This window comes from Eggerthella sp. BIOML-A1, assembly GCF_009875595.1.
Classification (GTDB): domain Bacteria; phylum Actinomycetota; class Coriobacteriia; order Coriobacteriales; family Eggerthellaceae; genus Eggerthella; species Eggerthella lenta.
Map to the genome: position 1 here is coordinate 346,029 of NZ_WWRZ01000001.1, position 57,671 is coordinate 403,699.

The window sequence follows — 57,671 nt, forward strand, 5'->3', positions numbered from 1 at the left end:
CGTTGAAGTGGCCATGCAGTGGTCCACCTCGTACTCCACGAACTCCGTCATGGCGTTCGCGAACAACATCAACACGCACGAAGGCGGCACGCACCTCGACGGCTTCAAGCAGGCCGTCACGCGCACCATCAACGAGTACGCCCGCTCGAAGGGCATCCTCAAAGAGAAGGATTCCAACCTCTCCGGCGACGACACGCGCGAGGGCTGCGCGGCCATCGTGTCCGTGAAGCTGCACGACCCGCAGTTCGAGGGCCAGACGAAGACGAAGCTGGGCAACACCGAGATCCGTCCGCTGGTGCAGAACGCCGTGACCCAGGGCCTGGCCGAGTACCTCGAGGAGAATCCGACCCCGGCCAAGCGCATCATCGGCAAGGCCACCCAGGCGCTCAAGGCTCGCGAAGCCGCCCGCAAGGCGCGCGAGATGACGCGCCGCAAGGGCGTGCTGGACTCGTTCGCGCTGCCGGGCAAGCTGGCCGACTGCTCGTCCAAGACCCCGGAGAACTCCGAACTGTTCATCGTAGAGGGCGATTCCGCAGGCGGCTCGGCCAAGCAGGCCCGCGACCGCAAGACGCAGGCTATCCTGCCCTTGCGCGGCAAGATCCTCAACGTTGAGCGCGCGGGCTTGCACCGCTCGCTTTCCAGCGACACCATCAGCTCGCTGATCACGGCTATCGGCACGAACATCGGCGACGACTTCGACGCCGACCAGTCGCGCTACCACCGTATCATCATCATGACCGATGCCGACGTCGACGGCGCGCATATCCGCATCCTGCTGTTGACGTTCTTCTACCGCTACATGCCGGAGCTCATCAATCGCGGCTACATCTACATCGCACAGCCGCCCATCTTCGGCCTCAAGAAGAAGAACTCGCGCTCGCCGAAGATCGAGCGCTACATCTACGACGAGAGCTCGCTGGGCTCGGTGCTGGCCGAGTACGACGATCCGAACAAGTTCGACGTGCAGCGCTACAAGGGCCTGGGCGAGATGGACCCGGATCAGCTGTGGGAGACCACGATGGAGCCGGCTACCCGCACGCTTCTGCAGGTGAGCATCGACGACGCCGCCGAGGCCGAGCGCGTGGTGAGCGACCTCATGGGAGACCAGGTGGAGCCGCGCAAGGAGTTCATCCAGAAGCACGCGCGCGACGTCCGATTCCTGGACATCTAGCGTTCTGGTGGTCTGACGACCGCCGGAATACCTCGCTGACTTACTACGCCAACCTGTAAGGTAGGAGATTTATGGCAGACAACAACGATTCTTTCGACGAGTTCTTGAATCGCGCCGAAGAGGATTACGACGCGGGCGACATCGAAGCGGCCGAGGCCGGCGACGAAGACGACGTGCTGAACGACGTCGAGGGCGGTGAGGACGAGTCGCGCCCCGGCGCGTTCGTGTCCGAGGAGAACAAGGCGCGCTCGCTGATCGACATGTCGTCGATCGCGAACCCGCACGGCTCCATCGTCGAAGGCGCCAACGGCGGCGAGGGCACCATCGTGCGCTCCGCCTACCTCGGCAAGGAGATGCAGACGTCGTTCCTGGAATACGCCATGAGCGTCATCGTCTCGCGCGCCCTGCCGGACGTGCGCGACGGCTTGAAGCCGGTTCACCGCCGCATCCTGTACGCCATGAACGAGTCCGGCTACACGCCGAACCGCCCGCACATGAAATCGGCCCGTACGGTCGGCGACGTCATCGGCAAGTACCACCCGCACGGCGACATCGCCGTGTACGACACGATGGTGCGCTTGGCCCAGCCGTTCTCGATGCGCGTGCCGCTGGTGGACGGCCACGGCAACTTCGGCTCCATCGACGGCGACGGCGCGGCGGCCATGCGTTACACCGAGTCCCGTCTGGACAAGGTGGCCATGGAGCTGCTGCGCGACCTGGACAAGGAAACGGTCGACTTCCAGCCCAACTACGACGAGAGCCTCGAAGAGCCCACGGTTCTTCCCGCGCGCTTCCCCAACCTGCTGGTGAACGGCTCGCAGGGCATCGCCGTGGGCATGGCCACGAACATCCCGCCGCACAACCTGGGCGAGACCATCGACGCCACGTGCCTCATGCTGGACAACCCCGACGTCACCACCGAAGAGCTGATGAAGGCGCTGCCCGGCCCGGACTTCCCCACTGGCGGCATAATCATGGGCAAGAAGGGCATCCGCGACGCGTACGAGACGGGCCGCGGCTCGCTGACCGTGCGCGCGAAGTGCAAGGTGGAAGAGGGCAAGAACGGCCGCAGCTCCATCGTGGTCACCGAGATCCCCTACCAGGTGAACCGCCAGCGCCTGCTGGAAAAGCTGGGCGAGCTGGTGCGCGAGAAGAAGCTGCCCGAGATCAGCAACATCCACGACGGCGCCGACCGCCACGGCATCGACATCATCATCGACCTCAAGAAGGACGCCATCCCGCAGGTGGTGCTGAACAAGCTGTACAAGCACACGCAGCTGCAGGTGGGCTTCGGCGTGATCATGCTGTCGCTGGTGGACGGCGCGCCGCGCGTGCTTTCGCTGAAGGAGATGCTGCACTACTACATCGCGCACCAGGAAGAGGTCATCGTCCGCCGTACGCGCTACGAGCTGGCGAAGGCCGAGGAGCGCGCGCATATCCTCGAAGGCTTGATCATCGCGCTGGACAACATCGACGAGATCATCCACATCATCCGCTCGTCGCAGACCGACAAGGAAGCTGCCGAGCGCATGACCGAGCGCTTCGCCTTGACGGACAAGCAGACCGCCGCCATCCTCGAGATGCGCCTGCGCCGCCTCACCGGCTTGGAGCATCAGAAGATCGAGGACGAGCTGAAAGAGCTGCTGGAGAGGATCGCGTACTACAAGCGCGTGCTCTCCGACGACCAGCTGGTGCACGAGATCATCAAGGAAGAGCTGCTCGAGGTGAAGAAGAAGTTCGGCAGCCCGCGCCGCACGCTCTTGTCCGAGGCGGCGAAGGACCTCGACGTCGAGGATCTCATCGCCGAGGAGAGCATGGTCGTCACGATGACGAAGGCCGGCTACGTGAAGCGCCTGCCCGTGGCCACCTACCGCCAGCAGAAGCGCGGCGGCAAGGGCATGTCGGGCGTGAACCTCAAGGACAACGACTACGTGGAGCACCTGTTCGTGGCATCCACGCACTCCTACATGCTGTTCTTCTCCACGAAGGGCAAGGTGTACCGCCTGAAGGTGTACGAGCTTCCCGAGGCGTCGCGCCATGCGCGCGGCACGGCCATCGTGAACCTGCTGCCGCTTGAGAAGGGCGAGACCATCTCGGCCGTCATCGCGACGAAGGACTTCCCGTCCGACGAGTATCTCATGTTCGCCACCGAGCACGGCATGGTGAAGAAGACGTCGATGGACCTGTACGACCGCACGCGCCGCGACGGCCTGATCGCCATCAGCCTGAAGGACAACGACCGCCTCATCTCGGTGAAGCGCGTGGCTCCGGGCGAGAAGGTGCTCATGGTGTCCAGCGCCGGCAAGGCCATCATGTGGGACGAGGGCGAAGTGCGCGCCATGGGCCGCGACACCATGGGCGTGCGCGGCATGAACGTGCCGCCCATCGCCAAGGTGCTGGGCATGGAGATCGCGCAGCCCGACACCGACCTGTTCGTCATCACCGAGAAGGGCTACGGCAAGCGCACCCCCATCGCCGAGTACCCCGAGCACCATCGCGGCGGCCAGGGCGTGTTCACCATCACGATGACCGAGAAGAAGGGCCTGCTGGCCGTCATGAAGATCGTCGCCGAAGACGACGAGATCATGATCATGTCCGAGGAAGGCGTGTGCGTGCGCACCCCGGTGTCGGGCATCTCCGAGCTCGGCCGCTCCACGCAGGGCGTGTGCGTGATGAAGACGGCCGACAAGGACCGCGTGACCGCGGTGGCCATCTCCAGCCGAGGCAAGAAGAAGAAAGCCTCCGGCGCGCAGGTGGAAGGCGAGGAGCTGGACGAGAACGCCATCGACGAGCTTGAAGACGGCGCCGAAGGCACCGCCGAGATCGAGAGCGTCGAAGAAGCAGAGAACGCGGAAGGCGACGAAGAGTAGAAAACAGCCTCCAGCGTAACCTTGAACGCCCCGCCTCGCATCCTGCGAAGCGGGGCGTTCTCTTTTTGGCGCGCCGCGCTGCTACCCAGCGAATGTTTCACGTGAAACATTCGCTCCCGCACTGCACCTGTCACGCGCCCGAATGTTTCATGTGAAACATTCGGCCTCTTTCGCGTTATCGCTTGCGGCTCTCTTCGTTCGCGATGTTTCACGTGAAACATTTTCTTTCCCTCTGCCTCATGAATGCGAAAAACATGAAGGAACCCGCAGCCCCCTGGCGGGTTGTTGACGTGCCGTATACTGCACGCCTCATGACTGTTATCGACGGCCGCCAACGCGGCCGTTCATGCGAAAGGAGGACGGAAACCCATGTATCGAGCAGCTGCCGCGCAAGCGGCGCGCCTGTCGTCGAAAGCGCGCGGAGCCGCGAAGCGCGCGCAAACGACGCGCCGCGAACGCGCCCTGCGTTCTCCGGCGGAGAAAACCACAGCCGGCGACGTGTTCGTGCTTTCCGTCCCGCTGTTCGTGGAACTGTTCATGCAAATTATGATCGGGAACATCAACCAATTTATGCTGGCGCCGCTGGGAACCGAGCCGGCCGCCGCGGTGGGAAACGCGCTGCAGATCCTCAACATCGTGACCATCGCGCTGTCGGCCATGGGCACGGCTTCCACCGTGCTCGTGACCCGCGTGCTGGGGAAATCGTCGGCGACCAGCAAGGTGTCGGAGATCGCCACTGTGGCCCTCGTGGTGAACGTAGCGCTCGCGGCGGCCATGACCGCGGTGCTGTTCCTCTTTTGGCCGCAGTTCTTCTCCTGGCTGCACATCGACGGGTCCATCACGGGAATGGCGTCGTCGTTCCTGCTGATCGTCGGCTCCACCACGGTGGTGCAAGGCGCGTTCTTCGCGTTCACGGCTTTGCTGCGCAGCTACGCGCGCGGCGCCGACGTGATGCGCGCCAGCCTGGCGATGAACGCGGTGAACATCGCAGCCAGCGCCGTGCTCATCGGCGGCGTCGCGTTCGTCCCGGCGTTCGGGGTGGAAGGCGCGGCGGTAGCGAACGTGGTGGCGCGCGTCGCAGGCCTCGCGGTGGCATGCCGCCTCGTGCTGCGCCATACCGATGTGCGCATGCGCCTGGCGTACCTGCGCCCGTTCCCCTGGAAGACGCTTCGGCGCATGCTGGGCGTGGGCATCCCCTCGTCGGGCGAGCAGATGAACTACGACCTCGCACAGATCGTCATCCTGTCGTTCATCAACGTGCTGGGCACCACGGTGGTCACCGTGAAGGTGTACTGCTCGATGATCGCGGGCATCGCCTACCTGTATTCCATCGCGTTGTCGCAGGCGACGCAGATCGTGCTGGGGTATCTGTTCGGCGCGGGCAAGTTCGATGCGGTCGCGCGGCGCGTGTGGGTGGCCGATCTCATCGCCGTGGCGCTGACCACCTGCGTGTCCACGCTCATCTGGATCAACGCCGACGCGGTGTTCGGCCTGTTCACCGCCGATCCGATGGTGCACGAGCTGGGTCGCCAGGTGCTGCTTGTGGAGATATTCCTGGGTATCGGGCGTGCGCTCAACATCGTGATGGTAAAGGCGCTCATCGCGGTGGGCGACGTGAAGACCCCGGTGACGGTGAACGTCATCTCGTCGTGGATATTCGCGGTGGCAGGCGGCTATGCGCTGGGAATCGGCTTAGGCTGGGGCATCGTGGGCATGTGGGTGGCCATGTGCGTGGACGAGTGGCTGCGCGCCGGGTTCCTGCTGGTAACGTTCGCACGCGGAGGATGGCGGCGGCGCGCTCAGGAGCGGCGGCCCGAGCCTCGGCTCGAAACGCCTCCGGATGCCGTGGAGACTCCGGCCGTGTCGTACGCGAAGCCGTCGATGTTCGTGTTGAAGAAGCCCAGCGCAACGGGCCGTCCGAAAGAACCGGGCGCCGTCAGCCTGTCGGCGATTATGGGGCTGGCGCTGGCCGACGACGGGGGCTTGACGCATGGGATCGTTCAGGCCGTCATCGATGCCTTGACGGCACTGTGGTAGGCGGCGGAAAGCTTTCCGCCGGCTGAATCGGTCAGCCCTCGAAATCTTCCGGGGCGAGACCTTCGAGAAACTTTTTGAACTCGGACAGTTCGGCTTCGCTCGCTTCCGGTTCCGTCCGCCTCAGCACATAGGGGAACGAAGCACGCTCCAGCACATCCTCCTCGATATAGATGGGAGCTTTCTGCCGCACGGCCAGCGCCAACGCGTCGCTCGGGCGCGCGTCGAGGTCGATGAGGCGGTCGTGCTGGCGCAGCGTGAGCCGCGCGAAGAACGTCGCACCCTGCACGTCGTTGATGACCACGTGGTCGATCTGCGCGTCGAGGTTCGTCAGCGCGTCGAGGAACAGGTCGTGCGTCATCGGCCGCGAGAACCGCGCTTTTTCCAGCGCGATGCCCATTTGCGTCGCTTCGTTCACGCCCACCCAGATGGGGATGATGCGCGACTTTCCTTCTTGGACGATCTCCTCTACCGGTTGCAGCACGATGATGGACGGCGACGGCGCCGCCGAGACGATCAGCGTTTGAACGGTAACGGGAATCATCGGCACTCCTCCTCGGGTTTCTTGCGTCGCGTCGCGCGCGGCCGGCCTACCGATTATAGCGCTTCGGCAGGGTCGCCGGTCGCATCGCCGTGGCGTTTCGGTTTCAAGATACGGACGGTCGTGTTTTCACGCGAGCCTTCAGCAGCTGCTCCATGCTTCGGTACGCGGGCGATTTTGCTCCTTGAGCGTGATGAGGCAAAGAGGGATTGCCTTCGCATCTTCGCTTGCGAGGGGAACCATCCGGCTGCGGGGAAGCGTCTCGCCAAGCGGGGCGATGTTCACCATGAAGCACACCGCGTGCTTGACGTAGAACTGGCGCGGCGCGTCGAACGCGAGCGGTTCGACAATCGGCGATTTCAGCCCGTCTTCGCGGTACATGACCAAGATGGATTCGTTGAAATGGTCGAACGTGCGCGAAGATATCACGCGGTAGGGCTCCAGCTGTTCGAGGGATACGGCGTTTTGGCGGGCCAGAGGGTGATTCGCAGCCATGCAGATTCCTGCGGGAACTGTTCCCATGGGGAAGCAATCGAAGCCGGGGCGGTCGAGCGGCCCTATGGTGATGAGCGCATCGCATGACCCCGCGCGAAGGGCGTCAAGGCCGGCTTCTCCTGTTCCGATGGATGTTTCGGTTCGGGCGTTCAGGTGCTTGTCGAAGAACGCAGCCATATTAGCGCGGGCTTTCGCGTTGTTGCAGAACGCCGGTGCGACGAGGAACAGCCGGAGTTTGACGGGTTTTTCGTCACAGGACTCGCTTATCAGCTCCAACTCTCGAAACGACGAATCGACTTCGGCGGCCTTTTCCAGGAACGCCTCGCCGAGGGGCGTGAGTTCGATGCCTTGATGGCTGCGATCGAACAAGTTCTCTCCGAATTCGAATTCGAGGTCTGCCATCGACTTCGACACTGCCTGCACGGAAATGCCGTGCTCGCGAGCGGCCGAGGACAGGCTGCCGCGATTCGCGACGCTGACGAAGTACTTGATCTGTTTGATGTTCAATGAAGCGTTCCTCTTCCGATGCCAAGCTCGGTGCTTGGTCTTAGCGTACCATGCATCGGAATGCGCACCCGAGTGCACGGCTCTCGAGTTGGAAAAAACGCTGCCGTTACCGGATATTCAAAAACTGGTAAGAAATATTCAAAAAGTGCTTGACCGAACTTAGTGATTCGACGTATAGTGATCAGGCACTTTTTTTGGGCCCGTAGCTCAGTTGGTTAGAGCGCACGCCTGATAAGCGTGAGGTCGCTGGTTCAAATCCATTCGGGCCCACCATTTTTTGCAATAAACGCTCCACCGTGAGCCGAGTTAGCCGGTGGAGCGTTTATTAATTTCTAGACGCGGTTTTATGCAGTTCGCGACTAGCCAAAGAATGTGCAACTTGGGGCATTAGCTCAGCTGGGAGAGCGCGGGCTTTGCAAGCCTGAGGTCAGGGGTTCGATCCCCCTATGCTCCACCATACGTTATTCATCCGAACCCCCGCCGAGAGGCAGGGGTTCGTTGCTTCTGGTCATGATCGGTTGAGAGCCCTGCCGCGCGCGTTCAACTCTCAGATAACACTGTGCGTACCCGGTCGGAGAACTCCGTCGCCCGGTTCCGACTCGCGAACTTATGAGCTCGCTGTCGAAGGGACTTCTCTTTACCGAAGATGTTTCACGTGAAACATTTGTTCGTTTATCATGAGTCATTGTGACAAGTGTTTCACGTGAAACACAGCCTCCCGCGGTTTCGCGCTGCGCTCTTTTCCCACGTGCATTCTGTGAGCGCAAGCCGGAAACATCGCGATCGTGCAGGTGGCATGGTAGAATCCTGCTTCGGATACCAACCGCGAAACCGGCACATGGGGAGCTATGAATCGAACGGAAGCACTGCGCATTTTAGGACTGGACGATGATGCCACGCCCGAAGATGTGAAAACCGCCTACAAGGAAACGGTGCAGATCCTGCATCCCGACCGGTTCGCCAGCAACAAGAAGCTCCAAGATCGCGCGACTGAGCAGTTCAAGAACCTCCAAGAAGCATACGACTACCTGACCAGCGGAAAAGGCTCGCGCACCTCCGCTCGCGATCCGCGCGCCGCTGCCGAGCGCGCCCGCAGCTACACGTCGTCCAACCAGGTTGAGGCGCGCATGGCCGGCGTAGCCGCCGCACGCACGCAGCTGGTTAAGCAGCGCGATGTGGCGCTTGACGAGCGTCGTAACGGCATTGCCATGACCGCTATCGGCGGCATCGTGGCGCTGATAGCCGGCCGCCGGCCGTTCGGCCTGTTCGGTATCGTTGCCGCCATTGCAAGTGCCGCCGCTGTGTGGGGCATCGTGCAGGTCGTGTCGTCCCAGAGAACCATCGCCACGCTCAACGAACATATCGCCGAGCTCAACAAGGAAGAGCGCCGCCTCGCCGAGGAGTTGGACGACGTGTAGCCGCCGTACTTCGCCGGCGGTCGTCTCTCCTTATCGTCCCGATCGCCCGGCAGCGCCTGCCTTGTCGCCCGAAACGTGCGGAATTCAAGCGGAAAACGCACCTTTCGGGCGACAATCGTCCTCTGCGGGAGCGGTACCCGCCGCAGGCCCCATCGCAAGGATCATCGCCGCGCCGATTTAGGCATGGCTTGAATAGAAAGAAGAAGAAAGGCATGAAGCAAGAGAACATCCGCAACGTCGCCATTATCGCGCACGTTGACCACGGCAAGACCACCATCGTCGACCGCCTGCTGTACGCCAGCGGCGTGTTCCGCGAGAACCAGCAGGTTGACGAGCGCGTGCTGGACAGCAACGACCAGGAGCGCGAGCGCGGCATTACCATCCTGTCCAAGAACATCTCGGTCGTGTACAACGACGTGAAGATCAACGTCATCGACACGCCGGGCCACGCCGACTTCGGCGGCGAGGTGGAGCGCGTGCTGAACATGGCCGACGGCGCCCTGCTCATCGTGGACGCGTTCGAAGGCCCCATGCCGCAGACCCGTTTCGTGCTGCGCCACGCGCTTGAACAGGGCCTGCGCATCATCCTAGTGGTGAACAAGATCGACCGTCCGGGCGCGCGCCCCAACGAAGTGGTGGACGAGGTGTTCGACCTCATGGTGGAGCTCGAAGCATCCGACGCGCAGCTGGACTTCCCCGTCGTCTACGCCAGTGCCATGAACGGCTACGCCCGTTTCGCGCCCGACGACGACAACATGGACATGATCCCGCTGCTGGAAACCATCCTCAAGGAGATCCCGGCTCCCGACTGCGAGCCGAACGGCCCGGTGGCGCTGCAGATCTGCACCGTCGACCATTCCAGCTTCGTCGGCCGCATCGGCGTGGGGCGCCTGTTCTCCGGCACCATCCATAAAGGCGAGCCCTCGCTGGTCATCAAGAACGACGGCACGCGCTACAACACCAACATCAAGCAGGTGTTCACGTTCGAGGCGCTGGGCAAGAAGGAGCAGCAGGAGGTGCACGCCGGCGACATCGTGGCCGTGGTGGGCGTGGAAGACGCTGACATCGGCGACATGGTGACCAGTCGCGAGAACCCCGTGCGCTTCGATCCCATCCAAGTGGAAGAGCCCACGATGGCCATCGTGTTCGAGGCATCGTCCAGCCCGCTCGTCGGCCGCGAGGGCGACATCGTGGGAGCGCGCCAGCTCAAGGAGCGCCTGATGCGCGAGAAGGAGAGCAACATCTCCATGCGCATCGAGGAGCTTGAGGACAAGTCGGGCGTTGAGGTTGCCGGCCGCGGCCTGCTGCACCTGTCGGTTCTCATGGAGACGATGCGCCGCGAAGGATTCGAGTTCCAGGTAGGTCGCCCGCGCGTGCTCATCAAGAAGGACGAGTCCGGCCGCAAGCTGGAACCCATCGAGGAGGCCACGGTGGACGTGCCCAGCGAGTACGCAGGCAAGGCCATCGAGGTGTTCGGCAGCGCCGGCGGCGAGATGTCCGACATGTACCAGCGCGGCGACCAGACGCACCTCGTGTTCAAGATTCCGTCGCGCGGCACGATGGGATTGCGCACCCGTCTGCTGAACGTCACGCGTGGCGAAGCCACGATGTTCCATCATTTCTCCGAGTACGGCCCGTATCGCGGCGAGATGAACGGGCGCAAGAACGGCTCGATGATCTCCATGTCCACCGAGAAGAGCGTCGCGTACGCTCTGGATGCGCTGCAGGAGCGCGGCCGCCTGTTCGTGGGTCCCGGCCAGGAATGCTACGAAGGCATGATCGTGGGCGAGTCGTCGAAGGAAGGCGACATGGTGGTCAACATCGCCAAGTCGAAGCAGTTGGGCAACCAGCGTTCGTCGGGCGCCGACAAGGCTATCTCGCTCACGCCGCCCATCACGTTCACGCTGGAAGAGGCGTTGGAGTACATCGAGGATGACGAGCTGGTGGAAGTCACCCCGCAGAACATCCGCCTACGCAAGCGGATGCTGTCGGCCACCGATCGCAAGAAGGCTGCCAAGAAATAATCTATCACTATGTAAGAATGCGCCCTGATCAGGGCGCATTCTTACAAGAGGGAAATAAGGCTTCAGCTCGCGCGAACAGGCGGGTATATCCCTAAACCTGGCGTGGGGACTGTGAATCGATAATGGGTATATTGTGCAACGCAAGAACCCGTTTTATCGCGTGTGCGAGAATACAGCGCAGTACTTATCTCATGGGCGATCCAGTAGGCGGTGCGATGGCGAAGCCCATGTTCGAGGGAAGGGTCATATGAAGAAAACGTACATCATGAAGACCGTGTGCGCGGTCGGTTTGACGGCGGCATGCGCATGGGGTCTGGCCGGATGCTCGAGCGATGACAACGCTTCGTCGGGCACCGGCGGTGTGGCGGGCACGGTCAACGGTGTGGAAATCGCCGAAGACACCATCACCAACTACATCCAGGGCGTGCGCGAGCAGCTGGGTGCTGACGATGAAGATTCGTGGGGCACATGGCTTTCTCAGAACGATTACACCCCTGCTTCCGTGCGTGAAGAAGTGTTCAATTCCTACGCCCAGCGTGAGTTGCTGAAGGAAGGCGTCGAGGAGAAGGGCATCACCGTCGAGAGCTCCGAGATTGACGAGCAGATCGACAAGGTGAAGGCGAACTACGACACCGACGAGAAGTGGCAGGCCGCGCTCGATCAGGCGGGAATGACCGAAGATAGCTATCGCGCTGAAATAGAGCAGAAGCTCAAGGAGAACAAGCTGTACGCATCGTTCGCCTCCGACGAAGATCCCAGCGACGCTGACATGCTGCAGTACGCCCAGATGTACGCGACCGCGTACGACGGTTCCAAGCGTTCCTCTCATATCCTGTTCAATTCCGATGATGAAGCAACTGCTCAGGAAGTGCTCGACAAGCTCAACTCCGGCGAGCTTGACTTCGTCGATGCGGTGAAGGAATACTCGCAGGATCCGGGTTCTGTCGAGCGCGATGGCGATGTGGGTTGGAACAACCCCAGCAACCTGGCGAAAGAGTACAAGGACGGCCTCGAGCCGCTTGAGAAAGGCCAGTTGAGCGGTCTCGTTACCACACAGTTCGGCATCCATATCATCAAGTGCACCGATGTGTACAAGGCTCCTGAAGAAGTGACGAGCCTCGATCAGATCCCGGAAGAGTGGATATCCGTCATCGCTTCGTCGCTGAAGTCCACGAAGCAGCAGGAAGCCTACAAGAAGTGGCTTGACGAAACCACCGAGGCTGCCGACATCAAGATCAACGACATGCCTCAGGGTCTTCCCTATGATGTCGATATGTCCAAGTATCCTGCGCCGAACGCCGATAGCGGCGCAACCGACGGAACTCAGGAAGGTTCGAAGGACGGTGCCGAAGGCGGTGAGGCTGCCGACGGTGCTTCTGCCGACGGTACCGACGCTCCCGCTTCCGAGGATCAGGCCGCGACCGATGGCGCCGATTCCTCCGAGGGCAATGCCGATGCCGCCGCGGGCGACAACGCCTCCGAGCAGCCTGCGGAAGCCGCCTAAGCTTCGGGAAGGTTGGTTCATCTGAGTTCGACACGGCGGGCGTCCTTCGGGACCCCGCCGTTTCGTTTCTGGCGTGGCTGCGAGTTTGTTTGTTTGACGGCTCACCGGGTTGCTTGCCAGCCTCGGTTGCTTGTGGATCGCCCGTCCCGACCGGATGTTTCACGTGAAACATCCGCGGCCCCTTAGGAGAACCATGGATATCCAAACGCCTCCCTTCCTCGAACTGCACAACGCGGTCGTGCAGCGTGCGGGCGCGCCTATTCTGACGGTCGACTCGTTTCGACTGGAGGAAGGCGAGCATCTTGCGTTGCTGGGTCCGAACGGGTCGGGAAAATCTACGTTTGTAAAGCTGATCACGCGCGAGATGCTTCCCTTGCACCGGGAAGTGCCGCCGGTTCGGTTTCGCGGCAGCGAGCGTGCGACCCTTGCGGACGTGAAGCGGAGCTTGGGCGTCGTCTCGTCGACGATGCAGGATCAGATTTCCGTACATCTGCCTACGGTGGACGTGGTGGCCGGAGGGTTGTACGGAATGCTGGGCGTCCCGGCGCGGGTCGACGCCCAGCACTTGCACGAAGCCCGTGAGCGAGCTCGTGAGGTTATGGAGCTGCTGGGTGTTGACGAGTTGGCGGCACGCGACATCATGACGCTGTCCACCGGCCAGGCGCGACGAGTGCTCATAGCTCGTGCGCTCGTGCACGACCCCGAAGTTCTTGTGTTCGACGAGCCGTGCACCGGACTTGATCCCGAAGGTATGTATTACGTTCGGTCGAGTATGCGCACGCTTGCGAAAGCGGGAAAGGGAATCGTGCTGGTCACGCACTATCCCGAGGATATTATCCCCGAGATCAAGCGCGTCGTGCTATTGAAAAACGGTACGGTGTTCGCCGACGGGTCGAAAGGCCGGCTCTTGACGGATGGCGTGATGAGCGAGCTGTTCGACGTTCCTTTGCACGTGCAGCGCATGATCGCCGGACGTTCCACGGAGCCGGCCACGCATACTTCTCATTCCGCCGCATCCCCCACGACGTCTCCGCGATCAGCCGTACCGCATAGCACGCTTCCGCGATCCGTTGTTGACGCTGCGTCGACATCTTCTATACCCTGCGCGTCGAGTGCGAAATCCGCCTCGCCCTGTGTGCAAGCAGACGAAAATTTCGATGATGCTCGTGAAGAGGAATATTTCTCGCTTGTGAGTGCGTATTAGCTGTTGTATACTACGTAGCTGCTGCATGACCGCGCAACGCGCGAGCATGCTCGACCAATAAGCGGAGAGATGACCGAGCTGGCCGAAGGTGCACGATTGGAAATCGTGTGTGCTCCAAAAGAGTACCTAGGGTTCGAATCCCTATCTCTCCGCCAGATTACTCCCGCGCCCCCGAGGCGCGTTTCATACGGGGTTTTGCCCCGATCATACGCGGAAGGGTGGCAGAGCGGCTGAATGCGGCGGTCTCGAAAACCGTTTCACCGGCGACCCCGGTGACCAGGGTTCAAATCCCTGCCCTTCCGCCAGTTTCATCAAACAAGCGCCTTCGGGCGCTTTTTTGTTTGATAGGGGCGCCTTGATGGTAAACCGACTGAGTATTATTCTCGAATAATGCAAATAAGGTCATTCAACTGGAAAGATAATTATTCAGTGAATATTTGTGGGTAATCGACCTCTGGCGTGCGGCGAGTTCTATAGTTGCCCGAGAGAGACAGAAATAAGAGAGAAGGACCCTCCATGAACCAGGCATCCCAGACCCTCGCGCAGCTCAAGAAGGCCAGCAAGCTCGTCCGCCTCGCCTTTCACAAGAACGGCCCGAAAAGCTACAAGCGCGGCCAGGGCGCGCTGCTGAACGCGCTCGTCGACAACGACGGCACCACTCAGCGCGAGCTGGTGAAGATTCTCGGTCTCAACCGCAGCGAGCTCAAGGATATCGTGAAGAAGGCCGAGCGCAACGGCTACGTCACCATCGAGGACGCCGAAGGCGAGCGTACCTACGCCGTGAAGCTCACCGACGAGGGTCGCGAGGTCGCTCAAAAGCGCGTCGCCGCGAACGACAAGACGGCTGACGACATCATCGGATGCCTGTCTGAGGAGGAGATCGCCCAGCTGAACGCCATCACCGAGAAGCTCATCCTCTCGATGAAGGACAAGGGCATCAATGGCAAGAAGAAGGGTCGCAAAGCCCACGAGTGCTGCTGCCGCTAAATATCGCAGACGGGTTTAATCGCCGCGCATATGCGCCATCGTCCGAGCCCCCGGCTTCTCCCGAAGCCGGGGGCTCGTCCATGCAAGCCGCCCCAGCCTGCGAAGTCCACGCCTTCCGCAGCGCCCGCGCGGTTCTGACGGTCGGTAGCCGTCGCGCCGACATCGGCGCGGCTCAGCTCAGAGCTCGGCGGGGAGCGGTCGTGTCGGTTGCGGTTCAACGGCGGATCCCATCCCCCTGCGTTCCGTTCTGTCCGATGTTTCACGTGAAACATTTGTGCTGGCGAGCCGAACGCTACGGTCGAGAAGGTTTGGCACGGGTAGCAGCAATCGAAAGTCGCGTCAGCAGCAAATAGGGCGGCCCGTGCAAGTTTTTCGACTTCGTGGCATAAGCCATCATTCACGACCAGGGGTTTTGTCCTCGACGCTTCGCAACGCCCAGTCGCTCCTTCCCGATGCCGACGCAAAACGCCTGGTGAGAAAACCGGTGCTTGCAAACGGTTTGCCACGAAGTCGAAAAACTTGCAGAACCAGCCCGAAAACCAGCGCTGGCGAAACGTTTGCAGCCGCGTGACGCTCGATCTCGGCGCCGACGAAGTTGAGCGGACGCGCCTCTTGCGTCCCGCGTGCGCATCGTGCTTGCAGGTTCGCGCGGCCAAATTCTGCAGATACGCCGAAATAGCTTGGGGCGCGAGGCGAAGCTGCGGCTGCAAGCTCTACACTGGTTGGCAACGAAGTACCTCTTTTGAAAGGACAAGGCTATGGCCGATCGCGAAGTTGAGAGCTCTGACGTGGAAGTTCCCGAGATCCCCGAGATTCTGGAGAAAGTGCTCCTGTTCTCGCTCGATGAAGCCAAGGAAAAGATGACGCAGGGTTCCGACGTTGTGCCGTTCACGGCACTGGTGGTGAAGGAGAACCTGTTCATCGAGAACCATCCTGCCGACTCGGCCGAGGAATGCTTCAACCTGGCTCGTCATACGGTGGAGCATGCTCGCGGCGCCGCGGCGTACGCGCTGTGCTACGACGGCTACATCGAAATCGACGACGGCGTGAAGGACGCGCTCATCGCCGAGGGCGGCGTACCGGGCGAAGATACCGGCTACGCGGTGAGCTACCTCTACGAAATGGACGAAGAGGGCAACGTGACGTTCGAGGAAGAGCCTGCCTATGTGGGCGAGGCGCCGAACTTCATGATCGCGCTGAACGACGCCGATTCGTACGCCGAAGAGGATATCGACGAGAAGTACCTCGAAGAGGATGCGGTGGACGACGAGGAGTAGCCTCGCCCATCCGAACGAATGTTTCACGTGAAACATTCGCACAAACGCAAGTTTCTCCGAATCGGCCGCATCCTGCAAAGGTGCGGCCGATTCGCATGTGCGGCTTCTTCGGCCGCCAGGGACGCCGCCTCAGCTTTCGGGGACGCCGCCTCAGCTTTCGGGGACGCCGCTTCAGCTGTCGGGGGCGCTACCTCACCTGGCGGGGATGCTACCTCACCTGGCGGGGGCGCTGTCTCGGGTGTCGGGAGACCGCCGGCGTTTCGCGTCCGCGAAGCGCCAAATGGTTTCCACTGCGGCGAAAGCGCCGCCCGCTGCAGCTGCGCGTGCAGCTGCAGCGGGGTTTTCCACAACCCGCGACCATCCCATCGTCGCTTGTGTCGCAAGCTCCCCACCTGCGTCGTTGGTCTTCACCGCGCTGATTCAGATCGTCGACTCTCCCGCAGCGTTGGATTCGCGCTGGAAAAGATGGCAAACGGCGGGTAATCCGCGTTGGAAAACGTGGCAAGAAACGTGGAATCCGCGTGAGATCGGTGTGAGAAACGGGCAAGGTTGAGGAGGCTGCGCGCTGGATCTGCGCCATATAAACGTGAGATGAGCTTGGTATCATGTATGCAAGATGTTCGGCACGTTGCTGGAACATGGTAAGTATGGCGAAACCATGCTGAAACGATGATCGGGAAGATTGTGTTGGTCGTTTCGGCCCCTGTTTGCTAGAATAGTCGGGCTAATCCTGCCCCGGCAATCTTGCCTTCTCAGCACCGGGGCCGTAAAGACCAAAGGAGGTGAGCTGATGAAGGCTTATGAATTGCTGTTTTTTGTCGCTCCGTCTATCGACGAGGAAACCCGCGCAGCCGTTATGAAGCGTATCGACACCACGATCGCTGAGGGCAAAGGCACGGTTGACAACGTCGACAACTGGGGCAAGCGTAAACTCGCTTACGAGATCAACGGATTGACCGATGGTGACTACACTCTCATCGATTTCCACGCCGATCCCGCTGACGTTGCCGAACTCGATCGTGTTCTGCGCATCACCGACGCTGTGGAGCGCCACATGATCGTCAAGCGCACGGACCGCGACTAGGAGACGAGCGGGGACCTGGGCACCACCCAGCGTCCGGCATGAGAAGAGGTAGACACACATGAGCATCAACCGAGTTATCATCAGCGGAAACCTTACTCGCGATCCCGAGCTTCGCTCCACCGCGAGCGGGCTTCCCGTGCTGGGCTTCGGCGTGGCGGTCAACGACCGCCGCAAGAACCAGCAGACGGGCGAGTGGGAGGATTATCCGAACTTCATCGACTGCACGATGTTCGGCGCGCGCGCCGAAAGCCTCTCGCGCTACCTCGGCAAGGGCACCAAAGTGGCCATCGAGGGCAAGCTCCGCTGGAGCCAGTGGGAGCGCGAAGGCCAGAAGCGCAGCAAGATCGAAGTGATCGTCGACGAGCTTGAATTCATGTCGAGCCGTAACAGCGATTCGTCGTCGTACGGTGGCGGTATGGGCGGCGGTTATTCCGCTCCCGCAGCAGCCCCCGTGGTTGCCGCGCCGGTGGTTGATGCCTCTTCTTCGGTTTATGACGAAGATATCCCGTTTTAAGCGAAACGAAAGAGGTTAGAAATGTCCGATTACGCGAAGCAGCCGCGTCGCAAGTTCTGCCAGTTCTGCAAAGAGGACACGCAGTACATCGACTACAAAGACACGCAAATGCTGCGCAAGTACGTTACCGATCGCGGAAAGATCAAGCCGCGCCGCGTGACGGGTGCCTGCACCCAGCATCAGCGCGACATCGCGAACGCCGTGAAGCGCGCCCGCGAGATGGCTTTGATGCCCTACGCGGTGCCCGCCATCAGCGGTCGCGGCGACCGTCGCAGCCGCTAGGCGCAAGGAGGAACCATGAAAGTCATCCTGCTCCAAGAATTGAAGGGCAAGGGCGGTGAAGGCGACGTCGTGGACGTGGCCCCCGGTTTTGCCAACAACTACCTGCTCCCGCAGAAGGTTGCCATCCTCGCTACGAAGGGCAACCTGAAGCAGCTCGAGCAGCGCAAGCACAACATCGCCAAGCGCGAAGAGAACCGCCTTGCCGACGCCGGCAAGATCAAGGAAACGCTCGACGGCGCGCTCGTCAAGGTCGAAGCCAAGGTGGGCGAAGAGGGTCAGCTGTTCGGTTCCGTTACCGCTCAGATGATCGCCGATGCCATCAAGGCCGCGACGGACGTCGACGTCGATCGTCGCCGCATCGAGCTGGGCCACGCCATCAAGACGGCCGGCCAGCACGAGGTGACCATCTCGCTGTACCGCGACATCAAGACGACGGTGAAGCTGTTCGTCGGCGGCGCGGACGACGAGGTCGCTCCTGCCGAGGCCGAGGTTGTCGAGGAGACGATCGAGGAAGTCGTCGAGGCTCCCGCCGAGGAGACCGCCGAGGCCGCTGAATAGCAGCTCGGGAGGTATCCGAAGCATTTCGCGGCAGCGGCCGAACGGTCGCAGCCGTAGCGAGACCCCCTTCGCCCTTTACGGCGCGCGAAGGGGGTCTCTTCGTTTCGCAAGGACGGCACTGTTCTTTCCGGGATGTTTCATGTGAAACATCCCTCCGTGCGGCGGCGAACCGCCGAGGCTGTTGCGCGTGGAGCGTCGGTTGCTCTTCGATACGCGGCCGAGGCTTCCGGTAACAGTGGCCGACCCCGCGCGACAAGTGTTGTATCATAGGGACTCACGCTATTCGAGAGGGAGTTCGAGCATGTCTTCACCCGCGCCGTACAGCGCCGACTTCGCACCGGAAGAAACCACCGTATCGGATCGGCGAAAGATCGATCCGCAGAACATCGAGGCGGAGAAATCCGTCCTGGCCGCCTGCATGCTCAACCAGGAAGCTATCGAGGAAGTGGCTCCGAAGCTGGTCAAGGAGAACTTCTACCGCATCGCCCACCAGCGCATCTACGAGTCCATGATGGACCTGTACGTGCGCCACATCCCCATCGACCACATCTCGCTGGCCGACAACCTGAAGGCCATGGGTCAGCTGGAGGCCGTGGGCGGCAAAGCGTACCTCATCGAGCTGGCAGACAACACGTTCGCCCTCACCAACTGGCAGAACCACCTGGAAATCGTCAAGCGCACCTCCATCCTGCGCGACCTCATCCGCGCGTCGGGCGAGATCGAGGCGCTGGCCTATGACGCCCCCGACGATTTGGGCGTGGTGGTGGAAGAGGCCGAGAAAACACTGTTCCACGTCACCGAGAAGCGCGTGTCCTCGGCGTTCAAGCGCATGGACGTGCTGCTAACCGAGGCGTTCGAGGAGCTGACGAAGCTGGCCGAGCAGAAGGACGCCATGGCCGGCATCCCCAGCGGGTTCAAGGACGTGGACGACCTGTTCCACGGCTTCCGTGGCGGCGACCTGGTGATCCTCGCGGCCCGACCCGGCGTGGGCAAGACGTCGTTCGCACTGAACCTGGCCACGAACGCGGCCAAGGCTGGGGCAACCGTCACCTTTCTCTCGTTGGAGATGAGCGCGGCGCAGCTGGTGCAGCGTATCCTGTGCGCCGAAGCCCGCGTGAACCTGTCGCGCCTGCGCGCCGGCCAGGTGCAGGAGTCGGACTGGGGCGCCATTGCCGACGCGTCTAACACGCTGAGCAAGCTGGACATGTTCATCGACGACACGCCGTCGCTGTCCATCTTGGAGCTGCGCGCCAAGGCCCGCCGCGAGCTGCGCTCCGCCGAGAAGGGCATCATCATCGTCGACTACCTGCAGCTCATGTCGCCGCCGCAGTCGCGCAAAGACGGCAACCGCGCCGTCGAGGTCGGCGAGATCTCGCGAGGCCTGAAGGTGCTGGCGAAGGAGATGGACATGCCCGTCATCGCGCTGTCGCAGCTGTCCCGTGCGGTGGAGATGCGCGGCAAGAAGCGCCCGATGCTGTCCGACCTTCGCGAATCGGGCTCCATCGAGCAGGACGCCGACATCGTCATGTTCATCGACCGAAGCATGGACGAGATCGAGGCCGAGAGCGAAGACCGCCCCGACCTGGGCTCGGCCGAGCTGATCGTCGCGAAGCACCGTAACGGCCCCACGCGCGACATCCCGCTGGCCTTCAACGCCGAGTACACCCGCTTCATGGATTTCATCGACGATTCGCGCGTGGGCGGCTATATGTAAAGCCCCTGTTGAGCCGTTTCGCGGTACACTGGGCTCATGTCGAAACGCGTCACATTCATCCATGCATCGGACCTCCATCTGGGGGCGCCGTTCCGCGGGTTGCGCGCGCTTTCGTCCAAATGGGCGAACCGCCTGCTCAGCGCCATCCCGGAATCGTACGACCGCATGGTCGACGCGGCCATTGCCCGCGACGTGGACTTCGTGGTGGTGTCGGGCGACATATTCGACTCCGCGCGCCCCTCGTACGGCGACTATCTGCACTTCTTCGAAGGGTTGGAACGCCTAGGCGAGGCGGGCATTCCGGTGTACCTGATCACGGGCAACCACGATCCGTACACCTCGTGGCAGCACGACTTCTTCTCGCTGCCGCCCAACGCCACCATGCTGCCGGGCGACCGACCCGGCTTCGCGCTGGTGGAGCGCGACGGCCAACCGCTGTGCCTGATCGGCGGCCGCGGCTACTACAACCAAACGTGGCCGATGGACGAGTGCATCGCCGAAGGCGTCACGCGCGAAGCGGCCGAGCAGGCGCTAGCCGTCCAGCATCCGCACGCTGCGGAAGCCCCGTTCGCAGTGGGCCTGCTGCACACCGGCCTCAACCTCGATCCGGTGAAAGCCCCGGTAGACCCCGCCGTCCTCATGCACGCGGGCATGGACTACTGGGCGCTTGGGCACATCCACATGAAGTACGCCTACCCCTCTTTCGACGACCCGCGCCTCGTGTTCTCCGGCTGCATCCAAGGCCGCGACATCAAGGAGACGGGCGAGCGCGGCGTGTTCTGCGTCACGCTGCGGGAAGGCGCGAAAAACGAGCTGGAGTTCATCCCCACGGCAAGCGTCGTGTGGCAGCGGATGCACGTGGACGTGTCCGATTGCGCGAACCTGCCCGACATCACCGACAAGATCATGCGCGAGCTGTTCCGCGAGAACGGCAAGGCGCATTGCGAGGAGATGGTGGTGCGCATTGCGCTGGAGGGCGCGACCCCGATGCACGCCATGCTCGACCGCGCCGATGTGATCGCCGGCCTGCGCAAACACGTGAACGATGCGTATTCGGCATTCTTCTGCGACGCGTTGACGAACCTCACGGTGCCGCCGCGCGACAAGGAGGCGCTGCGCCGCGAAGGGCTGTTCCCTGCGGTGTTCCTGCAGGTGGCGGACGCGCAGCGGCGCAATCCCGACGAGGCCATCGCGTTTTTGCAGGATGAGTTCATCAAGAAGAACATCCAGCTGCCCAGCGCCTACACGCGCAATATCGATGCATTCGCCGAGGCGGCCGAGAACCTCGTGCTCGATTTGCTGGCCCAAGGGGACGAGCAATGAAGCGGTCCTATCTCGAGCATATCAAGATCGTCAGCTTCGGCGCGTTCTCAAACAAAGCGGTGGGTCCGTTCGCCCCGCACCTCAACGTGGTGTACGGGCCGAACGAAGCCGGCAAGACCACGCTCGCGTCGTTCGTGGGCGGCGTGCTGTTCGGCTGGGAAGAAGCGCGCGGCAGCCGCAACACCTACAAGCCTGCGAATGCGGAGCGATCTGGATCGCTGTTCTTCGCCCAGCGCGACGCGTCCTCCGGCGTTTCGTCCGCGCCGTCGGATGCGCCCGCCCTCGCCGCCCCGGACGGGCGCGTCGCCGCCGTCGAAGCCGACGGTTCCCTCGCGGCGTCAGCTGCGCCGCTTCCCACGCCTGAACCCTCTCGCGCGCCCGAGCTCGAGCTCTCGCGCGTGCGCAACAGCGACGGCTTGCAAGGCGACGCATCCCTCGTGGCCGACATCGACAAAGAGACATTTCAGACGATGTTCTCCCTGACCAGCGACGAGCTGCGGACGCTGCGCAACACCACCGACGTTACGGCTAAGCTGCTCACCGCCGGTTCGGGAACGGGCGCTTCGCCCGCTCACGCGCTGGCCACCGTGCAGGAAAAGCTGGCTGAGTACACTTCGCGCGCCGCCGGCGTCGAGCACTCCATCGCCAACCTCACGACGCAGGAGAACGAGCTGCGCGCCAAGATGACGGCCGCCGCCGAGGAGGCCGAGCGCTTCAAGCGGCAGGATAAGGAGTTCCGCGAGCTGGAACCCCAGCGCAACGAGCTTCTGGCGCGCCTCGATGCTCTGAACACGTCTATCGAGACGCTGACCGTCCAACGCTCGAACATCGAGAAGCTGGATCACGAGATAGACTCGCTGACCGACCAGGTAGCGTCGCTGTGCGACGAGGAGGACGTGCTGGTCACAACCCATTGCGCCGCCGACCGCAGCGTGTCTGAGCTGGTTGAGCTGCCAGCGTCGGAAGAGCGCGCCCTGCGCGACCAGATCGACTCGCTGGCGGTCGACGAGGCGAAATGCGAGCACGCCGTCGATCTGGCGCAGGACAACTTCGCAACGTCGAAGGCCGCTTACGAGGCGCTGCTGGAAACCGACGACGAACGCGCCCAACGCGAACGCGCTCGCCGCCAGCGCAGCGTGCAGGTGGGGCTGTCCATCGCGCTGCCGCTCATGTTCGTGTGCACGGGCTTGCCCCTGTTCATTCACGGCCGCGAGATCACCAGCTTGTCGTTCACGGCGCTCGGCATCGGTCTGGTGGTGTTCGCCATCATGCTGGCGCTGGCCGCGATGGTGATGCTGTTTCGCCCCAACAAGGAAGAGGACGCGAAGGAAGCGCGCAAGCAGGACGCCCAGTGGGTGATGCTGCAAGACAAGAAGAAGCTGGAAGCGTGCCTGGAAAGCCAGGCAGCGTTCAGGAACCGCGCCCGTGCCCAGCTGGACGCCGCGGGCTTGGCCGAGGCGCAGGGATCGCTGCGCCGATCGCGTACGCTGCTGGACGAGGCGAAGGACGCGCGCGCCGAGAACAACCTGTTCCAGCAGCGGTTGCAGGCGCTCGTGTCGCGCCGCAGCGCGCTGGAGGAGAGCCTGGCCAGCGCGAAGCGCCAACGCCGCCGCCTGTACGAGCGAATCGACCTGCGCGCCGAGCGCACCCTCGACGCCGTCGACGAGGCTATCGCGCAGAAGTCGCAGCAGCGCATGGGGCTCATGGAGGCCAGCGAAGGCCTCAACCGCCGTTACGGCGAGCTCAAGCAGGAGCTTTCCCATGCCCAGCACCTGCGCGACTTCGACGAGTACAAGCTGCTGTACCAGCAGATCCGCACGCGCCAGGACGAGAGCGCGCAGGACTACGCGCGCCTGCTGCTGGCGCGCCGCATGCTGGAAAGCGCCATCGCCACTTGGGAGAGCAAGAGCCAGCCGGAGGTGTATCGTCAGGCCAGCCGCCTGTTGTCGTTGATGACGGACGGCCGCTGGACGAAGGTGAGCCTCACCGCCGAGGGCCGCTTGCAGGTGACCGACGCGGTGAAGACCACGCGCGATCCCGGCCATCTGTCGCTGGGCACGTGCCAGCAGCTGTACCTCGCGCTGCGCATCGCCCTGCTGATGACCGCCGACAACGTGGGTCGCGCCGTGCCCATCCTGGCCGACGACATCCTCGTGAACTTCGACACGTCCCGACGTGCGGGCGCCGCCCGCGCGTTGGCCGAGCTCGCCCGTATGCGCCAGGTGATCCTGTTCACCTGCCATGAGGAAGTGGTGGAGGCGTTGCGGGAGGCGGACCCGACCTTGAACGAGGTCGAACTGTAGTCTGCACGCGCCTGGATTGCGTTCTCCTTGCGCGCAACCTGTTCTCGCCTGGATTCTTCTCTCGTTGCTTCCTGTTCTCTTCCCCGTCCGACTCGAGCGCTTTTCAATTTGTCGAGAGTTCACTCCCGGCGCAGCCGCTATTGTCGCGCCCGTCGAGATGTTTCACGTGAAACATCCCGGGCGCTTTGGGATGCGGGGGGGGGGTCGGCTTTTCCAATTTGCCGTGTTTGCAGAGCTTCGCGCAAAACGACTCGGAGTTTTCGCTGTTCTTCGAGCACCGTAGGAGGGGCGCGGAAACTCGCCGGTTGCGTTAGTCGGTTTTGCTGGAAGTCCCGTCTCTCTTCTCCGCTTCCTCAGCTTGTGCGATGAGCTCGCTCAATGGGACGCCCAGCCCTTCGGATATGCGATACATGACATCCAAGGTCGGATTTGCGTCTCCGGATTCGATCCTCCTCAGCGTGAGTCGGTTGATGCCCACCATAAGGGACAGGCGTTCTTTCGTGAGGTTGCACACCGCGCGCTGCATCCTCACCGCTTCGCCGAATCCTGATTTGTACTTCTCATTCATGAGGACAGGGTATTGCGATCTCTTTCCCAAAACGGTTACTATAGTTATCGTTTTGGATACTTTTATAACCATTTTGGTTAGAAAAGTAAGGAAACGCTGAGCGGCTGACGTTTTCGCCGTCGGCTGGCGCATGGGGGGGGGGTGCCGTCTTCGTCGCCGGAAAGGGGGACGGGTGAATCTGAGATCGTTCTGCTCGCGTGCGGGTCTGGGTTATCAAGAGTTGATCGTTGACGACTCCTTGATCAACAAAGTGTACGAGATAACGTTTTCGCCAGCAGCGCGGTCCTCCACGTTGGGTATACCCGACGGCTGTGTCGACGTGCAATTCTTGGGAAGCGGTGCGCAAGAGGAGTGTTTCGTTGCAGGAAGCCTTCTCAAAGGCCATAGAAGCGATTCTTCTTGTTATGAGCGTTGTTTTGGTATTAAGTTCATGCCGGGACCCAAATGTTGTTTCTCTAAGCTCGATGCGCAGGCGCTATTTAATCGAAGAATCGAAGCGTCGGCGTATGTGGATATCGATGTTCTAAGGGATATCGTTCATCTCTCGCTGCCTTTTGAGGAGCGCGCTCGGTTGGCGGCGTCTCATTTCGCCGCAAGCAGTCACTCGGAGCTTTTCTGCGAGTCGGACTCACTGGTATCTTTTATAACGAAGGTCATCTTGGGCAGGGTTGGGGTGGTGCGTGTGGAAGACGTGGTCGAGCGCACGGGTTACAGTCATACCTATGTTTCCAAGAGGTTCAAAGAAGCGGTTGGCTGCACCATGAAGACGTACGCCAGCATCATTCGCACTCAGAATGCCATCAGGTTTCTCTCTGACAGTCGATATCGAGGTGTGACCGGACTCGATATCGGGACCGGTTTGGGGTATTACGATCAATCGCATTTCGATCGGGAATTTAAAAAGTACACGACGCTCGTCCCTGGCGATATTCGTGCCGGTCGCTCGACGGTTTTGTTTCATTGACCTTCGACAGCTTTTTAATGGCAAGTGTGAAAATATACAAGCTTTCGGTTGCCGATTTGTAAAGAATGAGTGCGCACGCGAACCGAATCCGCGTTTCCGATCCCGAGGGGCCCTGATCGGGGAGGCGAGGCGGTTCGTGTTCCGCATCGTCTTTATAAGGAGGTTTTCATGACACCGGAAATGTGGGGGATTTTCCTGCAGATCGTCATCCTGCTCGCGTTCGGTTACTTTTTCACGAAGAAGAAGATTCTTACGTCGGACATCAAGAACGGTCTTTCCACTCTGTTGTTGAAATTGGTTCTACCCATCAGCATCTTGGGTTCGTCACAGATCGCCTATGATGCCTCTACCCTCAGCGGTTTCGGTATCACTCTGGTCATATCGTTCGTATTCTACTTTGTGTTCCTGTTTATTTTGCGTATGGTGGCAAAGAGGCTTCCTTTGAAGGACAACGCCGACCGCGTTTTCCCGTTGCTGTGTGTGTTCGGAAACGTTGGTTTCATCGGGATTCCCTTGTCCACGCAATTCTTCGGGCCTACAGGTTTGATGTACGCCTTCTCGCTTAATGTGGCTTTTAACATCGCCCTGTTTAGCTACGGTTTGATGATCCTGTCGGGCGAGAGCAAGGTAAGCGTGAAGTCGGTCCTAACCGACCCGTGCTTGATCTGCACGGTGGTCATGCTGGTGTTGTACGTCGCTCCCTTCCGTTTTCCTTCCTTCGTCGGCACCGCTTTTACTATGACCGGCAACATGATGACTCCGCTGGCTATGCTCATTATTGGTCATGAGATCGCCAACATGAAGGTGCTTGATTTGATAAAAGACGGCTGGGCGTACGTCGTCTCCCTCCTGCGTTTGCTGGTAATTCCTACTATCGTGTGCGTTATCTTCATGTTCCTGCCTGTGGATCACGAGGTTTTGAAGGTTCTCGTTTTTCTTTTGGCTATGCCGTGCGGAACTTTGAACGTGATCCTGTCGCAGCAGTATGGAACTAACCCCCAGTTCGCTTCGCGTGCCACAACGCAGACCATGATCCTGTTCTTGATTACCGTTCCCATCATGCTCGTCATCATCAATACCTTGTTGTAAGCGTGCACCGTCCAGTTCGACAGCGCATGAAAACGAAGCTAGGATAGGAGTTGAGCTATGAAGATCGATCGCGTGTATTACAACGGCGTCATTCGAACCATGGTGTCCGAAGGTGATACAGTGGAGGCGCTGGCCGTTCATAACGGAACCATTGTAGCCGCCGGTACGAGCAAGGAGATGCGTGCAATTGACGCGTGCGAGTACGTTGACCTGCAGGGAAGAAGCGTGCTTCCCGGTTTCGCTGACACCCATATGCACCTATTCCATGATTGTATGGGCCGTATTACGCCGAACCTAAGCGGGTGCCATAGCATTCCCGAAATCTTGAGCCTTCTCGAACAGCGAAAGGGAAGCATCAAACCTGGTCAGTGGCTTACTGCCGAGAACATGCACCTCGAGTTCTTGAAAGAGGGGCGTTTTCCGAACTGTGATGAGCTCGACAGCGTTTCTTCTGAAATTCCTATTTGCATCGGCAGTTTCTGCCACCATGTTCATGTGTTGAACTCTGCGGCACTGGCGCTAGCGGGTATCGATGCGTCTTTTCAGCCGATGGTGGCTGATCATGTGGGCCGATTCGATGATGGTCGTCCGGACGGCGTCGTACGCGAAGTGGTGTATCCCGAGCATGTTGATCCTGTCATACCCCGCATGAGCTTGCAGGAATGCGTCGATGCGGTTCACGAGCATTTGCAGTATTGCTCTTCACTTGGACTTACCCAGCTCGAGGTGAATCAGGAGGACGGACCCTTCGGTGCCCGTCTTTATACCGAGATGCGTCGTCAGAAGGGGCTGCCTTGCCACCTTACGCTGAATTGGTATCCCGAGTATCCCAATGTCCGCGGTTTGGTGACGGGGTTCGGAGATGATGATTTGAAACTAGGCGCCATCAAGATGCTTACCGACGGCGGCATCGGATCGGCCGGTGCGCTCATGCTCGAGGATTACGAGAATCCGGTAGGGACTCGAGGCGAGTGCAACTACACGCAGGAAGAGTTGGACGAGCTGGTGAAAACCGCCTACGACGCTGGTCATGACGTTTCGATTCATGCTATCGGCGACGCGGCGAACGATATGGTGCTCACTGCGTTCGAGCGCGCCTACGATCCTGCAGTGGGCGACGCGCGCCGCTTCTACTTCGTTCATGCCACGTTGGTGTCCGACACTTTCATCGAGCGTGCGGCCAAGATTCCCTGTGTAATAGCCATCCAGCCGGTGTGGCTTGAGAACTTCGTGAACTTCGGCGAGCTGCGCTTGGGTAAGGAACGCGCGAACCGTCTGTTCCAGATCAAGGACATGATGGATGCCGGACTCATCGTGGCTGGCGGAACCGATGCGCCGGTGTGCACAGTGAATCCCTTCTACGGCGTCGAATGCGCGGTCACTCGTCAGGCCGTCGGCCGCGACGACGTGACTCTCGGTGCTGATCAGGCGATCTCGGTGTACCGAGCGGTGGAGATGGTGACGAAGAACGCCGCCTACTGGTGCAGCGAGGAGCATCGCAAGGGCACGCTCGAGGTAGGCAAGCTGGCCGACTTCATTGTGCTCGATCGGGATATCTTCGCTATCGATCCGAAGCTGATCCACGAGACGCAGGTGCAATTGACCGTGTTGAACGGCGACGTGGTGTTCGAGCGCGCGTAGCGTAATCTATTCGAGGGTGCGGAAGGAGCGGAGAAGATGAGACGGCCGAGGGCGGTGCGGCATCCTGAGATGCCGAGCCTTGCGACGATCGACGAGGGAGGCGTGACTTCCGCCCTCGGCTTCACGGCTTCGGGCGTGCATGCGGGCTTCTACGAGGGTAACGACCGCCTCGACTGCGCGCTGGTGTCGGCTGACGTACCCTGCCCCTGCGCGGCGCTGTTCACGCGCAACGCGTTCAGCGCCGCGCCTGTGGACGTGTCGCGGGACCATCTTCGCCGCGTCTCGTTCGGGTTCGTGCGCGCCGTGCTGATCAACTCGGGCAACGCCAACGCGCTGACCGGCGAGAACGGCCTCGAGGTGGCGCGGCGCTCGGCAAGCCTCGCGTCGGGCGAGCTGGGTTGCCGGGAAGACGAGGTGCTGGTGGCTTCCACGGGAATCATGGGCTCGCGCCCTCCCGTCGAGCCGTTCGAGTGCGGCGTTCCTCTTGCGTGCAGGCGGGCGTCGCGCGACGGCGGCCACGATGCGGCGCGCGCCATCCTGACCTCCGGCGCGCACCCGAAGGAAGCTGCCGTTTCGTACCGCAGCACCGATGCGGCGTACCGGGGCTGTACGTTCACCGTAGGCGGCATGGCGAAAGGCCCCGAGATGCTGTTGGTGCTGACCACCGACGCGCCGCTTTCTCCTGCACTGGCGTACCGGGCGCTTGAGGAGTCGGCTTCCGCAAGCTTCAACAAGGTGATCGTCGATGCCGGCTCGTCCATGAACGATAGCTGCTTCCTGCTCGCTAGCGGCTATGGCGCGAAGCCGGGAAAGCCCATTCGCGAGGGCACCCAGGCGTTTCGCGAGTTCTCCGAGGCCTTGAAAGAGGTGAGCGGCCGCCTCGCGCGTTGCATAGCGTCTGACGAGCAATGTGTATCGTGCCTGATCACCGTGCATGTCGTCGGAGCCTTCGACGAGGCCGACGCCGACCGGGTGGCGCGCTCGGTCGCCCATTCGCTGGTGGTTCGGTCCACCGTTGCCGGACGTCATGCGAACTGGTCGCATATCGTCTCTTCGATCGGATACGCCGACGCGCTGTTCATGAGAGAGCGCGTGTCGGTGGATGTCATGGGCGTTCCTGTGCTGAGACGCGGAGCGCTGTGCCCCTTCGACGAGCAACGGCTGCTGCGCGAAGCGGGCGATCGGGAGATCGTTATCCGCGTGGACCTTGGGGCGGGCGGTGCGCAAACGACGTACTGGACTGGCGATCTGCCGCCGGGCTAGGCGTCCGGACGACGGGATGCGGGCCGCGCGAAGACCGTGCGGTTCGCAGCGCGGCGTCGCGGACGGCGCACGCGCGAATCGACGGCGCGATGGAAGGTGATTTCGGTGACGGTCAAAATGGTGGAGATTTTCCTTCAGATTCTGATCCTGTTGGCGTTCGGCTTCTTGTTCTCCAAGCGCGGCATCATCACGGAGTCGATGAAGAACGGCTTGTCGACCTTGCTCTTGAAGGCCGTGTTGCCGCTGGTCATCCTGTCGTCGTCCCAGGTTGCTTTCGATGGATCGGTGCTGCAGGGGTTCGTGGTCACCATGGCGGTGTCGTTGGTCTTCTACGTGGTGGTTGTCGGCGGCTTGGGGCTTGTCCGGAAGCGCATTCCCATCCCTGACGGCGGCAACCGCATCTTCGTGCTTTTGTGCGCATACGGCAACGACGGGTTCATCGGCATCCCGTTGGCCATGCAATTCTTCGGCTCGTCCGGCATGTTGTACGCCATCGCGGCGAACATCGTGTTCAACATCACCCTTTTCAGCTTCGGCATCGCGGTTTTGCAGGACAAGGCGAAGCCCGATATCAAGGGCATTCTGCTGAACCCTTGTCTGATCTGCACCGTCGTCGCGCTTGTGCTGTACGCGCTTCCGTTCAGGTTCCCGACCCCCATCGCGGACGCGTTCAATATGGCCGGTTCTATGATGACGCCGCTGGCCATGTTCATAATCGGCTACGAAATGTCGCGCATGAAGCTGTCGGATGTGGTGAGAGACAAATGGGCGTACATCGTTTCCTTCATGCGCCTGCTGGCCTTGCCCGCTCTGGCTGCGGTCGTCCTCTCGTTCGTGCCCGGGATCGACCCGCTGGTGGCTTCGGTCAGCGTCTTCCTGCTTGCTATGCCGTGCGGCACGCTCAACGTCATTCTGTCCCAGCAATACGGTGCGAACCCGAAGTTCGCCGCCCGGGCCACGACGCAAAGCATGTTCCTGTTCCTGCTCACCGTGCCTCTTATCCTGATCCTGGTGAAGGTGCTGTTCTGACTGATGGGGCGGCTCTTCCCGCGCGCCGAGCCTTCTCTCGGCTCGAATTGTTTCACGTGAAACATTTGAGGTCCGACGCGGATTGTTTCCCGTGACACAATCCGGGCGCGACACGAGATGCTCTTCGTGGGACATTCGAGGTTGCGATGTGGGATGTTTCGCGTGAAACATTCCGGATGCCGCGGGATGCTCTCGCAGGCTCTTTCTGCGATGGGCGCAGCATTCGATGCCCTGGGCGAGCCGTGCCGATACCGGTTTTCCGACCGCTTGCGACCGCGTTGCCCGATCCCTTCCTCTGCCTGCCGCGTCGGTGGGCTCTCTGCGTGAACGCCTCACCCGTTGCCGCTGTGCGCCTTTGGCGTCGGCGCCCTCCCCGCCGTCCGGCGATCGAACCCTCCGGAACTCATGTGGAGACCTCGAAAAGAACATGTGCAAACTCCATTTGCCTTCCAGATTGATATACTGTAATTCTGTGGTTCGAACACCGAAAGGAAAAACAGACATGCCGAGCACGGTTCTGATTGGCGCCCAGTGGGGCGACGAAGGCAAGGGCAAAGTCACCGACCTGATCGCGCGCGAATACGATTACGTGGTTCGCTACCAGGGCGGCAACAACGCGGGTCACACGGTCATCCACGGCGACAAGAAGCTCGCGCTGCACCTCATGCCCTCCGGCGTCATGTACGAGCATGCGGTTCCAGTCATCGGCAACGGCGTGGTCGTTGATCCCGGCGTGCTCATCAAGGAGATGGCCATGCTGGAAGCCGAAGGCATCTCCTGCAAGAACCTCAAGATCTCATGCGACGCGCATGTGATCATGCCGTACCACAAGGATTTCGACGGCGCCGACGAGAAGCGCCTGGGCGAGAACAAGATCGGCACCACGAAGCGCGGCATCGGCCCCTGCTACCAGGACAAAGTGGCCCGCAAGGGCATTCGCATCCAGGACCTGCTGGACGAGAAGATCTTCCGCCTTAAGTTGGAAGCGGTGCTTTCGCAGAAGAACCCCATCCTCGAGAAGATCTACGGCCTGCACACCTACACGGTGGAGGAGATCTGCGAGGAGTACCTGCCCTATGCGCGCATCCTCAAGCCGTATATGGCCGAGACGGCCCAGCTGCTGAACGAGGCCGTGCGCGCCGGCAAGTCCATCCTGTTCGAGGGCGCGCAGGGCACGCTACTCGACATCGACCACGGCACGTACCCCTACGTCACGTCCTCGTCGTGCTGCGCCGGCGGCGCCGCCACGGGCACGGGCGTGGACCCCACGGTCATCGATCGCGTACTGGGCATCCAGAAGGCCTACGTCACGCGCGTGGGCGAAGGCCCCTTCCCCACGGAGCAGCGCTTCCCCGAGGACGGCGGCGAAGGCGAGGAGGCCGAGGTCGGCGAGCTGCTGTGCAAGGTGGGCCACGAGTTCGGCGTGACCACGGGGCGCAAGCGCCGCTGCGGCTGGTTCGACGCGGTCATCGCGCGCTACGCGGCCGAGGTCAACGGCCTCACCGACGTGGCGCTCACGAAGCTCGACGTGCTGTCGGCCTTCGACACCATCAAGGTGTGCACGGCCTACGAGTGCGAGGGCAAGGTGTACGATTACTTCCCCATGCAGCAGAGCGTGCTGTTCCACGCGAAGCCCGTGTACGAGGAGCTTCCCGGTTGGAAGGGCGTCGACATCACCGAGTGCCGCACGTTCGAGGAGCTTCCCGAGAACGCCCAGCGTTACGTGGAGTACCTGGAGAAGATCACCGGCGTGCCGGTCAGCATCATCGCTGTCGGCCCCGACCGCGACCAGACCATCATGCGAGGCTGGGATCGGTAATGTTCCGCCGTTCTGTCGAACGGCGGAACGACTCGGCGCTTCTCGCTGACGTATGGGTTCGACCTGCAAAGCGACGAAACGTTTCACGTGAAACACTTCGTCGCAATGACGTGCGACATGGGAACAAATGTTTCACGTGAAACAGTGGCAACACCAGCAGCACTGAAGCGCTTTTGCACGACGTAAGTAGTTTGAGGGTTTGAAAGGACCTGACATGAACATCTTGGTATTGGGTGGCGGCGGTCGCGAACATGCCATCGCGTGGGCGCTGGCGAAGTCCCCGCGTACCGACAGCCTGTACGTAGCGCCGGGCAACGGCGGCACGGACGGCATCGCCCAGAACGTACCCGACCTGAACCCCGAGGACGGCCAGGCCGTGCTGGCGTTCGTTCGCGAGAACGCCATCGACTTCGTGGTCATCGGACCCGAGGCTCCGTTGGTTGCGGGTGTTGCCGACGTGCTGCGCGCCGCGGGGGTTCCCACGTTCGGGCCGGACGCCCAGGGTGCCCAGCTGGAAGGCAGCAAGACGTTCAGCAAGAAATTCATGGACGCCAACGACATCCCCACCGCTCGCTACGCCAGCTTCACCGACCTCGAGCCTGCGCTTGCCTACGTGCGCGAGCTGGGCGCGCCCATCGTGGTGAAGGCCGACGGCCTGGCCGCTGGCAAGGGCGTCGTGGTAGCCGACGAACTTGAGGACGCGGAAGACGCCGTGCGCTCCTGCTTCGACGGCGCATTCGGCGACTCGGGCAAAACCGTGCTCATCGAGGAGTGCCTGACTGGCCCCGAGTGCTCGATGCTGGCGTTCGTCAGCGACGGCAAGGCGCACTGCATGGCCACCGCCCAGGACCACAAACGCGCGTTCGACGGCGATCGCGGTCCGAACACGGGCGGCATGGGCGCGTACTCGCCGGTGCCCATCGTGACGCCGGACGAGCTGGCGGCCATGCACGACATCATGGAGCGCGCAGCGGTTGCCACCGCGCGCGAGTTCGACAACGATTACCGCGGCGTGCTGTACGGCGGCTTCATGCTGACGCCCGAAGGTCCGAAGATCATCGAGTTCAACGCTCGCTTCGGCGACCCTGAGACGCAGGTGGTACTGCCGCGTCTCGAGTCCGACCTGGCGGATATCATGCTGGCCGTGGCCGAAGGACGCCCCGACGACATCGACCTGCGCTGGTCCGAGCAGTGGGCCGTGTGCGTGGTGCTGGCCAGCGAAGGCTATCCCGGATCGTACGAGAAGGGCAAGGTCATCCTCGGAATCGACGAGGCCGAGCAGATCGAGGGCGTCACGGTGTTCCATGCCGGCACCGCCAAGAATTTCGACGACGAGCTGGTCACTGCGGGCGGCCGCGTGCTGAACGTGGTGGCGCTGGGCGACTCGTTCGACGACGCGCGCGAGAAGGCGTACGAAGCGTGCGATCTTATCAACTTCGAAGGCAAGCAGTACCGCAGCGACATCGGCAAACGCGCTGCGGCCGGTCGTGCCGCTTGGGAGAACTAAATGCTTTCAGAACGCTTGCTCACGTCTGTTGTTCGCGAATGCACGAAGAATTACCTGCGCCTCGAACCGACGCAAGAGCGACGCGTGCCCGGCCCGAAGCCCGGCCAGAAGTACATGCTGTACATGCATGTGCCGTTCTGCGAGCGGCTGTGCCCCTATTGCTCGTTCAACCGATTCCCGTTCGCGGAGGATCGTGCGCTACCCTACTTCGCCAACATGCGCAAGGAAATGCTCATGTTGAAGGACCTCGGCTACGACTTCGAAAGCCTGTACGTGGGCGGCGGCACGCCCACCATCATGATCGACGAGCTGTGCGAAACCATCGACATGGCGCGCGACACGTTCAGCATCGGCGATGTGTCCAGCGAGACGAACCCGAACCACCTGATTCCCAGCTACCTGGACAAGCTGCAGGGTCGCGTGCAGCGTTTGAGCGTTGGCGTGCAGAGCTTCGACAACGACCTGCTGAAGCAGATGGATCGCTACGACAAGTACGGCAGCGGCGAGGAGATCCTCGAGCGCATCGGCGAGGCCAGCCCCTACTTCACGTCGCTCAACGTGGACATGATCTTCAACTTCCCGGCGCAGACCGAGGACGTGCTGTTCAGCGACATCGAGCGCGTGGTGGAAAGCGGCACGAGCCAGACCACGTTCTACCCGCTGATGGCCAGCCCCAGCGTGGCGCGCTCGCTGGCTCGCACCGTGGGCAAGGTTGATTACGCGCGCGAGCAGCGCTTCTACGAGATCATCTCCGAAGTGCTGGCCGGCGGCGAGAACCCGCTGTTCGAACACGGCAGCGCCTGGACGTTCAACAAGCGCGGCACGGGCGCGGCGGGCGAGGGCGCGATGATCGACGAGTACGTGGTTGATTACGAGGAATACCCCGCTATCGGCAGCGGCGGCATCACGTATTTGGGCAACAACCTGTACGTGAACACGTTCTCGGTGAACGACTACAACGACGCCATCGAGCACGACCGCATGTCGTTGATGGGCAAGGCCACGTTCAGCAAGCACGACCGGATGCGCTACCGCTTCATGATGCAGCTGTTCGGATTGCGCCTGGACAAGCGCCAGTTCAAGAAGGATTTCGGCGTGTCCGTGGAGCGCGGTCTGCCGGTGGAGATGGCGTTCATGAAGGCCTCGGGCGCGTTCGACCGCGACAACGCCGACGAGCTGACGCTTACTTCGCGGGGCCGCTACCTCATGGTGGTGATGATGCGCCAGTTCTTCATCGGCGTGAACAACCTGCGCGATCAGGCGCGCGCCGCCCTGGTGGGTGAGGAACGCGAGCTTATCTTCGGCGATGGCAAATAACCGTTTGTCCGCATCCGCTCGAACACCGAAACGCCCGCGCATCTGCCGCGGGCGTTTTTCGTGTGTGCCGAGCCGCGTCTGGCAACGTGTTCCGGCTCGACTGCGAGCTCGGGTGTCCGACTGTTTCACGTGGAACGCGCTTGTTTCCGTGTTCCGCGGAGTATCCAACGTAGACGTTTTCATCGGCGGGCGCGCGTTTCGGCATTCCTCGGCAATGTACGTGCTATGATACAAAACCACAAAGAGGGACGTTCTATTGCCTGATAGGAGGAGGAAACGGCATAGACGTGGCCAAGAGGGGACGGCATACGGAGGGCTTTACGCTCGCCGAACTTCTGATGAGCGTTGCCATCATACTCATCCTTGCTGCCATCGCCTTCCCTTCCATTGTGTCGGCGCAGAACAACATGCGCATGTTGGAGCTGAACAACGCCGCCCAAGCCATCGCGAACGCCGCCCAAGCCCAGATGACGGCCAAGAAAGTGTCGGGCACGTGGGTGGATTCCGTGAAGGACGGCGACTCGTATCGCGTCTGCTTCCCCGCCGCGCGCTCGGCGGATGTTTCACGTGAAACATCCGAGGGCTCATCCCGCTCGCAGGGCGAAACGGAACATGTTTCACGTGAAACACTCGGGTCCGACGAGGTTGCTCCTCCCTCCGCTTCTGCTGCGGAGTCTTCCAAACGTTACATGACGGCGGACACCGCCCGCGAGCAGGGTATCGTCCCGGCGCTCGCTGTGGAGGAGGCTGTGCGCGACGCCGACTATATCATCGAGTTCGATGCCGACACGGCGCAGGTGATCGGCGTGTTCTACGCCGACGGAAGGTCCGGCTTCTTCGGATCGACCCCTACCTCCACGAACGCCGCGAAGACGTATTACGAAACCGAGGGCGCCTCCACCGATCAGGCGGCGCGCATGGGTCACGACCCCATGATCGGCTACTATGGCGGCACCCCTGCCGGCGCCACGCCCGAGAAAGCGCTCGCGAATCCGGTGATCTGGGTGGACGAAGCAACGGGCTGCTTGATGGTGCAAGATCCCAACATCGCCGCGGACGGAAGCGCGGGCTCCACCACGTCCACGGTGACCATCGAGAACACCAGCAAGAACGTGGCGTTCGCGATTTCCGGGTTGAGCAACGGAACGACCATGGTGTCGTTGTCCACGGCCGATGACGGTTCGGATCCGGTTGGCTTCACCAACTTCGCCGCAGCCATCAAGCAGCAGACGCGCGACGACGCGAACGTGAAGGGCAATGTGTGGGCCATCGACCTCAATGCCCTTTCGCAGCTGGTGACGAGGGAGAACGATGGCAAGCCGACGACCGGCGGCTCCCAGGAGGCGGCGCTCAAGCAGGTGTTCGACGCGTGCGTGGCGGGCGACGCCCTGACGGTGTCGGTGGAGACGAAAGACACCTCGCGCAGCTGCGTGCCGGGCACGGCTGCCGCCCATGTGGAGTGGCCGAACCCTGCGGGCAAGCTGACGATGCTGATAACCAACCCGTACTCCGCCGTCGTGGCCGGCGAGAAGAACGAAGCTTACACCGATCCGCAGGTGCGGTCGACGGTTGCGGACAGCGCGCATCCTTCCATTGGGGCGGGCTCCGGCAACGGCGACGGCGTGGTGAAGGACGGGTTGACGGTCACCCCCTTCTATGAGGATAAGGATAATCACTTCCGCGTTTCCAACGCGAACACGCAGTTGAAGCAGGAGAACCCGCAGGCCGGCTACCAGTCGTACGCGGGAGGCTGGATAGCCTCGTCGTCCGTGCGTGACGACGCCACGTACCGGCTCGAGGGAACTGTGGGCGCGTACAACAATCATGCGTACCAGATTTGGGAGCTGTGGATCAAGCGAGCCGACACCGGTGAATGCATGCGCGTGGGCTACTTGAACGATGGCAAGTGGGAATGGGGCGTGTTCAACCAGAAGGGGGTCAACTACGACTACCGTTTTCTGAACGACTGCTTCACCTGGTACGGAACAAATGAAACGGGCGATGCTTCGGGTACCCTTGCCGGAACCGATACCGATGCGAACAACGTCATATCCCTGCGCCTCGATGTGCAGAAGTTCTACGCCGAGGCCGAGAACCATAAGAACCACGGCTTGGCCGACGAGGACGGCAATGCAACGGTGTACGTGCGCACGGCTCCGAAGGCATCCGAAGTCCAGGCGTACTTCAACAAGCTGGCGGTTCCTGAACCGGCTTCGGTTGAGAATCCGTTGAAGGCTGCCTATCTGAGCGGCAGCGCCCGGGAGACCGGCTCGCGCACCGCGGATACCCCGTCGGTCACGGCACGCGCCGCGTTCGAAGGCGAGTTCGGCGCCTCGTCGTCCGACGTGTCATGGGCGGTGTCCAAAACCACGGTCGCCGGGTTTTCCCAGGGCGACGAATACCTGAGCACCGCCGGCACCGTGCCGGTGCGGGTGTACTACTCCATCGCCCCCGGGGTTGGTTTCGCGAACATCAGATCTTACGATAACGGCAACGGCAGCGGGTACCTAAGCGGCGTGCTCAGCACGCGCTTGACCAACGTCTCGCTTTGGCTGTATCGCGGTCCCTCTTTTGATGATCTTGCCGTTATGCCGCCCGCACTTCTGAAGAACTACAAGGGGTTGGAGTTCTCGTGCCGCCAAGGAAGTACGTACGACTTCAAGATAACCACCCAAGAAGACTACCGCTTCTACCGGGCGCTGCTCTACTACACCGAGCAGGGTGTTGGAAAACCCGATTATGCGGTTCAGTATGTTCCGTATTCGTCGATCGAGTCGGAAGTTGTTCTGGGTGAGGTCGACCCTCCTGCGAAACCCGAGACAGACGAGTTCACCTATCGTTTCGTGGGTTGGGAAACGGTTGATGTTCGCGATGCCGGATCGGGGTCGCTTGTCTGCGTGCCGGGCGATACGGTCGGAAAGTACGACGGCCAGCTGGCATTCATGGGAACGACGTTCGTGGCCAAGTTCGACGAGATACGCAAACCGAAGGTGAGCCTCGGTTTGGCGTATATCGAGCTTGATGCCAACGGTGCTGCGACCAGCTGGTACGGCTATTACGGAACCGACGAAGGCTCGTTCGTTAATGAGCTTCGCACAGACAACGCCATCGACGACTGGGGGTACTTCATCCTCGTTGGGGAGGGCACTGAGAAGTCAGCCATCACACAAGGCAAAGGCAGCCAGTACAAAATCAAGGATGAAGAAGCTATAACGGTTTCTTTGTCTGGGACGACGTATTCTGCATATCGCATCCTTGCGTCGGGAGATGCTGTGCTGAAGAATCAGTCTACGCCGGTGGAAGTGCTCGTGAACAAGTCCCAGCCGAACGAGTTGACCGCAACCTACCAGGTCAACTTCAATTTCGCCCGCGCCGTGACACTCGATGGCGACGCTGCGAAAACCTGGGGAGAAGATGCTTCGCCCTGGAGCGTGCGCCATGCTATGCAGTTTCCTGGTTCATTGAAATGGTTTAACAATGTCAACGGCGTACAGTATGCGTACATGGGAGATGCCTTTATTCAAGAACATGATCTCGATATGAAGAATATCGTTGACGGGTACAAGTTCAACAACATATTCACAGGGGCTTACGATGGCGGAAGCTACCGTATCTTCAATTTCGGACGAGCGACGTATGCCAGCCTTGGCGATGCCAGCGGCTTTTCCGTGCTGAACTCAGCGAAAGAGTACGAGGGTGTTGGGCAGGGGCAGGGTCTCTTCCCTTGGGTTCTCAGTGATGGAACTTCGTCTGCGGTTATAAAGAACGTGAGGCTTGTCGTTGACGGCAATTCGTATGCCGCCGTCGGTACGAACTCGAACTCGAACTTCGGTTTTCTGGTGGGCAATGCTGCGAAGTCCAAGATTGTGAACTGTACGCTTGAGGGTGCTAGCGAGAACGCGACTGCTGTCGTGGACAGGCTTTCCTACGGAACCCATGCGGTGTCACCGCTCATAGGGTATGCGGAAGAGTGCGACATCGAAAAGTGCAAGGTTTTCGATGTCGATGTCCGAGTCTCTTGGAGGGATACCGGGACGGTCGATGGATTGTCGGCGGGTTTGATCGTTGCTCGAACAAGCCAGGTGAACCTATCATCATGTTCGGTGACCGACGTCGTCTTCAACATTGAAAACAAAGTGAAGCCCTCCTCGGTCGTTTGCTTGGGCGGCGTTGTCGGTAGTGCCGGGTGGTCTCTCAACGAGAGTTACTGCACGGTGAAAACGGTGTCGTTCTCGTTTCCGGAGAACCAGCAGGTGCTTACCCGGCTTTCCGCCGGTTCGGTGATCGGCGGTCAAAGCGGTGCGTGTTCGGCGCACTACAACACGGTCACGCAGCCTGTTCAGTACTCTTTGGGTGGCAGCGCATGGGTTCCCATCGAGGCGGAAGTTGGTGGTTCCCTATGAAGCGCGTGAGGATCCTTCGTGACACTTCCGGGGCTTCTGTCGTCATTGCGCTGGTGTTCTTCCTTATTTGCGGCATCATCGGGTCGGTGGTGATGACGGCTGCCTCGGTGCAGGCCAAGGCAGCGCAGACGCACGTGGACTTGCAGCAGAAAGAGTACGCGATGCAGTCGGCGGCGAAGCTGATGGCCCAGCAGCTGGGCGGCGAGGATGCTGTCTGGGAGGAGAAATCGGTAGTCGTTAAAATCGCCTACGATACCGCAGGTGAGGCGAGTGTCGATACGAATAGCTTGCGCTCGATGATCGGCCAGAATTTCTGGACCGAACAGCGCACGAAGGACATCCTCGCCGCCCGCGCGGAGGGGAAGGATTACGTGCTGGGCGGCTCCGCATCCAACCGGTTGCGCATCGACCCTCCAAGCGAGGCGGGGGGTCTCGCCCCGGTGTACGGCTGCATCACGGTGGATCCCGACCTCAACATCACCGTGGAGTTGTCGCTCGATTCCGCTTTCGCGGCGGATTCCCCCTACAACACCACCATCTCCATCCAATGCACGCCCACGTTCGATAGCCAAGGCCGCGTGACGGTGATCGAGTACGGCGACAACACCACCGTGAAGAAGACGGAGGCGGCGTGATGATCGGCAAAACGACGCGCGTGCTGCGCGAGAAACTGCAAGATTGCCACGGCGACACGATGGTGGAGGTGCTGGCGGCAGTGTTCATCGCGGCGCTGGGCGCCACGATGCTCGCCACCATGGTGACGGTGTCGGCAACTGCTTCGGCCCGAAGCCAGCAGGTGCTGAACGCCTCGTACGCCGCGGAGGCTTCTTTGTTCGATTCGTCTGTTCCCCTTCAAGAAGTCTTCGTGACGATTCCCGACTCTGAGGAAGCGACGCGTATCAAAGTGAACGTGTACCAGTCGGGCGGCTATGCATACTACGAGGAGGGTCGGTAGCATGACGCCCCTCCTCGACAAAGCGTCGCTTCGATCCCGCCTGCGCGACACGCGGGGGTTCATGATTGCGGAGCAGCTGGCCAGCATAGTGTTCATCGGGCTTCTTTGCGTTGCGGTGGGCGTCGGGCTGCAGGTGGCCATGAACTCGTACGCCTCCATCACCCGGCAGGCGCAGGCCGACGCGCTGCTGCAACAGGCGGTGGAGGTAGTGAGCGACGAGCTGACGTACGCGCGCGACGTGGAGGGCGAGGGAACGCAGGCGCCCGATAACCCGCTGTACTTCACCAGCCCCACGCGTCACGAGACGGCGGTGCTGCAATCGCGCGATGCCGGCGAAGACGGCATCGAAGACGGCATCTGGCTGAACGCGGCCGGAGAGCGGTCGCAAATCGTGCCGGCACGCGACGGCCTCGCGCCCAAGCTGGCAGAGCTTTCATACAACGCGGACAACGAGACCTGGAGTTTCCGCATCACCATCGCATCAGGCGAGGACGTGGCGGCCGAAACCGCCATGACCGTGAAGAGGATAGGATCGTAAATGGCGTACAAACGGTTGGGAGACGTGCTGATAGACGCGGGCCTCATCACCGAGGACCAGCTGGGACACGCGCTCAAACAGCAGAAAGAGACGAAACGCCGCCTGGGCGACGAGCTTATCGCCGAAGGCGTCATCACGGAAGCGGGCCTCATCGAGGCGCTGCAGATGCAGCTGGGCGTGGAGTTCGTCGACCTTTCGGCGATCGACCTCGACCCCGAGCTAAGCCGCGTGATCAGCAAGAACGTCGCACGCCAGTACAACGTGGTGCCCGTGCGCACTTCGCCCGACGAGGTGTGCCTGGCCATGAGCGACCCGCTGAACTTCATGGCCATCGAAGCGGTGAAGAACGCCACTCGGAAGCGCGTCATCCCTATGGTGACCACGCATGATTCGCTGATGCGCGCCATCATGACGCTGTACGGCAACGAGGGTGCCGCCCGCGCCATCGAGGAGATGAAGCGCGACGCCCGCACGACAGGCGCCGACGACGCCTCGACCGGATCGTTCCAAACCTCCACGCTGGGCGACGACGCCGACGCGCAATCGGCTCCCACGGTGCGTCTCGTGAACAGCATCATCGAGCGAGCCGCCACCGAGCGCGCCAGCGATATCCACCTGGAGCCGCGCGAGATCGACCTGCATGTGCGCATGCGTATCGACGGCGTGCTGCGCACGATCCTCACGGTGCCGAAGGAGCTGCAGGCTTCGGTCATCTCGCGTTTGAAGATCATGGGCGGCATGAACACCTCAGAGCGCCGCGTGCCTCAGGACGGCCGCGCAAACATCCGCTTGAAGAAGCAGGACATCGACCTGCGCATCAACACGCTGCCCACCATCCACGGCGAGACGGTGGTCATCCGCCTGCTGGACAAGAGCGAGGCGCTGTTCGACCCGGCGGGCATCGGCCTGGAGGGCGACAACCTGGAGAAGTACCAGCGGCTCATCGGCTCGAACAATGGCATGGTGCTGATCGTGGGCCCCACCGGCTCGGGCAAAAGCTCCACCATGTACACGATGATCCGCCAGCTGAACACCGATTCGGTGAACCTCGTCACGCTAGAAGACCCTGTGGAATACAACATCGACGGCGTGAACCAGGTGCAGATCAACGAGAAAACGGGCATGACCTTCGCCAGCGGCCTGCGCGCCATCCTGCGCCAGGACCCCGACATCGTGGCGGTGGGCGAGGTTCGCGACGGTGAGACGGCCGAGATCGCCATGCGCGCCGCCATCACCGGCCACCTGGTGCTGTCCACCGTGCACACCTACGACGCGGCGTCCACCATCGACCGTCTCATCGACATCGGCGTGGAGCCGTACCTCATCGCCAGCGGCGTGCGCGGCGTCATCTCGCAGCGCCTCGTGCGCAAGGTGTGCCCCCATTGCCGCGAGGAGTATCGGCCCAGCCCCGAGGAGTTTGAGGCTATCGGCCTGCGATACGATCCCGGCGTGAGGTTCTACCGCGGATCGGGCTGCCCGATGTGCTTCGGCACGGGCTACCGCGGGCGCACGGGCGTGTTCGAGATCCTGGTGATCGACCGCGCGCTGCGCAGCCGCATCACGGGCGGCGCCACGCGCGAGGAGCTGAAGGACGCCATCGAGCGCACGGGCTCGTTCAAGACGATGGAGGACAGCTGCCGCGAGCTGGTGCTGACCGGCGTGACCACCGTCGAGGAAGCCCGCAAAACCATCACCGCGCTGGAGTAGGGAAGAGGAAGGCGGATGCCAAAAGCGCGGCGATAGCAGCAAACCGAAAGAGAAGGACCACGCATGAACGTTGAGCACATCATAGACATGGCGCGCCAGGCAGGCGCTTCCGACGTGCACCTGGTGTGCGGTCTGCCCGTGAAGTTCCGCCTGGCCGGGCGTCTTGAGAACGCGGGCGTGGACGGCGACGCACCGTTGTCGCACGACGATTGCGAGCAGCTGGCCCGCCGTTTGGCCGGAGACGATTTCGACCGCATCCAGCGGATCGGCGAGCTGGATCGCGCCGAGACCATCGGGGGCGTGCGCGTGCGCATCAACCTGTTCCGCCAGCAAGGCCATGTGAGTGCGGCTTTGCGCCTGCTGTCCGATCGCATCCCCGCGCTGGAGACGTTGGGCTTGCCGCCTGCGGTCATGGACTTCCCGCGCATCCAGCGCGGCATCGTGGTGGTGACGGGCGAAACCGGCAGCGGCAAGTCAACCACGCTGGCGGCGCTCATCGACAGCATCAACCACACGCGCGCCGAGAACATCATCACCATGGAAGACCCCATCGAGTACGTGTACACGCCCGACCAGTCCGTCATCTCGCAGCGCGAGATCGGCCAGGACACCGAAAGCTACAGCAACGCCTTGCGTGCCGTGCTGCGCGAAGACCCCGACGTCGTCCTTATCGGCGAGATGCGCGACCTCGACACCATCCAAACGGCGCTGACCGCCGCCGAGACGGGCCACTTCGTTCTGGCCACGCTGCACACGAAGAGCGCCGCCGACTCCATCGACCGCATGGTGGACGTGTTCCCCGAGGGCTTGCAGCGCCAGGTGCGCATGCAGCTGTCCACCACGCTGGTGGCCGTGCTGTCGCAGCAGCTGCTGCCGCGCCGCGACGGCATGGGCCGCGCGCTGGCGTGCGAGCTGATGATGGTGACGCCTGCCATCCGCAACCTCATCCGCGAGGGCAAGACGCCGCAGATAGCCGGCTCGCTGGCCACGTCGGCCTCGGCGGGCAGCGTGACCATGGACAACGCGCTGATCGCCCTGGCCCGCAACCGCGACATCACGTCCCAAACCGCCATCGATGCCGCGCACGATGTCGACTACGTGAGAAAGAGCGTTCGCTGATGCCAACCTTCACTTACACCGGGATAACGGCCGCCGGCCAGCAGATCGACGGCGTGGTCGAGGCGTTCGACGAGATCGAGGCCATGGAACGCGCGCGCGAGCAGTGCCGTGTCGTCCAAAGCGTGGTCCCCGTGCGCGAGGGCAAAAACCTGCTGTCCATGGACATCACGAAGCCGAAGGCCAAGCAGAAGAACCTTGCCGTCATGTGCGCCCAGTTCGCCACCATCCTGAACGCGGGCGTGCCCGCCGCGCGCGCCACGTCGCTGGTGGCCGACCAGGTGACCGACAAGTGTCTGAAACGCGTGCTGGCCGACGTGGCCGCCGACGTGGCGTCGGGCCACAGCCTGGCCGAGAGTTTCCAAAGCAAGGGCGAGAACCTGCCGCGCGTGTTCATCGAGACGGTGCGCGCCGGCGAGGAGAGCGGGCATCTGCCCGAGAGCTTCCAACGCCTGCACGGGTACTTCGACAAGCGCGCGAAGGTGTCGGCCAAGGTGCAAAGCGCCATGACCTACCCCATCTTCGTGGCGGTGATCGCCGTGGTGGTGCTGGCCATCATGATGGTGATGGTGATCCCCTCGATGACGGGCATGATCGCATCGCTGGGGGCGGATACGCCGGCCATGACCCAGTTTTTGATCGACGCTTCGAACTTCGTCACCGACAACTTCCTGCTGATCGCGGTGGTGCTGGCGCTGATCGTCGTGGGCGTGAAGCTGTTCGGCACCACGGAGCGCGGCAAGACGACGTTCGCCGTCTTGAAGCTGAGGCTGCCGGTGCTGGGCGCGGTGGGCGTGTGCTCGGGCGCGGCTCAGTTCGCGAACACGATGGCCATGCTGGTGACGGCCGGCCTTCCTGCCACGCGGGCGGTGGCCATCACGTCGCGCGTGATGAGCAACTATGTGTTGTCGCGCGAGGTGGGGCGCTTGGAGGCTGGTTTGGAGGAAGGGCGCACGCTGGGCGAGGGCCTGGAGGCCAGCACGTACCTGCCGCGCACGCTGGTCGAGATGGTCGCCGTGGGCGAGCACACCGGCGAGCTGGAGGAGACGCTGGAAACCATGGGTGCGTTCTACGACGACGAGACGCAGCGCGTGACCAACAAGGCGATTTCCATCATGGAGCCCGCCCTGCTTGTTTTGATGGCGTTGTTCGCGGGTTTCATCGTCATCGCGTTGTATTTGCCGATGTTTTCATTGTATGCTGCAATGTAACCGTTCTGACACCGTTTCGTGTCACAGCCGTTACTTTATGCAGAAAAATGTATGGGGATATTTCCGGTGCCCGAATGGCTCGGATAAGGAGAAAGGAACCGATATGAAAGAGATGATCAAGAAGATGCGCGAAGAGCGCGGCGGCTTCACGCTGGCCGAGCTGCTGGTCGTCGTGGCCATCGTGGCCGTGCTGGTGGCCATCGCCGTGCCGCTGTTCTCCAGCTCGCTGAGCAGCGCCGAGGACGCGGTGAAGAAGGCGAACGAGCGCTCGGTGAAGGCCGAAGTGACGACGGGTTACCTCGCCGACGGCTTTGACAAGACCAAGTATAACAACATGTATTATAGCGCTAACGACAAGGGCGACCTGACCGGTCCGGCAAGCGCAGCTTCTGAAGGCGCCAAGTATGTGTACAAGGTGACGATCGATGATTCCACCGATAAAACTAAGCCGACGATCACGGTCACGGACGTGACTGACGGCGAGCCCACTAACTAGCGCATGACCATTCCCCTTGGCATCTTCAATCCGGCGCAGGCGGCGTTCCTTCTGGGGATCGCCGCCGTGCTGGGTGCTTGCCTGGGGAGTTTCGTGAACTGCCTGGCATGGCGGCTGGCCAACGGCGAGAGCGTGTTGGCCGGCCGCAGCCATTGCACGTCGTGCGGCCACGTGCTGGGGGCGCTGGATCTCGTCCCCGTGGCATCGTGGCTTGCGCTTCGCGGCCGCTGCCGCCACTGCGGGCAGCGGGTGAGCCCGCGCTACGTCATCGTGGAAGCGCTCATGGCCGCGCTGTTCGCCGCCATCGTCGTGCGCTACGGGCTGTCGGTGCAAACGGCCGCCTACCTGGTGCTCGCGTGCATCCTCATGGCCGTGGCGCTGGTGGATCTGGATACGTTCATCATCCCGAACGGGTTCGTGGTGGCGGGCTGCGTGCTGTGGCTGGTGTCCATCTGGTTCATGCCCGCGCCGCGCGTGGACGCGTTCTCGGTGGGCAGCCTGTTCTCGGGTTGGGTGCATCCGGGCGGCGCGGTGGCGCTGGACGGCATCGTAGGCGCGGCGGTCGTCGCGGGCGGCGTGCTGGTATTGTCCGTGGCGTTCGACAAGGTGACGAAACGCCGGTCGCTCGGCGGCGGCGACGTCAAACTGCTGTTCATGGTGGGGTTGTTCCTCGGGTTGGCGGGTTCTATGCTGAATCTGCTGATGGCGTGCCTTATGGGGTTGGCGTTCGCGTTTGCTCAGGGGTTTTCCGTTCCTTCTTCGCCGGGCGAGGGCGAAGGCGAGGGGGAAAGCGTCCGAACAAGGGCGATTCCGTTCGGGCCGGCCATTGCCGCGGCCACGGCGTTCACGCTGTTGGCGGGGCCGACCATCCTCACGTGGTACGCGGGGTTGTTCTGACAGGATATGCAGCGGGCTGAAAGGAAAACGCGCCGCATGGGCAAAACGTACACGGGTGTCGATATCGGGGACAGCAGCATCAAGCTGGCGGTTTCCGACGGCCAGTCGGTGAGCAAGGTTGCCATCGAGATGCTGCCCGAGGGCCTGGTGGCCGACGGACGCATCGTCAGCCACGACGCGATGGCCGACTTCATCAAAAGCGTGGTAAGAAGCATCGGCGGCGTTTCGAAGGACGTAGCGTTCGTGGTTCCGGGCTACGACAGCCTGTTCCGTCGTCTGTCGCTTCCCGCCATGACCGAGAAAGAGCTGCGGCTGAACCTGCCGTACGAGTTCCGCGATTACATATCGCAAGGCAAAGACCGCTACGTGTACGATTATGCGATGTTGGGCATGCGCAACGACGCCGACGGCCAGCCCGAAGGCATGGATCTGCTGGCGGTTGCGGCGCCTAAGCAGGCCATCGCCGACTATACCGAGATGTTCCGTCGCGCAGGCTTGAAGCTGAAGGTGGCGCTGCCCGAACAGGCGGCGTACCAGAACCTCGTGGGAGGCAATCCTCGCGCGCTGGCTAACTGCTGCGTGATAGACTTCTCCCATCATATGACCAAGCTGCATTTCTTCCTCGACGGCGCCTACGACGTGGCCCGCGTCATAGAGATCGGCGGCATCGACATCGATCGCGCCATCGCGAACGAATACGGCGTCGACGAGCACGTTGCCGACCAGTACAAGCGCACCGACTACCAGGGCGCGCAGCGCTCCGAGGCCGCCCGCGCGGTGTACCAGTCCATCGCGATTGAAATCGGGCGCGCGCTGAACTTCTACGGCTTCAACAACCCCGACGCCGTCATCGAGGTGGCATACTGCTGCGGTGGCGGGCTGCTTCTGGATCCGCTGGTAGAGGCGGTGGCTGCCCATGCCGACTTGCGCGTGTCGTCCATCGTCGACGTGCTGCCGCCGATGAGCGCGCCGTTGGGCGAGGCTCTTCGCTGTCCGGTTGCCATCGGCGCCACCATGAAGGCGGGGCGGTAGCCATGGATTTGAAGCAGGAGGTGTCGCTGAGCGCGCTGAAGCGCGGCAAGGCGCCGGCGTACCCCGTCAAGACGTCCATCAACTTGGTAGACACCCAGCAGCAACGCGGCAACCTGCTTGCGCAGCTGGGTCTGTTCGCCATCGCCCTGGTGCTGATCGGCATATTCACGAAGTTCGCTGTGGTGGATCCCTTGGCGGCGAGCGCGGCAAGCAGCAACGAGGTTTCCGCAGCGCAGGCGCGCCTGGACGTGCTGGCGGCCGAGAACGCCGACTACGCAGAGCTGAACGCGCAATACGATCGTTATGTGGTGCCGGGGTTGTCCGAAGAAGAGCGGAACCTGGTCGATCGCGATGTGGTTCTGAACTTGCTGCAGCAGAAGGTGATGGGCGTAGGTCACCTGTCGTCGCTGCGCATGGAGAAGAACACGGCCACGGTTACCTGTTTGGGAGCCGATTTGAACGAGGTGTCCGCCCTGGTGGAAAGTTTGGAAAGCGATCAGCGCGTAGCGCATGTGACGGTATCCACGGCGCAGGGCGAGAACGATAGCTCCACGTCGGCTACGATCCAGATCGTGTTCGCGGGGCCGCTGGACGTCGAAGGCGACGGCGGCTCGAAGGAGAAGGGGGCCGGCGATGGCGCGGCGTAGCGTGTTGAACCGCTCGTTCTCCACCAGCGAGAAGGTGCTCATGCTGGTGCTGGCGGTGCTGCTGGTGGTGGCGTGCTACTACTTCCTGGTGGTGAAGAACGTGGCCGACACGATAGCTGCCAATGAAGACCGGCTGGCGGACATCGAGATCAGCGTCAACGCGCAGGAGATGCTTGCGGCCGATCGCGCGCGCATGAAGGCCGAGCTGGAGGCGTTGGGCGAAGACGGCACGCTGCCCGTGGTGGCCGTGTACGACAACATCCGCAACGAGTTGAACGAACTGAACGCGCTGATGGGAGGCGCGACCACGTACAACCTCTCGTTCGCGCAGCCCACCGTGGAGGACAAGCTGGTGCGCCGCGAGGTGACCGTGTCGTTCACGGTGCCCGATTACGCGGCTGCGCTGGACGTGGTGCGCAAGCTGGAGAACGGTACGTACCGTTGCGAGATCACCGACTTCTCCGTGAACGGCGACATGCTGGCCGACGGCACGGTGGACGGCGTCGACGCCGTGCTGACTGTCACCTACTTGGAAACCACGAACGGCGCCGCAACCACCGCCGGCCTCGTTGAAAAAGCCAAGTAGAAAAAGCTTAGAGTCGCAGGATCTTCTGTCATCCTGGCGATCTATTCCGCTTGGTAGCTGCCGATGACGAAGCGGTTCTTGCCGGCGGCTTTCGCACGGTAGAGAGCTTTGTCGGCTTGGCGATAGGCGCTCTGGTACGAGGCGATTTTACCGTGCAGTTCTACGCCGCCGATGCTGAGCGTCACTTCGTGTTCGGTGCCGTACTGGTCGGTGAACGTCACGCCGCGTTTTACGATGCCGGCGCAAGCGCTGGCCAAACGCTCATCGTCGATGCGTCCGTTCACGCAGATGGCGAACTCGTCGCCGCCCAGGCGTCCGATCAGGTCTTGCGGCCTGAACGCGGCCGTCAGCGCCGCGGCCGTCTGTTGCAGCGCTCGATCGCCGGCAAGGTGGCCGTACGTATCGTTCACGCCCTTGAAGTCGTCGGTGTCCACCACCAGCACGGCTCCGGCGGTGCCGTTTGACAGCAGCTCCCCTGCCGTTTCTTGGAACGTTTGCCAGTTCAACAATCCGGTGAGGCCGTCGTGGTGGGCGCGTTCGGACAAGTCCATCTTCTCGCGCATTTCATCGTCGATGTTGGCGATTTTCCCGATTACCGAGATGGGTTTGCCCGCATCGTCCTCCACGAAATGGGAAGTGATGCGTATCCACTTCCTATCCTTGTCGGGATTCGCTTCCTCGTGGCACAGCACCTCGGTCACGGCGTTCGACGGCGAGGTGAACGCATCCAGCAGCTCGGGGTTCGCACTGTGCTTGATGAGCTGGCGTGCGTTCTCGTACGAGACGTAGGAGGATCCGTCGTCCATGCTCGTGGCATCGTCAACGTAGGAGCTGGAAAGAAGCGATTTCGACTTCGAAATGCGCAGGGTGTCCGATTTTATGGAATACTCGAAGAACTGCTCGTTTGCCAGGCGGTACAGCTCTTGAAAGCGCAAATTCTCTTCGCGTACGGCGCGCGCCGCATGCATGCGGGAGCGCAGGTACAGCGCAAGCAGAACGATGATGAGCACCAGCAGCGATATGCACGCCAGCGCGAATTCTCCCAGGTGATCCTTGATGAACAGGTTGATCTGCTCGTCCTGGTCGATCAGCGAGTTGTCATAGATGATGGAGTCCAGCTGGGCACTGTTGAGGCTGCGCAGCGCTTTGTTTAAGATGACCAGCAAATCGGGGTCAACCGGCTGCGCGAGGCCGAAGCAGATGTCGATGGATTGCGTCGAGGTGGGCAAATAGAGGATGTTGCTCAGTTCGTCGATGTTGAGGTAGTACGGCGTGGTGTACGACGTGCCGTAGGTGTAGTCGACTTCGCCGGAGTTCACCGCTTCGAGGCATTCTTCAATAGTGTCGTACAGCTGCACCGGCGCGCCTTCAGGGGCGGTTTCAGCCTGGTCCCATAAAAGTGCGATGCTTTTGCCGTCCAGGCGATCGGGGTCTACGAACTTGTTGTATACCAGCAGTATGGAGGTGGTCATGTACGGAGCCGTCATGGCTACGATCTTGTCGATTTCCGTGTTGTCGTCGTCGTTCACGCCGGCAACGATGTCGATGTTCTCCTCGCGCAGCGCAGTGGCCAAATCGTCATAGCGCGGTATGCTCACCACTTCGAACGATAGCCCCGTGTGCTTCGAGAGATATTCCAGAATGCCCTTCGTAACCCCTTTAAACTCGCCGGTTTCCGGGTCGAACGACTGCAGCGGCGGCCTGTCGGTGAGGACGCCTACGCGCAGCGTTTTGTAGTTGCGCGCGTAACGGAGTTCGGCGCTGGTCAGATCGTAGTTGTCCTCCGAGGGGAGGAAGTGCTTCTTGTACAGGGTTTCCTGGAGCTGGGGGTTGCTTTGGTTGATGCGGTCGATGGTGGCATCAAGCTCGTCGATGATCGAGCGCTCGCCCTTAGGCGCGGCGAAGAAGAAGGGCCGTCCAGCGAACGACGACACGATATGGAACCCGTCGAAGATGTTGACGTCGATCTCGAGGAACACGTCGGCTTCGCCGGTTAAGGTTTTGTCGAGCAGCTCTTGCGTGGTGGAGCATTCGACGGTGACCAGGTTGATGCCGTTCTGATCGCAGTAGTACTCGAGCTCCGCGCGGCGCTTCTTCGCGGTGGCGAGGATGGCCACGCGCAGCTCGCTTCGGGTGAACAGATTGGTTTTCGAGACGGTGGCATGTATGTTCGGAGCGAACAGGGCGGTGTGGGCCGAGCCGTAGCTGTTTTCGGGGTATTCGTACATCTCGGCAAGGGCGGCGCTGTACGACATGCTTCCTTCGATGTCCACCTCGCCGTTGTCCAGCATCTCTAAAAGCCGCAAAGCGCGTTCGTTTGCATTGTCGCCCTCGGCTTCCACGAACTCGAACGACCAGCCGGTGAACTGGGCGACGCGCATGAGGTAGTCGTAGGTGTAGCCTTCATAGGTGCCGTCATCGTTTTTTGCGAGCAGGCCTTCGCTGTCGGTGTAACCCACCTTGACGATGCGTGGCTGGTCGGAGGCATGAGCTTCTTCAGTGGTGACCGGTATAAGAAGCGCGCAGGCTAAAACCGCCGAGAGCAGCACTCTCGTGCATAAGCGCAAGGCAGTCGTATGTGATCTCTTCTTCGTCGTGCTTCCTTGTTCCGGGTGGAATATCGGGGTTACAGTATAGCCTCTTTTTTCAAATAATTCGCACGGGGGGTGCTGCCTGTGCGCGATCATTTGCGTGTTCCGCACGGATGTTTCACGTGAAGCATCCGTGCATGGCCGCTCGACAGCAGCCGGGCGCGCAAAAAAGCGCCCCCGAAAGGGAGCGCTTCTGCATTCGAATGGTGGTCGGAGGGGGACTTGAACCCTCGACACGCGGATTTTCAGTCCGCTGCTCTACCAACTGAGCTACCCGACCACGATCAACCGTCCATGGGGACGTGGGACGATATTCTACCATATCCCATAGCCTCAGCAAGAGGAAATTCCCAAAAATCCCCCTCTGCTTACCGGGCCGCCTGCTTGGAAGCCCGGCGCGCATCCATCGGCCGCCTGTCCGCACACCTGTCGGCGTACCTGCCGCGCCGTTCTTCTAGCGATAAACGATCTTGCCAACCGTCACGCCCTCGGCGATCATTGCGACGCCGCGCCACAGCACGAACACGGCTACGAGCAGAGAGAATAAGATCGGCGAGACGAACAGCATAATGGCGCACACGATGTTGACGATGCCCGAGAACAGGCCGATCCCCCATGCTGAGAAGCCGATGCTTTTCGATTTCATCGCCGCGAATATCTCGAACAGGCCGAACACGAGGAAGCACAGGGCCACCAGCCACGAGATGGCCGCGCCGCCCACCAGCGGATGCAGCACGAACATCAGGCCGATCAGCACGTCGAGGATCGCGTAGGCCAATGACCATCCCGACACGCTCATCATAGACCTGAAGCGCACGTAGAACACGATGCCCAGCACGCCTGAGAGCAGGAAGCCCACGCCCGCGATCATGGCGATGGTGGCCAGCGTCAAGTTCGGCGCGAAGCAGCAGAGCAGGCCGCATGCGAGCAGCAGGATTCCCGCCAGTATCAGGCTCCAGTCCCATTTCTTCTTCAATGTCGCCATGAGCGCTCCTCCTCGTCTTGCCTTTCGGCATGCGTTTCTCTGACGCATTGTATCACCGGCTTGCGAGCGTTCGAGCGTTTGTGCGCGAAGGGCGGCTTGACGGCGCGAATCGCCGATTCGCCATACAAGAGCCTTCGCCATACGAAAAAGCCCCGGTCTCCTCAAGCGGTTTGCGATGAACTGCGTGAGGAGACCGGGGCGAGGCGTGGGCCGAGGGTCGTTATGCGGTTTGTTTTCCCGGAGCAGCGTCGACGTCGTCGTCTTCCACGCGTCCGCGGATCTTCTTGACGCTGCGGCCAAGCATGCCGCCGAGCTTCGGAAGGTTCTTCGGTCCGAAGATGATAAGCACCACCACCAGAATAAGTATGAGCTCAGGCATGCCCATTCCGAATATCTTCATCGTGTGCTCCTTCCGGGCTTCCTCGCGTTCAGTGCCGAGCATTATAGCAACTTTAAATTTGTAGTTACTATAATTTTGTAGTAAAACCGACAATTTCGACGAAAAGCGCGGACGGCTCTTATAATGCAGAGCAAACGGCACGGCGAATCGCGGAGGGCGGACGATGGAACAGCGGCAGGCGGACGGCGGGCAGTCGATGGGATTGCGCGAGCGCAAGCGCCGCGCCACGCGGGACGCCATCGAGCGGGCGGCCATCGCCTTGGTGAGCGAGCGCGGCTACGACAACGTCACCGTGGCTCAAATATGCGAGCTTTCTTCCGTATCTCAAGGCACGTTCTTCAACTACTTCCGCACGAAAGACGCGGCTATCGTGGGCATCGGCGAGTACGACCTCGATGCCGACTCTGTGCGCGCCGCATTCGATCGCCTCATGCCCTGCTCGATGCTGCACGCCACGCTCACCTTGTTCCTCGAGGTGGCGGGATCGTTCGATTGGGAAAGCGATATCGCGGCGCAGCGGATCGCGCTCGTCAGTGAAACGCCCTCGCTCATGCAGCTGTTCTTGGACAACGCGTTCGGCTTCGTCAGCGATTTTCGCACTATCGTGGAGGCGTATTTTGAAGCGAATCCTTCGCTGCGCACATGCTCCGATGTTCTGAGCTCGGCGGAAGAGTCGTACATCGTCGTGTCCGAGGCGCTTGAAGCCGCGAAGTTCGCGCTGTACCGCGTCGCCGACGATCCGGCGTCCGGCCTGCCCAGTGCAGACGAAGTAGAAGCGGTGATCAGGCGCATCGTGGGATAGCGCCCACGGCGGCGGTTCGCTACACTGAATGCGAACCAGTTACGGCGACAGAAGGAGTGCGAATGTCCTGCGAACAGAACAGCCCGGTAGTCGGCATCATCATGGGATCCGAAAGCGACATGCCCGCAATGGAGCCGTGCATGAAGCAGCTCGACGAGTTCGGCGTGCCCTACGAGGTGAAGGTGGCTAGTGCGCACCGCAAGCCGGCCGAGGTGCACGAGTGGGCAAGTTCGGCGCACGAGCGAGGCATCCGCGTGATCGTGGCGGCGGCGGGCAAGGCGGCCCACCTGGGCGGCGTCGTGGCGGCGTACACGCCGAACCCCGTGATCACGGTGCCCATGAAGACCAGCGACCTGGGCGGGTTGGACTCGCTGCTGTCCATGGTGCAGATGCCCTCCGGCGTGCCCGTGGCCTGCGTCGCCATCAACGGTGCGAAGAACGCGGCCATCCTGGCCGTGCAGATCCTCGGCACCGGCTGCGACGCCGACCGTCAGAAGATCATCGACTTCAAGCGAGGCATGGCCGACGCGTAGGCGGCGTCCTGCTCGAACGGTTGCAACGTGCGGCCGGATGCGACCTGCATCCGGCCGCGCTGTTTCGTTAGAACGCTCGCGTTGCCACGTAGTCGGTGACGCTTGATTCTCGACAGCGCTTTCTTGGCAACGAGCGTTGCGCCCTTCATGCAAGCCGATAGGGCAGCGAATGGCAAAAAGGCATCGAATTCGGAATCGCCCGCGCGGATCGCAAGGGCAAAAGAAAGCCCCCCTGTGCATAACGCCTGTTCGTGAGCGTGCTCTTCCGAGCGGCTTTGCGTCGGACACGGTCAAGGCGCGAGATTTCTTCCGAATTCGATGCCTTCTTGCCATTTAGAGATGCTGCGAGTTGCGCGGAAGCGCCACGATGTTTCACGTGAAACATTTGTACGTCTTCGCGGGGATGCAGGAGAAGGGCGCCAGCTGCATCCCGCACCGAATGCGCCCGGGCGGGCCGTGCCTTTCGCGCCTTCATCCCACGCGCTTCTCATGCCCGTATGCTTCGCTTTCGGAGGCGTACTATATGGTTTCAAGAACTTTGCAACATTTTCCATGGCGTCGGCATGTTTGGGGTAAGGAGGCGATTGGAAACCATGGCTGATTTGCGCTCGGACGAATTCATGAACCATGCCCTGCGCGATTGGGAGGACATGGTGTATCGTCTCGCGCTCAGCCAGACGCGCGAGCCCGCCGACGCAAGCGATGTGTGCCAGGAAACGTTTATCAGCCTGCTGAAGGACGCAACTGTGTTCCAAGACGACGAACACCTCAAGGCATGGCTCATCCGCGTGACCATCAACCGGTGCAACCAGCTTCGCCGTACCGCGTCGCGCCATCGGACCCAACCTCTTCCCGATGATGAAACGCTGCTTCCCAAAACGCCCCCGGCATCGGCCGCGCTGATGGCGAACGAGGTGTGGAGGGTTCTCGACACCCTTCCGCCCAAGTATCGCGTGGTGGTGCATCTGCACTATGTGGAAGGGTATTCGACCGAGGAGATCGCCGAGATCGCGAAGTGTCGGCCCTCGACGGTGCGAAGCCGCTTGCGTCGTGCCCGCGCCCAGCTCAAGACGTTGATAGAACAGGAGGAATCTCATGAAGCCGTCGCCGATGGACGAGTATCGTGCTTTGATGGAGGAAATCGAGAGCCCGAGTACGGTGCATGAGAGCATCCTCTCCGAGATCGAACGCGCGCGCCGCGAGGAGCGTCGGAAGGGTCGCGCACCGCATGCGCGCCGAGCGGGCGCGCCCGGAGATGCGGCGGCGAGTGCGCGCGACGGCGCGACGGCGGCGGTCGTCCGGCGGCTTCGGTGGAGGCCGGTCGCCGCGGGGGCGTGCGCGCTTGCGGTCGTGGCGGCGCTCGTGCCGTTTGGCGGCCAGCTCTTCGACATGCTGGGCGATATGGGTGGCCATGGCGGCGCCGTTGCGGGTCAGGCGTTCTCCGTGCGGGCGTACGCGTCGGACACGCGCACGCTGGTTCCTCCTACCGATAACGGGATGATCGTGTTCGACCGCTCCGGCAGCCTGACCACGCCAACGAAGGATTGGTACTTGCAATACGGGAAGTACACCGGCTGCATGTTCACCGTGGAGGGCGAGGGCATCGTACGCATCCAGGCCACCACCTCGGCGGGGATGTTCTACCGCAACAGCTACGAGACCATCAACGGGCGAGACGATCCTGAGCGCGTGGCCGAGGTCACTGCATGGAAACCGGAGAAGGCGGGCTTGGGCGATCATTACGGAAAGTACGAGAGCGTGCAAGTGGTCGACGGATTTGGCCTGCCCGATCCCGATCGTGACATGACGGTGCGCCTCACGAAAATGCTCGGTTCCACTATCGACCTGCCTATCAGCGCGGACGATGACGGCGACGCGAAGAGCTTCGGCCTGTGGACCAACGAGGATTACGGCGACGCGGTCGAAACCGCGGAAGACCCACTTGCGGCGACCGATGCGGTGTTCGACACGTTCGAGGGCCAAACCATAACGGTGACGGCCTACTTCGAGGACGGCAGCTGCGCCACGCAAACCATCGAGCTGCACACGGCAGACTTCAAGGCGACGATGAACGATCCGATGGCGTTCTACGGCTACGGTTCCATCGAGGTGTATCCCGAGATCGTCGACCGCTCGATGCTGCCGAACGTGTTGGGGGACGGGGTGGATGAGGGCGCTCCCTTCTGTCTGCACTCGTTGTACGGCGTCATCGTCGACGAGAACGACGGGCCGCATCCGTACTCGCTCGACAACGCGAACGAGTGGCTCGATGCGGCGGTGCCCTACACGTTCGAGCGGCGCGAGACGTTCACCAGCATGGGAGATGCGGTGTTGGCTGACCAGTCGATAAGCGATCCCGACGGACGGGTGACGGTTTCGGTGCCGGCGGATCCGCTGTCAGAAGAGCGCTACGGCGAGATGTGCGACATCGAGCTGTCGAACCTTCGCATCGAGCGGAGCGACCGGCTGCCGTTCGGGCTGGCGGTCGAAGACACCTCCGACTACGCGGGCTTTCTGGGAGACTTCGCCTATATGAACAAGGTGTCGGACGAGACGCTGGGCTACCAAATCGCAGACGACGGCACGTTGACGCCGGGGTTCTCGTACCGCACGGTCACGTTCGAGGCGACGAACCCGTCCGACGAGGAGGTTCCCGTCGATGCGAGAACATTGGGCACGTTCGCCGTTCGCGACGCCGACGGCCGCTGCTCTGCGTTGGCGACGCGCGCCCTATGGATGACCGGCTTCGAAGCCGGGGTCGATTCGAATTGGGGAGCGGCACTGGCACCTCACGAAACGCGGGATCTTTCGGTTGTGTACGTCGTGCTCGACGAGTTCGACGAACAGGCCGATCCGCTGTTCGTCTTCGCCCCGTATGCGAACGACGATGCCGACAGGGTTGCCTTCCGCATCAAGTCGCTGCTGTAGTAACCGGGCGGTTTGGCGGTGCGTCCTTCGCGCCCCTCGCGGATGCGACCGCGCGAGGGGCGCGCTTGTGCGCTATCATGGATGCTCGAACGAAAGAACCCGGATGTTTCACGTGAAACATCCGTACGCGATGGGGCGGGCGAGGACCATGACGAAGAAACTGCTGATGGGGAACGAGGCGTTCGCGCATGCGGCGTTGGAGGCCGGGGTGCGCGTGGTGGCGGGCTACCCGGGCACGCCGTCGTCCGAGCTGATCGAGACGGTGGCGAAGCTGCATGCCGACGGCGCCGCGCGCGGCATCCACGTGGAGTGGTCGACGAATGAGAAGTCGGCCTTGGAGCTGCTGGCCGGCGCGTCGTACACGGGCGCGCGCTGCCTGTTCACCTGCAAGCAGGTGGGGCTCAACGTCGCCAGCGACGCGCTGATGAGCTTGAACTACGTGGGCGTGAAGGGCGGCATGGTGCTGTTCGTGGCCGACGATCCCGGTCCCATCTCGTCGCAGACCGAGCAGGACACGCGTCGCTTCGCCAGCTTCGCGAAACTGCCCGTGCTCGATCCCGCCACGCCCGACCAGGGCTTCGCCATGATGCAGGCCGCATTCGACCTGTCCGAGCGCTACCATACGCCCGTCATCGTGCGTCCCACCACGCGCATCAACCACGCCTCGACGTTCTTCGACGTCGCGGACGCCACCGACGCGCGCCCGGTGCCCGACGAGGGCTTCGAGCGCAACCCGAAGTGGGTCATCTTCCCGCGCCGCGCCTACCAGGCGCACGGCGAGATCAACGAGCGTTTGGCGGCCATCGCGCACGATTTCGCCGTCGATCCCGCGCTGGC

At 61.8% G+C, this 57,671-nt stretch carries 47 protein-coding genes and 5 tRNA genes (2 of these 52 cut by a window edge); 45 read left to right on the forward strand and 7 right to left on the reverse strand.

Going from position 1 to position 57,671, the window contains the following annotated elements:
- The 3 genes from gyrB to GT590_RS01485 form a co-directional block, all read left to right on the forward strand.
- Positions 1–1,171: the 3' portion of a DNA topoisomerase (ATP-hydrolyzing) subunit B gene (gene gyrB, locus GT590_RS01475; RefSeq protein WP_157011223.1), read on the forward strand. 782 nt of this gene lie to the left of the window's left edge; only the last 1,171 of its 1,953 coding nucleotides appear in the window; the start codon falls outside the window, past its left edge; its stop codon occupies positions 1,169–1,171.
- A 71-nt stretch (positions 1,172–1,242) separates the two neighbouring features.
- Positions 1,243–4,041 (forward strand): DNA gyrase subunit A, encoded by a 2,799-nt coding sequence (gyrA, locus tag GT590_RS01480; RefSeq protein WP_114538456.1) that lies wholly within the window; start codon positions 1,243–1,245, stop codon positions 4,039–4,041.
- A gap of 369 nt (positions 4,042–4,410) precedes the next feature.
- Positions 4,411–6,078, forward strand: coding sequence for an MATE family efflux transporter (locus tag GT590_RS01485; RefSeq protein ID WP_009305592.1), 1,668 nt, complete (start codon positions 4,411–4,413; stop codon positions 6,076–6,078).
- 31 nt (positions 6,079–6,109) lie between these two features.
- Here GT590_RS01485 and GT590_RS01490 read toward each other — a convergent pair whose 3' ends face one another.
- Positions 6,110–6,619, reverse strand: coding sequence for a bifunctional nuclease family protein (locus tag GT590_RS01490; RefSeq protein WP_009608949.1), 510 nt, complete (start codon positions 6,617–6,619; stop codon positions 6,110–6,112).
- Between the two features lie 138 nt (positions 6,620–6,757).
- A complete protein-coding gene (locus GT590_RS01495) occupies positions 6,758–7,618 on the reverse strand; it encodes a LysR family transcriptional regulator (RefSeq protein WP_009608933.1) in 861 nt (286 codons plus the stop codon).
- Positions 7,619–7,814: 196 nt separating this feature from the next.
- Here GT590_RS01495 and GT590_RS01500 point away from each other — a divergent pair.
- From GT590_RS01500 to GT590_RS01580, 17 genes are all read left to right on the forward strand, one after another.
- Positions 7,815–7,891: transfer RNA gene (locus GT590_RS01500), tRNA-Ile, on the forward strand.
- Positions 7,892–7,999: 108 nt separating this feature from the next.
- A tRNA-Ala gene (locus tag GT590_RS01505) sits at positions 8,000–8,075 on the forward strand.
- Between the two features lie 391 nt (positions 8,076–8,466).
- Positions 8,467–9,036, forward strand: a complete 570-nt coding sequence (locus GT590_RS01510; RefSeq protein ID WP_009305595.1) for a J domain-containing protein — start codon at positions 8,467–8,469, stop codon at positions 9,034–9,036.
- Positions 9,037–9,248: 212 nt separating this feature from the next.
- A complete protein-coding gene (typA, locus tag GT590_RS01515; RefSeq protein WP_009305596.1) occupies positions 9,249–11,060 on the forward strand; it encodes a translational GTPase TypA in 1,812 nt (603 codons plus the stop codon).
- Between the two features lie 247 nt (positions 11,061–11,307).
- On the forward strand, positions 11,308–12,564 hold the full coding sequence (locus tag GT590_RS01520) for a peptidylprolyl isomerase (protein ID WP_009305597.1): 1,257 nt from the start codon (positions 11,308–11,310) through the stop codon (positions 12,562–12,564).
- Positions 12,565–12,757: 193 nt separating this feature from the next.
- On the forward strand, positions 12,758–13,768 hold the full coding sequence (locus GT590_RS01525; protein ID WP_009305598.1) for an ABC transporter ATP-binding protein: 1,011 nt from the start codon (positions 12,758–12,760) through the stop codon (positions 13,766–13,768).
- A 63-nt stretch (positions 13,769–13,831) separates the two neighbouring features.
- A tRNA-Ser gene (locus GT590_RS01530) sits at positions 13,832–13,923 on the forward strand.
- Positions 13,924–13,980: 57 nt separating this feature from the next.
- Positions 13,981–14,073, forward strand: a tRNA-Ser gene (locus GT590_RS01535).
- Positions 14,074–14,284: 211 nt separating this feature from the next.
- Positions 14,285–14,755, forward strand: coding sequence for a MarR family winged helix-turn-helix transcriptional regulator (locus GT590_RS01540; protein ID WP_009305599.1), 471 nt, complete (start codon positions 14,285–14,287; stop codon positions 14,753–14,755).
- A gap of 758 nt (positions 14,756–15,513) precedes the next feature.
- Positions 15,514–16,032: a hypothetical protein gene (locus tag GT590_RS01545; protein WP_009305600.1), complete on the forward strand. Its 519-nt coding sequence runs from the start codon at positions 15,514–15,516 to the stop codon at positions 16,030–16,032.
- 790 nt (positions 16,033–16,822) lie between these two features.
- Positions 16,823–17,116: a 30S ribosomal protein S6 gene (gene rpsF, locus GT590_RS01550; protein ID WP_009305601.1), complete on the forward strand. Its 294-nt coding sequence runs from the start codon at positions 16,823–16,825 to the stop codon at positions 17,114–17,116.
- 58 nt (positions 17,117–17,174) lie between these two features.
- Positions 17,175–17,630, forward strand: a complete 456-nt coding sequence (locus GT590_RS01555) for a single-stranded DNA-binding protein (RefSeq protein ID WP_009305602.1) — start codon at positions 17,175–17,177, stop codon at positions 17,628–17,630.
- A gap of 21 nt (positions 17,631–17,651) precedes the next feature.
- Positions 17,652–17,912, forward strand: a complete 261-nt coding sequence (gene rpsR, locus GT590_RS01560) for a 30S ribosomal protein S18 (protein ID WP_009305603.1) — start codon at positions 17,652–17,654, stop codon at positions 17,910–17,912.
- A gap of 15 nt (positions 17,913–17,927) precedes the next feature.
- Positions 17,928–18,470, forward strand: coding sequence for a 50S ribosomal protein L9 (gene rplI / locus GT590_RS01565; RefSeq protein ID WP_009305604.1), 543 nt, complete (start codon positions 17,928–17,930; stop codon positions 18,468–18,470).
- Positions 18,471–18,771: 301 nt separating this feature from the next.
- Positions 18,772–20,184 carry a replicative DNA helicase gene (dnaB, locus tag GT590_RS01570; protein WP_009305605.1) on the forward strand — a complete coding sequence of 471 codons (1,413 nt, stop codon included), beginning with the start codon at positions 18,772–18,774 and terminating at the stop codon, positions 20,182–20,184.
- A gap of 36 nt (positions 20,185–20,220) precedes the next feature.
- Positions 20,221–21,507: a DNA repair exonuclease gene (locus GT590_RS01575; protein WP_009305606.1), complete on the forward strand. Its 1,287-nt coding sequence runs from the start codon at positions 20,221–20,223 to the stop codon at positions 21,505–21,507.
- Complete coding sequence (locus GT590_RS01580; RefSeq protein ID WP_009305607.1) at positions 21,504–23,810, forward strand: AAA family ATPase; 2,307 nt, start codon at positions 21,504–21,506, stop codon at positions 23,808–23,810. The genes GT590_RS01575 and GT590_RS01580 overlap by 4 nt, the downstream gene beginning before the upstream one ends.
- A gap of 310 nt (positions 23,811–24,120) precedes the next feature.
- On the opposite strand, the gene GT590_RS01585 is transcribed toward GT590_RS01580, so the two are convergent.
- Complete coding sequence (locus tag GT590_RS01585) at positions 24,121–24,378, reverse strand: helix-turn-helix domain-containing protein (protein ID WP_009305608.1); 258 nt, start codon at positions 24,376–24,378, stop codon at positions 24,121–24,123.
- Positions 24,379–24,550: 172 nt separating this feature from the next.
- On the opposite strand from GT590_RS01585, the gene GT590_RS01590 reads away from it, so the two are divergent.
- The 20 genes from GT590_RS01590 (at position 24,551) to GT590_RS01685 (ending at position 48,595) form a co-directional block, all read left to right on the forward strand.
- Positions 24,551–25,342 (forward strand): AraC family transcriptional regulator, encoded by a 792-nt coding sequence (locus GT590_RS01590; RefSeq protein ID WP_086414135.1) that lies wholly within the window; start codon positions 24,551–24,553, stop codon positions 25,340–25,342.
- 168 nt (positions 25,343–25,510) lie between these two features.
- Positions 25,511–26,431 (forward strand): AEC family transporter, encoded by a 921-nt coding sequence (locus tag GT590_RS01595; protein WP_086414134.1) that lies wholly within the window; start codon positions 25,511–25,513, stop codon positions 26,429–26,431.
- Positions 26,432–26,488: 57 nt separating this feature from the next.
- Complete coding sequence (locus tag GT590_RS01600; RefSeq protein WP_086414133.1) at positions 26,489–28,072, forward strand: amidohydrolase; 1,584 nt, start codon at positions 26,489–26,491, stop codon at positions 28,070–28,072.
- A gap of 36 nt (positions 28,073–28,108) precedes the next feature.
- Entirely contained in the window at positions 28,109–29,335 is a 1,227-nt protein-coding gene (locus GT590_RS01605) for a bifunctional ornithine acetyltransferase/N-acetylglutamate synthase (RefSeq protein ID WP_086414132.1), read from the forward strand.
- 105 nt (positions 29,336–29,440) lie between these two features.
- Positions 29,441–30,364, forward strand: coding sequence for an AEC family transporter (locus GT590_RS01610; RefSeq protein WP_086414131.1), 924 nt, complete (start codon positions 29,441–29,443; stop codon positions 30,362–30,364).
- 502 nt (positions 30,365–30,866) lie between these two features.
- Positions 30,867–32,183, forward strand: coding sequence for an adenylosuccinate synthase (locus GT590_RS01615; protein WP_161170802.1), 1,317 nt, complete (start codon positions 30,867–30,869; stop codon positions 32,181–32,183).
- A gap of 214 nt (positions 32,184–32,397) precedes the next feature.
- The gene (gene purD, locus GT590_RS01620) at positions 32,398–33,690 is read left to right on the forward strand and encodes a phosphoribosylamine--glycine ligase (RefSeq protein WP_009305615.1); all 1,293 of its coding nucleotides are present in this window, start codon (positions 32,398–32,400) and stop codon (positions 33,688–33,690) included.
- A complete protein-coding gene (locus tag GT590_RS01625; RefSeq protein WP_161170803.1) occupies positions 33,691–35,007 on the forward strand; it encodes a coproporphyrinogen III oxidase family protein in 1,317 nt (438 codons plus the stop codon).
- Between the two features lie 287 nt (positions 35,008–35,294).
- Positions 35,295–39,410: a prepilin-type N-terminal cleavage/methylation domain-containing protein gene (locus tag GT590_RS01630; RefSeq protein ID WP_161170804.1), complete on the forward strand. Its 4,116-nt coding sequence runs from the start codon at positions 35,295–35,297 to the stop codon at positions 39,408–39,410.
- Positions 39,407–40,045 carry a hypothetical protein gene (locus GT590_RS01635; RefSeq protein WP_161170805.1) on the forward strand — a complete coding sequence of 213 codons (639 nt, stop codon included), beginning with the start codon at positions 39,407–39,409 and terminating at the stop codon, positions 40,043–40,045. Before GT590_RS01630 ends, GT590_RS01635 begins: the two co-directional genes overlap by 4 nt.
- Positions 40,045–40,365, forward strand: a complete 321-nt coding sequence (locus tag GT590_RS01640) for a hypothetical protein (protein ID WP_161170806.1) — start codon at positions 40,045–40,047, stop codon at positions 40,363–40,365. The genes GT590_RS01635 and GT590_RS01640 overlap by 1 nt, the downstream gene beginning before the upstream one ends.
- Before the next feature lies 1 nt (position 40,366).
- Positions 40,367–40,903 (forward strand): hypothetical protein, encoded by a 537-nt coding sequence (locus GT590_RS01645; protein ID WP_161170807.1) that lies wholly within the window; start codon positions 40,367–40,369, stop codon positions 40,901–40,903.
- Positions 40,904–42,610, forward strand: coding sequence for a GspE/PulE family protein (locus tag GT590_RS01650; protein ID WP_161170808.1), 1,707 nt, complete (start codon positions 40,904–40,906; stop codon positions 42,608–42,610).
- Positions 42,611–42,673: 63 nt separating this feature from the next.
- Positions 42,674–43,729 carry a type IV pilus twitching motility protein PilT gene (locus GT590_RS01655; RefSeq protein ID WP_114534481.1) on the forward strand — a complete coding sequence of 352 codons (1,056 nt, stop codon included), beginning with the start codon at positions 42,674–42,676 and terminating at the stop codon, positions 43,727–43,729.
- The gene (locus GT590_RS01660; protein WP_161170809.1) at positions 43,729–44,937 is read left to right on the forward strand and encodes a type II secretion system F family protein; all 1,209 of its coding nucleotides are present in this window, start codon (positions 43,729–43,731) and stop codon (positions 44,935–44,937) included. The genes GT590_RS01655 and GT590_RS01660 overlap by 1 nt, the downstream gene beginning before the upstream one ends.
- A gap of 103 nt (positions 44,938–45,040) precedes the next feature.
- Positions 45,041–45,433 carry a prepilin-type N-terminal cleavage/methylation domain-containing protein gene (locus tag GT590_RS01665; RefSeq protein WP_114554550.1) on the forward strand — a complete coding sequence of 131 codons (393 nt, stop codon included), beginning with the start codon at positions 45,041–45,043 and terminating at the stop codon, positions 45,431–45,433.
- A gap of 3 nt (positions 45,434–45,436) precedes the next feature.
- Positions 45,437–46,330 carry an A24 family peptidase gene (locus GT590_RS01670; protein ID WP_161170810.1) on the forward strand — a complete coding sequence of 298 codons (894 nt, stop codon included), beginning with the start codon at positions 45,437–45,439 and terminating at the stop codon, positions 46,328–46,330.
- A 36-nt stretch (positions 46,331–46,366) separates the two neighbouring features.
- On the forward strand, positions 46,367–47,362 hold the full coding sequence (gene pilM, locus GT590_RS01675) for a pilus assembly protein PilM (protein ID WP_161170811.1): 996 nt from the start codon (positions 46,367–46,369) through the stop codon (positions 47,360–47,362).
- Positions 47,363–47,364: 2 nt separating this feature from the next.
- Positions 47,365–48,009, forward strand: a complete 645-nt coding sequence (locus GT590_RS01680; RefSeq protein WP_161170812.1) for a hypothetical protein — start codon at positions 47,365–47,367, stop codon at positions 48,007–48,009.
- Positions 47,996–48,595, forward strand: a complete 600-nt coding sequence (locus GT590_RS01685; RefSeq protein WP_161170813.1) for a hypothetical protein — start codon at positions 47,996–47,998, stop codon at positions 48,593–48,595. Before GT590_RS01680 ends, GT590_RS01685 begins: the two co-directional genes overlap by 14 nt.
- 41 nt (positions 48,596–48,636) lie before the next feature.
- On the opposite strand, the gene GT590_RS01690 is transcribed toward GT590_RS01685, so the two are convergent.
- From GT590_RS01690 to GT590_RS01705, 4 genes are all read right to left on the reverse strand, one after another.
- Positions 48,637–51,054, reverse strand: a complete 2,418-nt coding sequence (locus tag GT590_RS01690; RefSeq protein ID WP_226844496.1) for a GGDEF domain-containing protein — start codon at positions 51,052–51,054, stop codon at positions 48,637–48,639.
- A gap of 336 nt (positions 51,055–51,390) precedes the next feature.
- Positions 51,391–51,466, reverse strand: a tRNA-Phe gene (locus tag GT590_RS01695).
- 174 nt (positions 51,467–51,640) lie between these two features.
- Entirely contained in the window at positions 51,641–52,171 is a 531-nt protein-coding gene (locus GT590_RS01700; protein ID WP_009305630.1) for an HdeD family acid-resistance protein, read from the reverse strand.
- A 220-nt stretch (positions 52,172–52,391) separates the two neighbouring features.
- On the reverse strand, positions 52,392–52,571 hold the full coding sequence (locus tag GT590_RS01705; protein ID WP_009305631.1) for a twin-arginine translocase TatA/TatE family subunit: 180 nt from the start codon (positions 52,569–52,571) through the stop codon (positions 52,392–52,394).
- Positions 52,572–52,734: 163 nt separating this feature from the next.
- Here GT590_RS01705 and GT590_RS01710 point away from each other — a divergent pair, with 163 nt between their 5' ends.
- From GT590_RS01710 to GT590_RS01730, 5 genes are all read left to right on the forward strand, one after another.
- Positions 52,735–53,373, forward strand: a complete 639-nt coding sequence (locus GT590_RS01710) for a TetR/AcrR family transcriptional regulator (RefSeq protein WP_161170815.1) — start codon at positions 52,735–52,737, stop codon at positions 53,371–53,373.
- Positions 53,374–53,435: 62 nt separating this feature from the next.
- Positions 53,436–53,906, forward strand: coding sequence for a 5-(carboxyamino)imidazole ribonucleotide mutase (purE, locus tag GT590_RS01715; protein WP_009305633.1), 471 nt, complete (start codon positions 53,436–53,438; stop codon positions 53,904–53,906).
- Between the two features lie 593 nt (positions 53,907–54,499).
- The gene (locus GT590_RS01720) at positions 54,500–55,072 is read left to right on the forward strand and encodes an RNA polymerase sigma factor (RefSeq protein ID WP_114551633.1); all 573 of its coding nucleotides are present in this window, start codon (positions 54,500–54,502) and stop codon (positions 55,070–55,072) included.
- Positions 55,002–56,834, forward strand: coding sequence for a hypothetical protein (locus tag GT590_RS01725; protein ID WP_147271455.1), 1,833 nt, complete (start codon positions 55,002–55,004; stop codon positions 56,832–56,834). The genes GT590_RS01720 and GT590_RS01725 overlap by 71 nt, the downstream gene beginning before the upstream one ends.
- A gap of 148 nt (positions 56,835–56,982) precedes the next feature.
- Positions 56,983–57,671 carry the 5' portion of a thiamine pyrophosphate-dependent enzyme gene (locus tag GT590_RS01730; protein WP_181872184.1) on the forward strand. It continues 1,519 nt past the right edge of the window, so 689 of the gene's 2,208 nt are visible here — the first part of the coding sequence; it begins with the start codon at positions 56,983–56,985; the stop codon falls past the right edge of the window.

What these genes read in the sequence shown, in the direction of transcription:
- GT590_RS01710 (WP_161170815.1), top strand. Translation starts at nt 52,735, where the DNA reads ATGGAACAGCGGCAGGCGGACGGCGGGCAGTCGATGGGATTGCGCGAG.
- GT590_RS01580 (WP_009305607.1), top strand. Translation starts at nt 21,504, where the DNA reads ATGAAGCGGTCCTATCTCGAGCATATCAAGATCGTCAGCTTCGGCGCG.
- rpsR (WP_009305603.1), top strand. Translation starts at nt 17,652, where the DNA reads ATGTCCGATTACGCGAAGCAGCCGCGTCGCAAGTTCTGCCAGTTCTGC.
- gyrA (WP_114538456.1), top strand. Translation starts at nt 1,243, where the DNA reads ATGGCAGACAACAACGATTCTTTCGACGAGTTCTTGAATCGCGCCGAA.
- GT590_RS01655 (WP_114534481.1), top strand. Translation starts at nt 42,674, where the DNA reads ATGAACGTTGAGCACATCATAGACATGGCGCGCCAGGCAGGCGCTTCC.
- GT590_RS01525 (WP_009305598.1), top strand. Translation starts at nt 12,758, where the DNA reads ATGGATATCCAAACGCCTCCCTTCCTCGAACTGCACAACGCGGTCGTG.
- GT590_RS01705 (WP_009305631.1), bottom strand. Translation starts at nt 52,571, where the DNA reads ATGAAGATATTCGGAATGGGCATGCCTGAGCTCATACTTATTCTGGTG.
- GT590_RS01640 (WP_161170806.1), top strand. Translation starts at nt 40,045, where the DNA reads ATGATCGGCAAAACGACGCGCGTGCTGCGCGAGAAACTGCAAGATTGC.
- GT590_RS01660 (WP_161170809.1), top strand. Translation starts at nt 43,729, where the DNA reads ATGCCAACCTTCACTTACACCGGGATAACGGCCGCCGGCCAGCAGATC.
- GT590_RS01600 (WP_086414133.1), top strand. Translation starts at nt 26,489, where the DNA reads ATGAAGATCGATCGCGTGTATTACAACGGCGTCATTCGAACCATGGTG.
- purD (WP_009305615.1), top strand. Translation starts at nt 32,398, where the DNA reads ATGAACATCTTGGTATTGGGTGGCGGCGGTCGCGAACATGCCATCGCG.
- GT590_RS01725 (WP_147271455.1), top strand. Translation starts at nt 55,002, where the DNA reads ATGAAGCCGTCGCCGATGGACGAGTATCGTGCTTTGATGGAGGAAATC.
- GT590_RS01650 (WP_161170808.1), top strand. Translation starts at nt 40,904, where the DNA reads ATGGCGTACAAACGGTTGGGAGACGTGCTGATAGACGCGGGCCTCATC.
- GT590_RS01635 (WP_161170805.1), top strand. Translation starts at nt 39,407, where the DNA reads ATGAAGCGCGTGAGGATCCTTCGTGACACTTCCGGGGCTTCTGTCGTC.
- rplI (WP_009305604.1), top strand. Translation starts at nt 17,928, where the DNA reads ATGAAAGTCATCCTGCTCCAAGAATTGAAGGGCAAGGGCGGTGAAGGC.
- GT590_RS01485 (WP_009305592.1), top strand. Translation starts at nt 4,411, where the DNA reads ATGTATCGAGCAGCTGCCGCGCAAGCGGCGCGCCTGTCGTCGAAAGCG.
- GT590_RS01670 (WP_161170810.1), top strand. Translation starts at nt 45,437, where the DNA reads ATGACCATTCCCCTTGGCATCTTCAATCCGGCGCAGGCGGCGTTCCTT.
- GT590_RS01615 (WP_161170802.1), top strand. Translation starts at nt 30,867, where the DNA reads ATGCCGAGCACGGTTCTGATTGGCGCCCAGTGGGGCGACGAAGGCAAG.
- GT590_RS01720 (WP_114551633.1), top strand. Translation starts at nt 54,500, where the DNA reads ATGGCTGATTTGCGCTCGGACGAATTCATGAACCATGCCCTGCGCGAT.
- GT590_RS01625 (WP_161170803.1), top strand. Translation starts at nt 33,691, where the DNA reads ATGCTTTCAGAACGCTTGCTCACGTCTGTTGTTCGCGAATGCACGAAG.
- GT590_RS01605 (WP_086414132.1), top strand. Translation starts at nt 28,109, where the DNA reads ATGAGACGGCCGAGGGCGGTGCGGCATCCTGAGATGCCGAGCCTTGCG.
- GT590_RS01575 (WP_009305606.1), top strand. Translation starts at nt 20,221, where the DNA reads ATGTCGAAACGCGTCACATTCATCCATGCATCGGACCTCCATCTGGGG.
- dnaB (WP_009305605.1), top strand. Translation starts at nt 18,772, where the DNA reads ATGTCTTCACCCGCGCCGTACAGCGCCGACTTCGCACCGGAAGAAACC.
- GT590_RS01555 (WP_009305602.1), top strand. Translation starts at nt 17,175, where the DNA reads ATGAGCATCAACCGAGTTATCATCAGCGGAAACCTTACTCGCGATCCC.
- GT590_RS01510 (WP_009305595.1), top strand. Translation starts at nt 8,467, where the DNA reads ATGAATCGAACGGAAGCACTGCGCATTTTAGGACTGGACGATGATGCC.
- GT590_RS01585 (WP_009305608.1), bottom strand. Translation starts at nt 24,378, where the DNA reads ATGAATGAGAAGTACAAATCAGGATTCGGCGAAGCGGTGAGGATGCAG.
- GT590_RS01540 (WP_009305599.1), top strand. Translation starts at nt 14,285, where the DNA reads ATGAACCAGGCATCCCAGACCCTCGCGCAGCTCAAGAAGGCCAGCAAG.
- pilM (WP_161170811.1), top strand. Translation starts at nt 46,367, where the DNA reads ATGGGCAAAACGTACACGGGTGTCGATATCGGGGACAGCAGCATCAAG.
- GT590_RS01645 (WP_161170807.1), top strand. Translation starts at nt 40,367, where the DNA reads ATGACGCCCCTCCTCGACAAAGCGTCGCTTCGATCCCGCCTGCGCGAC.
- GT590_RS01545 (WP_009305600.1), top strand. Translation starts at nt 15,514, where the DNA reads ATGGCCGATCGCGAAGTTGAGAGCTCTGACGTGGAAGTTCCCGAGATC.
- GT590_RS01700 (WP_009305630.1), bottom strand. Translation starts at nt 52,171, where the DNA reads ATGGCGACATTGAAGAAGAAATGGGACTGGAGCCTGATACTGGCGGGA.
- GT590_RS01685 (WP_161170813.1), top strand. Translation starts at nt 47,996, where the DNA reads ATGGCGCGGCGTAGCGTGTTGAACCGCTCGTTCTCCACCAGCGAGAAG.
- GT590_RS01595 (WP_086414134.1), top strand. Translation starts at nt 25,511, where the DNA reads ATGACACCGGAAATGTGGGGGATTTTCCTGCAGATCGTCATCCTGCTC.
- purE (WP_009305633.1), top strand. Translation starts at nt 53,436, where the DNA reads ATGTCCTGCGAACAGAACAGCCCGGTAGTCGGCATCATCATGGGATCC.
- GT590_RS01490 (WP_009608949.1), bottom strand. Translation starts at nt 6,619, where the DNA reads ATGATTCCCGTTACCGTTCAAACGCTGATCGTCTCGGCGGCGCCGTCG.
- GT590_RS01665 (WP_114554550.1), top strand. Translation starts at nt 45,041, where the DNA reads ATGAAAGAGATGATCAAGAAGATGCGCGAAGAGCGCGGCGGCTTCACG.
- rpsF (WP_009305601.1), top strand. Translation starts at nt 16,823, where the DNA reads ATGAAGGCTTATGAATTGCTGTTTTTTGTCGCTCCGTCTATCGACGAG.
- typA (WP_009305596.1), top strand. Translation starts at nt 9,249, where the DNA reads ATGAAGCAAGAGAACATCCGCAACGTCGCCATTATCGCGCACGTTGAC.
- GT590_RS01680 (WP_161170812.1), top strand. Translation starts at nt 47,365, where the DNA reads ATGGATTTGAAGCAGGAGGTGTCGCTGAGCGCGCTGAAGCGCGGCAAG.
- GT590_RS01520 (WP_009305597.1), top strand. Translation starts at nt 11,308, where the DNA reads ATGAAGAAAACGTACATCATGAAGACCGTGTGCGCGGTCGGTTTGACG.